This is a genomic window from Curtobacterium sp. MCPF17_011 (genome assembly GCF_003234145.1).
Taxonomy (GTDB): domain Bacteria; phylum Actinomycetota; class Actinomycetes; order Actinomycetales; family Microbacteriaceae; genus Curtobacterium.
In genome coordinates this window covers 1-54,018 of sequence record NZ_QKSK01000015.1, presented here as the reverse complement: position 1 = coordinate 54,018, position 54,018 = coordinate 1, and the positions used below count along the sequence as shown (strand labels likewise).

The 54,018-nt window shown below is 69.2% G+C and carries 57 protein-coding genes, 1 rRNA gene and 2 pseudogenes (1 of these 60 only partly in view); 37 read left to right on the top strand and 23 right to left on the bottom strand.

Going from position 1 to position 54,018, the window contains the following annotated elements; translation table 11 throughout:
* The 3 genes from DEJ25_RS15250 to DEJ25_RS16805 form a co-directional block, all read left to right on the top strand.
* Positions 1 to 586: the 3' portion of an ATP-dependent DNA ligase gene (locus DEJ25_RS15250; RefSeq protein ID WP_111045216.1), read on the top strand. Its footprint begins 461 nt before the window's first position; the window shows 586 of its 1,047 coding nt (coding positions 462–1,047); its start codon lies off the left edge, out of view; its stop codon occupies positions 584 to 586.
* A gap of 152 nt (positions 587 to 738) precedes the next feature.
* The gene (locus DEJ25_RS16810) at positions 739 to 900 is read left to right on the top strand and encodes a hypothetical protein (RefSeq protein ID WP_166779260.1); all 162 of its coding nucleotides are present in this window, start codon (positions 739 to 741) and stop codon (positions 898 to 900) included.
* A complete protein-coding gene (locus DEJ25_RS16805; protein WP_181421512.1) occupies positions 897 to 1,046 on the top strand; it encodes a hypothetical protein in 150 nt (49 codons plus the stop codon). Before DEJ25_RS16810 ends, DEJ25_RS16805 begins: the two co-directional genes overlap by 4 nt.
* Positions 1,047 to 1,074: 28 nt before the next feature.
* Here the strand turns inward: DEJ25_RS16805 and ligD are convergent, their stop codons facing one another.
* The gene (gene ligD / locus DEJ25_RS15245) at positions 1,075 to 2,094 is read right to left on the bottom strand and encodes a non-homologous end-joining DNA ligase (protein WP_110903042.1); all 1,020 of its coding nucleotides are present in this window, start codon (positions 2,092 to 2,094) and stop codon (positions 1,075 to 1,077) included.
* Positions 2,095 to 2,161: 67 nt separating this feature from the next.
* Here ligD and DEJ25_RS15240 point away from each other — a divergent pair, with 67 nt between their 5' ends.
* From DEJ25_RS15240 to DEJ25_RS15230, 3 genes are read left to right on the top strand one after another with little or no spacing between them, the layout of a single operon-like run.
* Positions 2,162 to 2,995, top strand: a complete 834-nt coding sequence (locus DEJ25_RS15240; RefSeq protein WP_181427470.1) for a DUF429 domain-containing protein — start codon at positions 2,162 to 2,164, stop codon at positions 2,993 to 2,995.
* Between the two features lie 9 nt (positions 2,996 to 3,004).
* A complete protein-coding gene (locus DEJ25_RS15235; RefSeq protein ID WP_111045215.1) occupies positions 3,005 to 4,204 on the top strand; it encodes a glycosyltransferase in 1,200 nt (399 codons plus the stop codon).
* An 11-nt stretch (positions 4,205 to 4,215) separates the two neighbouring features.
* Entirely contained in the window at positions 4,216 to 4,869 is a 654-nt protein-coding gene (locus DEJ25_RS15230; RefSeq protein WP_258366239.1) for a uracil-DNA glycosylase, read from the top strand.
* 88 nt (positions 4,870 to 4,957) lie between these two features.
* Here DEJ25_RS15230 and DEJ25_RS15225 read toward each other — a convergent pair whose 3' ends face one another.
* Positions 4,958 to 5,392: a DUF6892 domain-containing protein gene (locus DEJ25_RS15225; RefSeq protein ID WP_110903040.1), complete on the bottom strand. Its 435-nt coding sequence runs from the start codon at positions 5,390 to 5,392 to the stop codon at positions 4,958 to 4,960.
* A gap of 96 nt (positions 5,393 to 5,488) precedes the next feature.
* On the opposite strand from DEJ25_RS15225, the gene DEJ25_RS15220 reads away from it, so the two are divergent.
* Positions 5,489 to 6,946 (top strand): APC family permease, encoded by a 1,458-nt coding sequence (locus tag DEJ25_RS15220; RefSeq protein ID WP_111045214.1) that lies wholly within the window; start codon positions 5,489 to 5,491, stop codon positions 6,944 to 6,946.
* A 95-nt stretch (positions 6,947 to 7,041) separates the two neighbouring features.
* Here the strand turns inward: DEJ25_RS15220 and DEJ25_RS15215 are convergent, their stop codons facing one another.
* Complete coding sequence (locus tag DEJ25_RS15215) at positions 7,042 to 8,010, bottom strand: ADP-ribosylglycohydrolase family protein (protein WP_111045213.1); 969 nt, start codon at positions 8,008 to 8,010, stop codon at positions 7,042 to 7,044.
* Between the two features lie 158 nt (positions 8,011 to 8,168).
* On the opposite strand from DEJ25_RS15215, the gene DEJ25_RS15210 reads away from it, so the two are divergent.
* Complete coding sequence (locus DEJ25_RS15210; protein WP_111045212.1) at positions 8,169 to 8,789, top strand: hypothetical protein; 621 nt, start codon at positions 8,169 to 8,171, stop codon at positions 8,787 to 8,789.
* A gap of 41 nt (positions 8,790 to 8,830) precedes the next feature.
* On the opposite strand, the gene DEJ25_RS15205 is transcribed toward DEJ25_RS15210, so the two are convergent.
* Positions 8,831 to 9,271, bottom strand: a complete 441-nt coding sequence (locus DEJ25_RS15205; protein WP_146240706.1) for a hypothetical protein — start codon at positions 9,269 to 9,271, stop codon at positions 8,831 to 8,833.
* Between the two features lie 92 nt (positions 9,272 to 9,363).
* Positions 9,364 to 9,906: a DUF6264 family protein gene (locus DEJ25_RS15200; RefSeq protein ID WP_220033241.1), complete on the bottom strand. Its 543-nt coding sequence runs from the start codon at positions 9,904 to 9,906 to the stop codon at positions 9,364 to 9,366.
* Between DEJ25_RS15200 and DEJ25_RS15195 the strand changes: the two genes are divergently transcribed.
* Positions 9,905 to 10,240 (top strand): hypothetical protein, encoded by a 336-nt coding sequence (locus DEJ25_RS15195; protein ID WP_110903034.1) that lies wholly within the window; start codon positions 9,905 to 9,907, stop codon positions 10,238 to 10,240. The two genes, DEJ25_RS15200 and DEJ25_RS15195, sit on opposite strands and share 2 nt — an antisense overlap.
* Positions 10,241 to 10,349: 109 nt before the next feature.
* Positions 10,350 to 11,768, top strand: coding sequence for an amino acid permease (locus DEJ25_RS15190; protein ID WP_111045210.1), 1,419 nt, complete (start codon positions 10,350 to 10,352; stop codon positions 11,766 to 11,768).
* Positions 11,769 to 11,848: 80 nt separating this feature from the next.
* Here the strand turns inward: DEJ25_RS15190 and DEJ25_RS15185 are convergent, their stop codons facing one another.
* Positions 11,849 to 12,292, bottom strand: coding sequence for a BLUF domain-containing protein (locus DEJ25_RS15185; RefSeq protein WP_110903032.1), 444 nt, complete (start codon positions 12,290 to 12,292; stop codon positions 11,849 to 11,851).
* Positions 12,293 to 12,391: 99 nt separating this feature from the next.
* A complete protein-coding gene (locus DEJ25_RS15180; RefSeq protein WP_146240705.1) occupies positions 12,392 to 12,958 on the bottom strand; it encodes a hypothetical protein in 567 nt (188 codons plus the stop codon).
* A gap of 97 nt (positions 12,959 to 13,055) precedes the next feature.
* Between DEJ25_RS15180 and DEJ25_RS15175 the strand changes: the two genes are divergently transcribed.
* The 3 genes from DEJ25_RS15175 to DEJ25_RS15165 all read left to right on the top strand — a co-directional run bounded on the left by DEJ25_RS15175 (position 13,056) and on the right by DEJ25_RS15165 (position 17,109).
* On the top strand, positions 13,056 to 16,364 hold the full coding sequence (locus DEJ25_RS15175; protein ID WP_181427469.1) for a DEAD/DEAH box helicase: 3,309 nt from the start codon (positions 13,056 to 13,058) through the stop codon (positions 16,362 to 16,364).
* A gap of 65 nt (positions 16,365 to 16,429) precedes the next feature.
* Positions 16,430 to 16,666, top strand: coding sequence for a hypothetical protein (locus tag DEJ25_RS15170; RefSeq protein ID WP_111045208.1), 237 nt, complete (start codon positions 16,430 to 16,432; stop codon positions 16,664 to 16,666).
* On the top strand, positions 16,660 to 17,109 hold the full coding sequence (locus DEJ25_RS15165) for a PIN domain-containing protein (RefSeq protein WP_111045207.1): 450 nt from the start codon (positions 16,660 to 16,662) through the stop codon (positions 17,107 to 17,109). Before DEJ25_RS15170 ends, DEJ25_RS15165 begins: the two co-directional genes overlap by 7 nt.
* Positions 17,110 to 17,266: 157 nt before the next feature.
* On the opposite strand, the gene DEJ25_RS15160 is transcribed toward DEJ25_RS15165, so the two are convergent.
* On the bottom strand, positions 17,267 to 18,046 hold the full coding sequence (locus DEJ25_RS15160; protein WP_220033240.1) for an aldo/keto reductase: 780 nt from the start codon (positions 18,044 to 18,046) through the stop codon (positions 17,267 to 17,269).
* A 104-nt stretch (positions 18,047 to 18,150) separates the two neighbouring features.
* Positions 18,151 to 18,795 carry a DUF4190 domain-containing protein gene (locus tag DEJ25_RS15155; RefSeq protein ID WP_111045206.1) on the bottom strand — a complete coding sequence of 215 codons (645 nt, stop codon included), beginning with the start codon at positions 18,793 to 18,795 and terminating at the stop codon, positions 18,151 to 18,153.
* Between the two features lie 173 nt (positions 18,796 to 18,968).
* Between DEJ25_RS15155 and DEJ25_RS15150 the strand changes: the two genes are divergently transcribed.
* The 4 genes from DEJ25_RS15150 (at position 18,969) to DEJ25_RS15135 (ending at position 21,936) form a co-directional block, all read left to right on the top strand.
* The gene (locus tag DEJ25_RS15150; protein ID WP_258366526.1) at positions 18,969 to 19,760 is read left to right on the top strand and encodes an HNH endonuclease family protein; all 792 of its coding nucleotides are present in this window, start codon (positions 18,969 to 18,971) and stop codon (positions 19,758 to 19,760) included.
* Positions 19,761 to 19,921: 161 nt separating this feature from the next.
* Positions 19,922 to 20,752: an SDR family oxidoreductase gene (locus DEJ25_RS15145; protein ID WP_111045205.1), complete on the top strand. Its 831-nt coding sequence runs from the start codon at positions 19,922 to 19,924 to the stop codon at positions 20,750 to 20,752.
* 114 nt (positions 20,753 to 20,866) lie between these two features.
* Positions 20,867 to 21,295: an SseB family protein gene (locus tag DEJ25_RS15140; protein ID WP_181427468.1), complete on the top strand. Its 429-nt coding sequence runs from the start codon at positions 20,867 to 20,869 to the stop codon at positions 21,293 to 21,295.
* 2 nt (positions 21,296 to 21,297) lie between these two features.
* Positions 21,298 to 21,936 carry a GPP34 family phosphoprotein gene (locus tag DEJ25_RS15135; protein ID WP_111045203.1) on the top strand — a complete coding sequence of 213 codons (639 nt, stop codon included), beginning with the start codon at positions 21,298 to 21,300 and terminating at the stop codon, positions 21,934 to 21,936.
* A gap of 49 nt (positions 21,937 to 21,985) precedes the next feature.
* Here the strand turns inward: DEJ25_RS15135 and DEJ25_RS15130 are convergent, their stop codons facing one another.
* Positions 21,986 to 25,486: a bifunctional RecB family nuclease/DEAD/DEAH box helicase gene (locus DEJ25_RS15130; RefSeq protein WP_181427467.1), complete on the bottom strand. Its 3,501-nt coding sequence runs from the start codon at positions 25,484 to 25,486 to the stop codon at positions 21,986 to 21,988.
* Between the two features lie 87 nt (positions 25,487 to 25,573).
* On the opposite strand from DEJ25_RS15130, the gene DEJ25_RS15125 reads away from it, so the two are divergent.
* Positions 25,574 to 25,942, top strand: coding sequence for a hypothetical protein (locus DEJ25_RS15125; RefSeq protein WP_111045202.1), 369 nt, complete (start codon positions 25,574 to 25,576; stop codon positions 25,940 to 25,942).
* A 27-nt stretch (positions 25,943 to 25,969) separates the two neighbouring features.
* On the opposite strand, the gene DEJ25_RS15120 is transcribed toward DEJ25_RS15125, so the two are convergent.
* A complete protein-coding gene (locus tag DEJ25_RS15120; RefSeq protein WP_110903025.1) occupies positions 25,970 to 26,188 on the bottom strand; it encodes a DUF1653 domain-containing protein in 219 nt (72 codons plus the stop codon).
* Positions 26,189 to 26,262: 74 nt separating this feature from the next.
* Between DEJ25_RS15120 and DEJ25_RS15115 the strand changes: the two genes are divergently transcribed.
* A complete protein-coding gene (locus DEJ25_RS15115; RefSeq protein ID WP_110903024.1) occupies positions 26,263 to 26,778 on the top strand; it encodes a hypothetical protein in 516 nt (171 codons plus the stop codon).
* A gap of 136 nt (positions 26,779 to 26,914) precedes the next feature.
* On the top strand, positions 26,915 to 28,972 hold the full coding sequence (locus tag DEJ25_RS15110; RefSeq protein ID WP_110903023.1) for a nuclease-related domain-containing DEAD/DEAH box helicase: 2,058 nt from the start codon (positions 26,915 to 26,917) through the stop codon (positions 28,970 to 28,972).
* A gap of 51 nt (positions 28,973 to 29,023) precedes the next feature.
* Here the strand turns inward: DEJ25_RS15110 and DEJ25_RS15105 are convergent, their stop codons facing one another.
* Positions 29,024 to 30,085: a hypothetical protein gene (locus DEJ25_RS15105; protein WP_110903022.1), complete on the bottom strand. Its 1,062-nt coding sequence runs from the start codon at positions 30,083 to 30,085 to the stop codon at positions 29,024 to 29,026.
* Between the two features lie 95 nt (positions 30,086 to 30,180).
* Here DEJ25_RS15105 and DEJ25_RS15100 point away from each other — a divergent pair, with 95 nt between their 5' ends.
* Both DEJ25_RS15100 and DEJ25_RS15095 read left to right on the top strand, forming a co-directional pair.
* Positions 30,181 to 30,645 carry a co-chaperone YbbN gene (locus DEJ25_RS15100; RefSeq protein ID WP_111045201.1) on the top strand — a complete coding sequence of 155 codons (465 nt, stop codon included), beginning with the start codon at positions 30,181 to 30,183 and terminating at the stop codon, positions 30,643 to 30,645.
* Positions 30,642 to 31,121 (top strand): DUF4395 domain-containing protein, encoded by a 480-nt coding sequence (locus DEJ25_RS15095; RefSeq protein ID WP_111045200.1) that lies wholly within the window; start codon positions 30,642 to 30,644, stop codon positions 31,119 to 31,121. Before DEJ25_RS15100 ends, DEJ25_RS15095 begins: the two co-directional genes overlap by 4 nt.
* A 63-nt stretch (positions 31,122 to 31,184) precedes the next feature.
* Here the strand turns inward: DEJ25_RS15095 and DEJ25_RS15090 are convergent, their stop codons facing one another.
* On the bottom strand, positions 31,185 to 32,132 hold the full coding sequence (locus DEJ25_RS15090; protein ID WP_111045199.1) for an ADP-ribosylglycohydrolase family protein: 948 nt from the start codon (positions 32,130 to 32,132) through the stop codon (positions 31,185 to 31,187).
* Positions 32,133 to 32,226: 94 nt separating this feature from the next.
* Between DEJ25_RS15090 and DEJ25_RS15085 the strand changes: the two genes are divergently transcribed.
* The 11 genes from DEJ25_RS15085 (at position 32,227) to DEJ25_RS15040 (ending at position 41,289) form a co-directional block, all read left to right on the top strand.
* Positions 32,227 to 32,871 carry an NUDIX domain-containing protein gene (locus tag DEJ25_RS15085; protein WP_111045198.1) on the top strand — a complete coding sequence of 215 codons (645 nt, stop codon included), beginning with the start codon at positions 32,227 to 32,229 and terminating at the stop codon, positions 32,869 to 32,871.
* Positions 32,872 to 33,083: 212 nt separating this feature from the next.
* Complete coding sequence (locus tag DEJ25_RS15080) at positions 33,084 to 33,224, top strand: YydF family exported signaling peptide (protein WP_110905174.1); 141 nt, start codon at positions 33,084 to 33,086, stop codon at positions 33,222 to 33,224.
* Positions 33,225 to 33,283: 59 nt separating this feature from the next.
* Entirely contained in the window at positions 33,284 to 34,987 is a 1,704-nt protein-coding gene (locus tag DEJ25_RS15075) for a radical SAM protein (RefSeq protein WP_111045197.1), read from the top strand.
* Complete coding sequence (locus DEJ25_RS15070; RefSeq protein ID WP_110905177.1) at positions 34,980 to 35,666, top strand: ABC transporter ATP-binding protein; 687 nt, start codon at positions 34,980 to 34,982, stop codon at positions 35,664 to 35,666. The genes DEJ25_RS15075 and DEJ25_RS15070 overlap by 8 nt, the downstream gene beginning before the upstream one ends.
* Positions 35,650 to 36,405, top strand: coding sequence for a hypothetical protein (locus DEJ25_RS15065; protein WP_110905178.1), 756 nt, complete (start codon positions 35,650 to 35,652; stop codon positions 36,403 to 36,405). The genes DEJ25_RS15070 and DEJ25_RS15065 overlap by 17 nt, the downstream gene beginning before the upstream one ends.
* Positions 36,406 to 36,989: 584 nt before the next feature.
* Complete coding sequence (locus tag DEJ25_RS15060; RefSeq protein WP_181421710.1) at positions 36,990 to 37,439, top strand: N-acetylmuramic acid 6-phosphate etherase; 450 nt, start codon at positions 36,990 to 36,992, stop codon at positions 37,437 to 37,439.
* Positions 37,440 to 37,485: 46 nt separating this feature from the next.
* Entirely contained in the window at positions 37,486 to 38,520 is a 1,035-nt protein-coding gene (locus DEJ25_RS15055; RefSeq protein WP_110905179.1) for a PTS transporter subunit EIIC, read from the top strand.
* A 95-nt stretch (positions 38,521 to 38,615) separates the two neighbouring features.
* Entirely contained in the window at positions 38,616 to 38,885 is a 270-nt protein-coding gene (locus tag DEJ25_RS16470) for a hypothetical protein (protein WP_146236835.1), read from the top strand.
* A 354-nt stretch (positions 38,886 to 39,239) separates the two neighbouring features.
* Positions 39,240 to 39,977 carry a BglII/BstYI family type II restriction endonuclease gene (locus DEJ25_RS15050; protein ID WP_220033239.1) on the top strand — a complete coding sequence of 246 codons (738 nt, stop codon included), beginning with the start codon at positions 39,240 to 39,242 and terminating at the stop codon, positions 39,975 to 39,977.
* 39 nt (positions 39,978 to 40,016) lie between these two features.
* Complete coding sequence (locus DEJ25_RS15045; protein WP_110905180.1) at positions 40,017 to 40,679, top strand: MT-A70 family methyltransferase; 663 nt, start codon at positions 40,017 to 40,019, stop codon at positions 40,677 to 40,679.
* Between the two features lie 277 nt (positions 40,680 to 40,956).
* The gene (locus tag DEJ25_RS15040; RefSeq protein ID WP_110905181.1) at positions 40,957 to 41,289 is read left to right on the top strand and encodes a hypothetical protein; all 333 of its coding nucleotides are present in this window, start codon (positions 40,957 to 40,959) and stop codon (positions 41,287 to 41,289) included.
* Between the two features lie 10 nt (positions 41,290 to 41,299).
* On the opposite strand, the gene DEJ25_RS15035 is transcribed toward DEJ25_RS15040, so the two are convergent.
* Genes DEJ25_RS15035 through DEJ25_RS15025 form a run of 3 tightly spaced genes read right to left on the bottom strand, consistent with a single transcriptional unit; the run spans position 41,300 to position 45,586 of the window.
* A complete protein-coding gene (locus DEJ25_RS15035) occupies positions 41,300 to 42,451 on the bottom strand; it encodes an McrC family protein (RefSeq protein WP_110905182.1) in 1,152 nt (383 codons plus the stop codon).
* A gap of 22 nt (positions 42,452 to 42,473) precedes the next feature.
* Positions 42,474 to 44,591 carry an AAA family ATPase gene (locus tag DEJ25_RS15030; RefSeq protein ID WP_111045196.1) on the bottom strand — a complete coding sequence of 706 codons (2,118 nt, stop codon included), beginning with the start codon at positions 44,589 to 44,591 and terminating at the stop codon, positions 42,474 to 42,476.
* Positions 44,588 to 45,586, bottom strand: a complete 999-nt coding sequence (locus DEJ25_RS15025) for an EcsC family protein (RefSeq protein ID WP_110905183.1) — start codon at positions 45,584 to 45,586, stop codon at positions 44,588 to 44,590. The genes DEJ25_RS15030 and DEJ25_RS15025 overlap by 4 nt, the downstream gene beginning before the upstream one ends.
* 376 nt (positions 45,587 to 45,962) lie before the next feature.
* On the opposite strand from DEJ25_RS15025, the gene DEJ25_RS15020 reads away from it, so the two are divergent.
* Together DEJ25_RS15020 and DEJ25_RS17260 are read left to right on the top strand one after the other, a co-directional pair.
* The gene (locus DEJ25_RS15020) at positions 45,963 to 46,466 is read left to right on the top strand and encodes an HNH endonuclease (RefSeq protein ID WP_258366524.1); all 504 of its coding nucleotides are present in this window, start codon (positions 45,963 to 45,965) and stop codon (positions 46,464 to 46,466) included.
* Between the two features lie 123 nt (positions 46,467 to 46,589).
* Positions 46,590 to 47,102 (top strand): GIY-YIG nuclease family protein, encoded by a 513-nt coding sequence (locus DEJ25_RS17260; protein WP_375334567.1) that lies wholly within the window; start codon positions 46,590 to 46,592, stop codon positions 47,100 to 47,102.
* Positions 47,103 to 47,267: 165 nt separating this feature from the next.
* Here DEJ25_RS17260 and DEJ25_RS17095 read toward each other — a convergent pair whose 3' ends face one another.
* The 4 genes and pseudogenes from DEJ25_RS17095 to DEJ25_RS15005 all read right to left on the bottom strand — a co-directional run bounded on the left by DEJ25_RS17095 (position 47,268) and on the right by DEJ25_RS15005 (position 49,350).
* Positions 47,268 to 47,432 (bottom strand): zinc-binding dehydrogenase, encoded by a 165-nt coding sequence (locus tag DEJ25_RS17095; RefSeq protein WP_258366523.1) that lies wholly within the window; start codon positions 47,430 to 47,432, stop codon positions 47,268 to 47,270.
* A 475-nt stretch (positions 47,433 to 47,907) separates the two neighbouring features.
* A pseudogene (locus DEJ25_RS17255) lies at positions 47,908 to 48,090 on the bottom strand (alcohol dehydrogenase catalytic domain-containing protein); the annotation flags it as partial.
* A gap of 128 nt (positions 48,091 to 48,218) precedes the next feature.
* Complete coding sequence (locus DEJ25_RS15010; protein ID WP_111045195.1) at positions 48,219 to 48,524, bottom strand: hypothetical protein; 306 nt, start codon at positions 48,522 to 48,524, stop codon at positions 48,219 to 48,221.
* Complete coding sequence (locus DEJ25_RS15005) at positions 48,517 to 49,350, bottom strand: hypothetical protein (protein ID WP_111045194.1); 834 nt, start codon at positions 49,348 to 49,350, stop codon at positions 48,517 to 48,519. The genes DEJ25_RS15010 and DEJ25_RS15005 overlap by 8 nt, the downstream gene beginning before the upstream one ends.
* A 131-nt stretch (positions 49,351 to 49,481) precedes the next feature.
* Here DEJ25_RS15005 and DEJ25_RS15000 point away from each other — a divergent pair, with 131 nt between their 5' ends.
* A complete protein-coding gene (locus tag DEJ25_RS15000; RefSeq protein ID WP_111045193.1) occupies positions 49,482 to 51,923 on the top strand; it encodes an excinuclease ABC subunit UvrA in 2,442 nt (813 codons plus the stop codon).
* A gap of 120 nt (positions 51,924 to 52,043) precedes the next feature.
* Positions 52,044 to 52,559, top strand: coding sequence for a very short patch repair endonuclease (locus tag DEJ25_RS14995; protein WP_111045192.1), 516 nt, complete (start codon positions 52,044 to 52,046; stop codon positions 52,557 to 52,559).
* A 26-nt stretch (positions 52,560 to 52,585) separates the two neighbouring features.
* Here the strand turns inward: DEJ25_RS14995 and DEJ25_RS17085 are convergent.
* From DEJ25_RS17085 to rrf, 3 genes and pseudogenes are all read right to left on the bottom strand, one after another.
* Positions 52,586 to 52,636, bottom strand: a pseudogene (locus DEJ25_RS17085) (hypothetical protein); the annotation flags it as partial.
* Between the two features lie 218 nt (positions 52,637 to 52,854).
* On the bottom strand, positions 52,855 to 53,787 hold the full coding sequence (locus DEJ25_RS14985; RefSeq protein ID WP_111045191.1) for an NADP-dependent oxidoreductase: 933 nt from the start codon (positions 53,785 to 53,787) through the stop codon (positions 52,855 to 52,857).
* Positions 53,788 to 53,911: 124 nt separating this feature from the next.
* A 5S ribosomal RNA gene (gene rrf, locus DEJ25_RS14980) occupies positions 53,912 to 54,018 on the bottom strand; the annotation flags it as partial.

The window sequence follows — 54,018 nt, the reverse complement described above, 5'->3', positions numbered from 1 at the left end:
GACCGATCCCCTCTTCGTGACCCGGACCACGCTCGACGTCGAGACGGCCCGTCGGTGGCTCACGTCGTTCGAGGGCGCCGGCCTGGACGGGGTCGTCGCGAAGCCGCGGCAGCGTCCGTACGAGCCGAACAAGCGCAGCATGCTCAAGGTCAAGCACCACCGCGAGGCCGACGTCGTCGCGGTCGGCTACCGGGTGCACAAGAGCGGGACGGGCGTCGGCTCGCTGCTGCTCGGGCTGTACGACGAGGACGGTGAACTGCGGATGGTCGGCGGCGCCTCGGCGTTCTCCGACAAGCGTCGGCGAGAACTGGTGGACGAACTCGAACCGCTCGTCGAGCGGGACGCGGACGGGAGGCCCGTCACCGGTGACGGCGAACGGTCACGGTTCTCGTCGGGTCGCGACACGTCGTTCGTCCGGCTCGTGCCGGAACGGGTGCTCGAGGTCCGGTACGACCAGATGGAGGGTGACCGCTTCCGGCACACGGTGCAGTTCGCCCGGTGGCGGCCCGATCGGCAGGCTCGCTCGTGCGGGTTCGACCAGCTCGAGGTGCCGGCGGCGTACGACCTCGACGACGTCCTGAGCTGACACTCCCCGCCCCCCGCAAGCGGGGGCGGAGTTGTCCATTTGGCGCTCGCTCGTCATCAGTAGTTAGCCGAACTAGTGATTGTGTGGAAGCATTCGAGACATCAGGGAAACGGTGGTTCTCCACCCCCTCGAGATCATGGATCGGAGTGGACATGAGCAACGAGATCCTCGTTCGCCGAGCACAGCGCAACCCTCTCAGCGAGGTCCGCGAAGCACGTCACCAGCGTGCCCTGCAGACCAGCGCGATCATCAGCGGGATCGCGGGCGTCACCGCCGCCGCGCTCGCCTTCGTCACGATCGGCCTGGGCGCATGATCGTCCTCGACGGCGTCACGCAGGGCAACCGCCGGACCTGGTCCCGCCTGAGCCGCCTGCACACGGCGACGGTCGGATTGCCGCTGCAGACCTCCCGCGTCGATGACGACGAACTGCGCCGCGAGGACTCCTCCTCGCTCATCTGAGCGGGGTCCCCCGGACGAGCGGGTGCGCTCAGGCCTTCTTGGCCCGCGACGGCTGCACGCGCGGCGGCTCGCCCGGCATCTTCGGGAAGTCGGGCGGGAACGGCAGTTCGCCGAGCCCGTCCTCCAGGTCACGCCGCCACCACTCGAGCAGTGGGTCGATGCTCCGGGGCTCGGCCGACATCGACTCCCACGGGTCCCCGGTCGTGTCGAGCCTCGTGGGCACGGTCAGGATCGTGAACGCCGCGGGGTCGGCGTCATCGAGTTCGTCCCAGGCCAGCGGCGTCGACACCGCCGCGTTCGGCAGCGCCCGCGGGCTGTAGGCGCCGGCCATCGTCCGGTCGCGGTTCGCCTGGTTGAAGTCGACGAAGATCCGCGAGCCGCGCTCCTCCTTCCACCAGGCGGTCGTGACCTGCTCGGGCATCCGCCGTTCGAGTTCGCGGGCGGCGGCGATCACCGCGTGTCGGACGTCCAGGAACTCGTACGCGGGTTCGATCGGGGCGAAGACGTGCAGTCCACGGTTGCCGCTGGTCTTCACCCATGCCTCCAGTCCGACCTCGGCCAGGACCTTCCGCAGCTCGTGGGCGGCGGGGACGGCGTCGTGGAAGTCGGTGCCCGGCTGCGGGTCCAGGTCGATGCGGAGCTGGTCCGGGTGGTCGCTGTCCTCCGCTCGGGAGGCCCAGGGGTGGAACACGACGGTGTTCATCTGCGCTGCCCACACCGCGACGGCCGGTTCGTCGATCACGAGCTGCGGGTGGCTCCGAGCGCTCGGGTAGGTGACCGGCACCGCCCGCACGTACTCGGGAGCGCCCTTCGGCGGGTTCTTCGAGAAGAACTGCTCGCCGTCGACGCCGTCCGGGAACCGCTGCAGTGAGATCGGTCGGTCGCCGTTGGCACGGACGAAGCCGTCCCCCACGGCCACCAGGTACCGGGCCAGATCGAGCTTGGTGATGCCGAGGTCCGGCCACAGCACGCGGGACGGACTGGAGATCCGGACCTCCCGCTCGCCGTCGGGTCCGGGCACGGTGAGCGTCGTCGCCGGTGTCGCCATGCAGCGGAACCTACTCCGACGACGGCAGCACGGGACGGACCGGGACCGGACCCGGCAGGATGGAGCGGTGACCGCGTACCTCGGGGTGGACCTGGCCTGGGGCCTCGGCACCGAACGACGTGCTCCGAACGAGACCGGTCTGGCCGCGCTCGACGGGGACGGCCGGGTGACGGACGCCGGTTGGGCCCGAGGCGTCGACGACGTCACCGCCTGGATCGCCGGACGGCTCGGCCCCCGGACCCTGATCGCGGTCGACGCGTCGCTCGTCGTCACGAACCCGACGGGCATCCGTGCGTCCGAACGCCAGGTCGGGCAGCGGTACGGCCGGTGGAAGGTCGCCGCGAACCCGACCAACCTGGCCTCGGCCGCGAGCGCCGGGGCGCGGCTGCTCGACCGGCTGACTGCCCTGGGCGTGACGTACGTCAGCGACACCGCTGCCATGCACGCCCGGACCGCCCCGGCGGTGTTCGAGTGCTACCCGTACACGACGCTGGTCGGGGTGGAGGAGTTCGGCTACGACGACGAACGGCCCCGCTACAAGCGGCTCGCCACGTCCGTACCCCCGACCGTCGCACGGCAGCGCCGAGCGGAGGCGTTCGACGAACTCGTCCGACGCATGCGCACCACGGCGTTCGACCCGCCGCTCGACCTCGACGCGCACCCGCTCACCCGCGACCTCCGCGACCCGTCCGTGCTGCACGGGCCGACGCACAAGCACCGCGAGGACCTGCTCGACGGCGTCCTCTGCGCCTGGACGGCGTCCTTCTGGGAGCGACATGGTGACGAACGGGTGCAGGTGCTGGGTGGCGATCCGGGCCTCCCGTCCGACCCGCTCGACGCGCAGGGCCGGTTGCCGGCCCTCGTCGCCCCCGCGCGCCGGTCGCAGCGTCCCGCTCGCTAGGCTGGGCCGGTGAGCACCACGACCGAACCGTTGCGCATCGGGCTGGTCTCGTTGCACACCTCCCCCGGCGACGAACCCGGGTCCGGTGAGGTCGGCGGCATGAACGTCGTGGTCCGGCACCAGGCCGAAGCCCTGGCAGACCGCGGTCACCAGGTCGACATCATCACCCGCCGCTCGGCGCCGACGCAGCCGGACTCCGTCGCCCTCGTGCCCGGCGTGTGCCTGCGGTTCCTGTCGGCCGGTCCCGCCGAGCCGGTCCCCAAGGGCGAGCACGACGCCTTCATCGAACCGTTCCGCCGGGGCCTGGCCGCGCTCGGGCCGTTCGACGTCCTGCACTCGCACCACTGGTTCTCCGGCGCCGCGGCCCTGCCCGTCGCCCGCGACCGCGACGTCCCGCACGTCCAGTCGTTCCACTCGATCGCCGCTGACAGCGCGACACCGCTCTCCGAGGGTGAGCGCCCGGAGTCCGCTGGTCGGATGGCCGGCGAAGAACGCCTCGCGCGCGAGTCCGACGCCGTGGTCGTCGTCAGCGAAGCCGAGGCCCACACGGTCCGCGCCCGACTCGGCGGCGACCCCGCGCGAGTCTGGATCGTGCCGCCGGGGGTCGACGGATCGGTGTTCCGACCGGCCAGCGTCGGCGCACGCCGAGCGACCGCCCCCTACGTGGTCGCCGCGGCCCGCGTGCAGCCACTCAAGGGCCTCGACCTGGCGATCGAGGCCATCGCCGGGATCGACCAGGAGGCCCGCCCCACCCTCGTCATCGCCGGGGACGCCTCGAGCGAAGCGGGCGACCACGTGAGCGAACTGCGTCGGCTCGCCGAGTCGCGGGGCATCGCCGACCGCGTCACCTTCATCGGACCCCAGTCGCGTGCCGACCTGGCGTTCCTGTTCCGCGGAGCAGCGGCCGTGCTGGTGCCGTCGCACTCCGAGACGTACGGCCTGGTGGCGCTCGAGGGCTCGGCATCCGGGGTGCCCGTCGTGGCCGCCGCCGCCGGAGGCCTCCGCGAAGCCGTGGTCGACGGCGAGACCGGGGTGGTCCTCGAGTCCCGCGACCCCGCGGTCTGGGCGTCGCAGATCCAGCGCATCCTGACCGAGCCGGAGTACGCCGCTGCCCTGGCCTCGGCCGGGCGGGAGCACGCCGAACGTCTCAGCTGGGAGCGGTCGGCGGCCGGACTCGAGCAGGTCTACCTGCGGGTCCTCGGGCGCTGACGGAACTGCTCGTGTCGGACCCGGTGCTCGACCCCGCGCTCGACCTCACCGCGTTCTGGGACGCCCTCGACGGTGTGCCGACCGCTGCCGATGCCGAGGCGCTGTTCGTCGCGGGCGGTTCCGATCCGGGCTCGCGCGCGGCCGGTGCGCTGCGGCGGGCGAACCTCGACCGCTACCTGCAGCGCTTCGGACCCGCGGCCGAAACGATCCTGGTCGCCGAGGCACCCGGCTGGCGCGGCATGACGAACACCGGCATCCCGTTCACGAGCATGCGGGAGTTGCAGGACCCCGACGGGCTGTTCGCCGACGTGCCCTTCGCGCTGCCGCCCGAGCCGACGGCCCCGTGGGAGGCGTCCTCCCGGGTCGTGCACGCTGCGCTGCGCGGCTGGCACGGCCCCCTGCCGGTGCTCTGGGCGGTGTTCCCGCACCACCCGTTCGTCGCCCCGGACCGGCTGACGAACCGGACGCCGCGTCCGGCCGAGGTCCGCGACGGTGCCCCGGTCGCGCTCGCGCTGGCCGAGGCGGTGGGCGCCCGGCGGTTCGTCGCGGTCGGACGGAAGGCACAGGGAGCACTCGCGAGCGCCGGCATCGACGCGATCGCGGTCCGGCACCCGGCACAGGGCGGTGCGACGCAGTTCACACAGCAGTTGGCGGCACTGCGCTGACGCAGACGGTTGCCCGTGCCGGTCAGTGGCGGTTGCCGTGCCGCTCAGTGCCGGTTGCCGTGCCGGTCGGTGCCGGTTGCCGTGCCGGTCAGGCCGACCGGACCTCGACGCCCTTCGCGGCGAGCGCGTCCGACACGTGCGCCGGCAGCGGAGCCGCCGCGTAGACGACCTTGAGCGACGGCAGGTCGACGAGGTCGTCCCAGTTCTGCGGGTCGTAGCGGTCGTCGGAGCCGTCCCAGCCCGGGTGCAGGTCCTGCAGGATCTCGAGGTCCGAGTCCACCGTCAGTTCGGTGACCAGGTCGAGCTGCGACGGCAGCAGGTCGAGGTCGTCGTAGTACTCACGGGCCCGGTCGTCCTGGCCGTCCACGTCCTCGTCGTCCACCACCGCGTCCTCGTCGTCGTCGTCCCCGTCGTAGGGCTCGATGACGTCCAGGTCGTAGCAGAGCACGTCGAGGACGAGCAGCTTCGCGTTGAAGTCCGCGAACTCGATCGGTTCTTCGGTGGTCGTCGACGCCTCGTCCATGCAGGGCAGCGTATCGACCGGCCGCTGGCCCTGTCCGCCCCGACCGATTTTGCTGTGGGACTGGACAGGAACGGTTCAGCAGGAACAGGGTGATGCATGGCGACCACGACGAAGACCGAGCGCGACCCGGGGCAGCAGACCGAGCTCCGCCGTGTGATCGGTCCGAAACTCCTGCTCCTGTTCATCGTCGGGGACATCCTCGGCACCGGCGTGTACGCCCTCACCGGGCAGGTCGCGGCCGAGGTCGGCGGGGCCGCGTGGCTGCCGTTCCTCATCGCGTTCTCGGTGGCGCTGCTCACGGCGTTCTCGTACCTCGAGCTCGTGACGAAGTACCCGCAGACGGCGGGTGCGGCGCTCTACGTGCACAAGGCGTTCGGCGTCCACTTCGTCACGTTCATCGTGACGTTCATCGTGATGTGTTCCGGCATCACCTCGGCGTCGACGGCGTCCCGGGCGTTCGCCGCGAACCTGGGCGTCGGGTTCGGCCTGGAGCTGCCGAACACCGTCGTGATGCTCATCGCGATGGGCTTCATGCTCGCCGTGATGGCGGTGAACTTCCGTGGCGTCAGCGAGAGCGTGAAGACGAACGTGGTGCTGACCCTCGTCGAGCTCTCGGGTCTGGTGCTCGTGATCCTGGTCGGTTTCACCGCGATCGCCGGTGGCAACGCGGACTTCTCCCGCGTGGTGATGTTCGAGACGCCCGAGGACAAGAGCCTGCTGCTGAGCATCTCGACCGCGACGTCCCTGGCGTTCTTCGCGATGGTCGGTTTCGAGGACTCGGTGAACATGGCCGAGGAGACCAAGGACCCGTCGCGGATCTTCCCCCGCGTCATGCTGACGGGCCTCGGCATCACCGCCGTGATCTACGTCCTGGTGTCGATCTGCGCCGTGGCCGTCGTGCCGATCGGTGAGCTGGCCGGCAACGAGACGCCGCTGGTCACCGTCGTGCAGACCGCCGCGCCGGACTTCCCGATCGGTGCCGTCCTGCCGTTCATCTCGATGTTCGCCGTCGCCAACACCGCGCTGATCAACATGATGATGGCGTCCCGGCTGCTGTACGGCATGAGCAAGCAGGGCGTGCTGCCGGGCTTCCTCGGCCGGGTCTCCCCCGCGCGCCGCACCCCGTCGAACGCGATCGTCTTCACGACCCTGATCTCGCTGGCCCTGATCGGCTGGGTGTCGCTCGACCCGGAGTCACCGATCGTGGTGATCCTCGGCGGGACGACCTCGCTGCTGCTGCTCGCGGTGTTCGCGGTGGTGAACACCTCGGTGCTGGTGCTCCGCCGCGACCGGGTCGGCCACCGGCACTTCAAGGCCGGGGTCGTGATCCCGGTGATCGGCATCATCGCCTGCCTGTGGCTCGTACTGCCGTTCTCGTCCGGCCGCGCGTGGGAGCAGTACCAGATCGCCGGTGCGCTGCTGGCGCTCGGCATCGTGCTCTGGCTCGTGACGTGGTTCACCCACGGCCGGAAGACCGCCGAGAAGGCGCCGACCGGAGTCGTGACGGAACCGACTGCCGTGCAGCGGAACGCCCGGGAGGACCACGATCGCTGACACCGGCCACTGACACCGGCCGCTGACCCGCTCCACCGCGGCGATGCAGGAGGCCCGGCACACCACGGGTGCCGGGCCTCTCTGGCTACCGGACGTCAGCTCCGGCGGGCCGGCATCCCGAGGGGACCGGGCGTGCGCTCGACGGCACGGACGGCGAGCGCACGCATCCAGTCGAGTCGCTTGCCCGGCCACCCGTGCACCAGGACCGTCCACTGCTCCGGCAGCGCCGACGCCCCGGCGAGCGCCCCGGCCAGTCCGCCGGTGATCGCGGCGACGGTGTCGGTGTCCCCGCCGCCGCGGACCGCACGTTCGAGGGTGTCCACGACGCCGTCGCCGAGGGTGATCGCGGCGACCGCGGCCTGCAGCGACGCGACGACCCATCCGTTGCGGGCGGTGTGGTCCTCGGGTGTCGAGGACTCGGCCTCGGCGATCCGGTCGAGCCACAGGGTCCGGCGCTCCCGCGGCAGCATCGGCACACCGCGTCGGACGTCGAGCCGGCCCCGGCGGATCGCGTGCCGGATCGCCACGGTCCAGAGGACGCAGGCGTCCCCGGCGTCGTCCTCGTGGTGGGTGAGGTCGCTGACCCGTCGGGCGGCGACGGCGAGGGGCTTCTTCGCGCCGTCACCGAGGAACCCGAGCACGAGCGGCGTCGTCCGCACCAGCGACCCGTTGCCCGCCGACTGCCCGTTCTGCTCGTGCACGGCGCGGGCGGCGGCCTTCGCGGCGTCCTCGGTGTTGGCCGACATCCGCCCGAGCACCGCCCGGGTCTGCGCACCGACGTCCGGCGCGTCCTGCGCCCAGTCGGACCAGGCGGCGAGCAGCCGCCCGTGGGTGCGGGGTTCGTTCCACCGGGCACCGTTCGCGACCGCTTCCAGCACCGGGATCGCCATGCTGGTGTCGTCGGTCCACTCCCCCGGTTCCCACCCGAAGGGACCGCCGCCGCGCATCTCGACGGGGTGGTCGGCGGCCAGTGCCGGGCCGAACTCGTACGGTGCCCCCAGGGCGTCCCCGCACGCACTGGCCAACACGGCGCCGAGCGCCCGGTCCTGCATCGCTGTGTCCATGGTTCCCTCCGCGCTCCACGCTAGTGCCGCGAACCGGGGGCATGTCGGCACGTGTGTCGTCCAGTCGGAACGCCTAGCCTCGTCGTACCGGACTCCGGTCCGGCCCGCTCCAGCCCGCCGAGGCCCCCACCCCGCTCCACCTGACGAAGGACCGCACCATGCGCCGTGCCGGCATCGCACTCGCGTCGGTCTTCGGCGTCGGTGTGGTCGCCGCGGTCATCGGGGTCATGGTCCTGATCGTCGTCGCGGTGAACTCGTTGAGCGGGCTGGCGTCGTCCTCGGCGACACCCCGGGCGCTCACCTGCCCGGCCGCGGCTGCGCAGACCGTCGGTGGCGTCGTGGTGCCGGCAGGGCCGGTCGGTGGCTTCTGCCAGGACCGTCTGGTGAACGCCGCGCAGGTGATCCGGGCCGCTCGTGACCTGGGCATCGGCCCGCACACCCAGGCGGTCGGCGTGATGACCGCGATCGGCGAGTCCGGGCTCGTGAACCTGGACCGTGGCGACGCCGTCGGTCCGGACAGCCGCGGAATCTTCCAGCAGCGGGACAACGGCGCCTGGGGCACGTACGAGCAGCGGATGGACCCGTACACCGCGGCGTCGATGTTCTACGCGAAGCTCGTCAAGGTGCCCGGGTGGAAGACCATGACGCCGACGCAGATGGCGCACGCGGTGCAGGTGAACGCCGACCCCGACCACTACGCGAAGTACTGGCCGACGGCGAAGCGCGTGGTCGAGGGCCTGACCGGCGAGACCGTCCCGGACGCGGCGCCCCAGAACTGACCGGCACAGGGCTGACGAGCACGGGGCTGAGCCCGGGCCGTTCACGCCGCTGCCGAAGCGACCGGCTCGTCGTCGTCGAGCTCCACCATGGACGCCCCGTCGTCGTGCACCACGACCTGCCCGCGCAGTCGTACATCGTGTTCGTCGAGGGTGCAGGCCATCGCGTCGACCCATTCCCAGTCGACCGGGAACAACCCCGTGGCACCCGGCCGTTCCCAGGCGAGGACGACCTCCGCCGCGCCGACCTGTCGGACGACGTCCTCGACCAGGGCGCCGAAGTCCTCGACCTGGTCGTCGGGTTGGTACGGCAGGTCGGCGACGGGCAGCACGAGCTGCACCGGGATGCCGCGGGCGCTGAGGAACAGCACCCAGCACTGTCGTCGGACAGGGGTCTCGAGGAGCGCGACGACGAGGTCGACCACGTCGTCGTCGGTACGGACTGCGGTTCGCTCGAGTCGCTCGAGCACATCGGTGTCTGGCATGCCCCGAGCCTGGCCGTCCACCCTGCTCCCGCGGAGGCCGGAGCACCTCGCTGTGGACAACGACCACCAAGCCCAGGGATGTGCAGGACCGATCAGATCCCGATCGAGACCGCCCCGCCGGCCAGCAGCCGTGCCACGACGAAGACCACCACGAGCACCCCGAGCCCGAGGAGCGCCACCGGCCAGGTCAGGCGCCGGCGCACCAGCCGGAGCACGCACAGCACGAGGGTGACGAGGAACACCAGGGCGACGACCACCGGGCCGAGCGTCACGACCGTGCCGCCGAGCCCTTCGTCGCACCGGTTGCCGGGCGCGTCGCACGACCCGAACGAGAGCGCCATGAACTGGATCCCGCGACTCGCGACGACGGTCGCGACCGCACCGAGCAGCAGTAGGACGACGGTCGCGACCACGTCGGCGACGCGACGGCCACCGCGCAGGCCGGGACGGGCCTCCCGGCCGCCGGCAGGACCCGAACCGGACCGCCCGTCGTCGCCCGCGCGTGTCACGACCGATCCCCGATCACGGTGCCGGCCAGGACGGGGACGGTGCCGGCCAGGACGCCGAGGAGGGAACGCATGGTCCCCATCGTGCCTCCTCCTGAGCGCACGCGTTCGACGGTACGGTCGGGACATGGCCCGCGCACGCGACCACGAACCCCCGGCAGCCCCCGCCACCGCAGCCGTGCTGCTGGGCGGCTTCGCGTTCCTGCAGGGGTTGATCCTGCCCGCCGAGGCCGTCGGCCGGAACCTCGCGATCGGCTTCCTCTTCGGCGGTCTGGGACTCCTCTCGGCTTGGCGAGCAGTCACCATCGGCCGCGGCCGCCGACACCGTGGGGCCCGACGGTGGGCATGGGCCGCAGCCGTCCTCGGCCTGCTCGGCGTCGGCATGCTCGGTTACCAGGGTCTGGTCATCCTGACCGGCGGGGCGCTCCCGCCGCCGTTCTGGTGGCCGTACGCGCAACGCTGACGGTCCGTCACGCGGGCAGGTCGGCCGACCGGGAGGCCCGTGCTCCGCCCGTTTCGATGCGCCTGGAACGACCGGTACCGTCCCGCCGGAACGGGTGCAGGATGGCCGCATGGCAACGACGCCGAACCCCTCGACCCTGTTCCGACGGAAGCCGATCGACACCATCGACGACGACTCCGGGAGCGAGGGCGGCCTGAAGCGGCACCTCGGCCTCTGGCAGCTCACCGCGATCGGCATCGGCGGCATCATCGGCGCCGGGATCTTCACCCTCGCCGGTACGGTCGCGAATGGTGTCGCCGGACCCGCCGTCCTCATCTCGTTCCTCGTCGCCGGCGTCGCGAGTGCTGCGGCAGCGCTGTCGTACGCGGAGTTCGCGGGGCTCATCCCGAAGGCCGGCAGTGCGTACACGTACGGGTACGCGGTGCTCGGCGAGATCGTCGGCTGGTTCATCGGCTGGGACCTGCTGCTCGAGTACACGGCGATCGTGGCGGTGGTCGCGATCGGCATCTCCGGCTACGTCGGGTTCCTGGTCGGCCAGTTGGGCATCGACCTGCCCGCCTGGATGCTCGGCGCGCCCGGCACCGGCGACGGGCACGTCGTCGACGTCTTCGCGATCGCGCTCTGCCTGCTCACCGCGTTCGTCCTCACCCGGGGCATCCGGAGCGCCGCACGCTTCGAGTTCGTCGCGGTCGGGATCAAGGTCGCGCTCGTCGTCCTGATCGTCGTGCTCGGGGTGTTCCACATCGACAGCGCGAACTACTCGCCGTACTTCCCGTTCGGGTTCGGCGGTGTGATGACCGGCGCCGCGACCGTGTTCTTCGCCGTGTTCGGGTACGACGCGATGTCGACCGCTGCCGAGGAGTCCACCGACGCCCGCAAGCACATGCCGAAGGCGATCCTGCTGTCCCTCGGCATCTCGATGGTGCTCTACGTCCTCGCCACGATCGTGCTGACCGGGATGCAGGACTACGAGGACATCGACCCGGCGTCCGGGTTCTCGTCGGCGTTCGCGTCGGTCGGGCTCGGAGGCGTCGCGAACGTCATCGCGATCGGTGCCATCGTCGGCATCGTCACCGTCCTGGTGACGTTCATGCTCGGCGCCTCGCGCGTCTGGTTCTCGATGAGCCGCGACGGGCTGATGCCGAAGTGGTTCGCGAAGACGGATCCGAAGCGGCACGTGCCGACCCGGGTCACCTGGATCCTCGGCATCGCGTCGGCCGTCCTGGCCGGGGTGCTGCCGATCGGGGTCGTCGCCGAACTGACCAACATCGGCATCCTGCTCGCGTTCGTCGTGGTCTGCACCGCGGTCATCGTGCTCCGCTACCGGCAGCCGGACCTCGACCGGCAGTTCCGGATGCCCTTCATGCCGGTCGTGCCCGCCATCGGCGTGCTGGCGTCACTGTGGCTCGTCTCGTTCCTGCAGTGGGAGACGTGGGTGCGGTTCGCGGTGTGGTTCGCGATCGGGCTCGGCGTGTACTTCGGGTACTCGCGGAAGCACAGCAAGCTCGCCCAGCCCGCGGACCACTGACCGCAGACGTCTGCCCCCAGACCACAGCGACCCGACCATCCAGGGGGTGGTCGGGTCGCTGCGTGCGGCGGTGCGCGGTGTCAGTCGCGTCGGTGCTTGCCGAGCGAGGCCGTCGGCGCTGCCATCGGGTGGTTGCGGAACCAACGCAGCAGTTCCCGCGCGCGGCTCGCATCGGCGCTGGCGTCGCCGGAGGTCAGGAACTCGTCGAACCCCTCGGGCGGCTCGACCTGCTCGTCGCGGTCGAACGCCATCGTCCACTCCGGGAACCGACGGGTGTGGATCGACTCCTCCACCAGCAGTCGGACCTCGTCGTGCCGCGGATCGGCGATGATGCGTCCGTAGGTGGCGATGACGGCGTCGTGCGGACCCTCCAGCAGCTGCATGAACCGACCGGAGCGGTGCACGAGCATGCCGGTGAGACCGTCGGCGGTGTTCCGCTCGCGCGAGCGGGCCAGGACCTCATCGAGGGCGGGGTCGTCGAACGGCTGGGTGGCCGAGCTCATGTAGACGAGTGACTGCAGCATGATGCTCCCGATGATGTCTCACCAACCCGCATGCGAACCAGCCCCCGAACGGGCCTGACCCGATCCGGACGAAGGCCCGGACAGCGCGGTGACCGCCTGCTACCGGGCCGCCAGCGCCGTGTACGGCACGACCTGGCCGTCCTCGGTGCACACGTGACGCTGCACCCCGGAATCCGTGATCGTCGTGTACTCGGGCGACCACCACGAGGCGGGGCCGTCCGCGACCTTCGGGAACGTGCCGCGCACGACGTCACCGGTCTCCTCGGGTTCCCCGTCGACCTCGACCTCGTCGGCTTCCGGGTCGTCCGTCGTGCCGTAGTTCCGCAGCACGTCCCGGTCCCAGCTCATGAGCATGCCGGCGTAGGCCTGCCGGTCGTCGTCGTCGACCTGCACGCTGTAGGACGTCCGGTCGTCGGAAGCGTCCCGCGGGACACCCCGGAACTCGATCGTGTACGAGTCGGCGGTCTCGGTCATCGAGACCGTTCCGCCGTCGGTCCCGAGCAGTTCGCAGGTCGCCTTGCCCGGCGTCCCGGCCGCGCGCGTCGGCGTCGGCGTGCCCTCGGCGGTCTCCGTGTCCCCGCCGCCCGCGCAGCCGGTCAGTGCGACCGCGGCGAGCAGCGCCACGATGACCCCGGTCGCGCCCTGCTGGATGCTCTTCATCGACATGTGTTCCCCCTCGTCTCCTGCGCCCCTCCGGCGCTCGTCCGACCGTACCAACACCACCCGGACGACGAGCGTCGGCGGGGCCTGGCACGATGTCCCTGTGCCAGCAGCCCCGATGATCGACGCCGTCGACGTCATCCGCTTCGTCGGGCCGCAGACCTTCGGCCGCGCCCGTGACGTCGTGCGCGCCGGCCTGGTCGAGGAAGCCACCTGGCACGAAGACGGCACGATCACCGCGACGGTCAGCGGGAGCGCCGCCGACCCGTACGACGTGCAGGTCGAGACGACCATCGCCCGTGGCGAGTTCGTCCGTCCGGTCCGCAGCCGCTGCACCTGCCCGCTCGGCGGCGAGTGCAAGCACGTCGCCGCCGCACTCCTCACCATCAACGCCCGTGCCCTCGCCGCGCAGGCCGGGCCCCGCGCGCAGCCGCCCACCCCGCCGACCCCGGACTGGAGGCGCGACCTCGCCCGCCTCGCCGGTGACGACGACGGGACCACCCGCTCCGGCACCGTGCCTGCGAGTGGCGGGATGGGCCTCCAGTTCGAACTCCGCGACGCGGTGCCGGCCCGACTCGCCGGACGTGCCCGTGCTGCGGGCCGGACGATGCCCGTCGCCAGTCGGGCGGTGCGCCTCGGCGTGCGCCCGGTCAGCCGGAGTGCAGCGGGCAACTGGGTGCGCGGGCAGCTCACCTGGGGCGCGCTGCCCTACTCGATGAACCGGCTGGGACTCGAGCCGGACCAGCACGCGTGGTTCATGCAGTTCCAGGCGCTGCACCGGGCGGGTGTGCTCGCGGGGCTGCCCGGGGAGAGCGACTGGATCCACCTCGACGACTTCCGCAGTCCGCTCCTCTGGCCGCTGCTGCGACAGGCCGAGCCGCTCGGCATCGCGTTCGTCACCGGCAAGCGGAAGGGCGGGGTCGACCTCGGCCTCGACGCCCGGGTCCTGCTCGACGCGGCCCGGACCGCCGAGGGGCTGCTGATCGGCGCGAGCGCGGTGATCGACGGGCGTCCGCTCGCCGAGGGCACCGCGCGGGTCGTCGGCGACCACGGCGTGTACGCGTTCCGCGAGTCGCCCGAGTTCCACGTCACGCTCGCCCCGACCCCTGCAGCCGTGCCGGAGGACCAGCGGAAGATGCTGGTCGAGGCATCGCGCATCACCGTCCCCGCGGACGAGGTCGACGAGTTCCTGGCCGACTGGTCGCCGAAGCTCCGCGGATCCCTCGGACTCGTCAGCTCCGACGGGTCACTCGAGCTGCCGGAACGGACGCCACCGGAACTCGTGCTCACCGTGACGTTCGAACCGGCCCGGGCGCCGCGGACCGACGACCGGGCGCACCTGCAGTGGCGCTGGAGCGTCGACGGCCGGAAGGACCCGGTGTCCCTGCACGGGCCGCTGCCGGAGCTCGGCCTCGTGCTCGCCGCAGACGACGAGACGGAGGCGTCCGAGCCTCCCGGCCCGGGCGGCGGACTGCAGTGGTTCCAGGACGGGACCATCGACGGGGCCGACGTCGCCGTGCTCGCGAACGAGCTGTTGCCGGCGCTGCCCGCACTCGGCGTCCGCGTCGTGGTGCAGGGCGAGCGTGTCGACTACGAGCGCCTGACCGGGCGGCCGCACATCCGCGTCACGACGATGCCGTCGGACAAGCACGACTGGTTCGACCTCGGCATCTTCGTCAGCGTGAACGGCAAGGAGATCCCGTTCACGCCTCTGCTCCGGGCACTCGCCAAGCGCGACCGGCGGATGAAGCTCGTCGACAACTCGTACCTGTCGCTCGCCGACCCCGCGTTCGACCGTCTCAAGGAGGTCATCGAGGAAGCCCGCGAGCTCGACGAGTGGGAACCCGAGCAGCCGCTCACCGTGACGCCGTACCGGGCCGCGCTCTGGTCGGAGTTCGACCAGCTCGCCGACGAGACCGAGCACGACGAACGGTGGCAGGAGATCGCCGGGCGCCTGCTCGACGCGACGGCGCCGGCCGACGCCGTCGTGCCGGCGACCGTGCACGCCGACCTCCGGCCGTACCAGCGCGACGGGTACGCGTGGCTGACGTTCCTGGTCGAACACGGCGTCGGCGGGGTGCTCGCCGACGACATGGGCCTGGGCAAGACGCTGCAGGCGCTCGCGATGATCGCCGACCGGCGGGCCGCCGACCCGGAGGCACCACCCTTCCTCGTCGTCGCGCCCACCTCGGTCGTCGGCAACTGGGCGGACGAAGCGGCGAAGTTCGTCCCGTCGCTGCGCGTCACCACGATCGCTGGCACCTCGCTGAAGGACCCCGCGCGGGTCGCCCGGACCGCCGCCGTGTCGGACGTCGTCGTCACCTCCTACGCCCTGCTCCGGCTCGACGCACCCGCCTACCTCGACCTCAGCTGGTCGGCGCTGCTCCTCGACGAGGCGCAGTTCGTGAAGAACCCGCAGTCGCAGACCCACCGTGTTGCGGCCGAACTCCGTGCCCCCGTGAAGATCGCGATCACCGGGACGCCGCTGGAGAACGGGCTCGCCGACCTCTGGGCACTGTTCGCCGTCGTCGCCCCCGGGCTGCTGTCGTCGTGGACGCGGTTCGGCGACGACTACGTGAAGCCGCTGGCCTCGCCCGAGCTCCGCGGAGCGGCCCGAAAGGAGCTGACCGACCGCCTCCGGCGACGCATCCGACCGCTCATGCTCCGGCGGACGAAGGAGAGCGTCGCCGCGGACCTGCCCGAGAAGGTCGAACAGGTCGTCCGGGTCACCCTCGACCCTGCACACCGCGAGCTCTACGAGAAGACGCTGAACCGGGAGCGGCTCAAGGTCTTGGACCTCGTCGACGACCTGGACCGCAACCGGATGATCGTCTTCCGCTCGCTGACCCTCCTGCGGATGCTCGCCCTGTCCCCCGCACTCGTGTCGGACGACCACGGCGACGTGCCCAGCGCGAAGCTCGACCTGCTCCTCGACGAACTCGAACAGCTCGCGGCCGAGGGGCGACGTGCGCTCGTGTTCAGCCAGTTCACCTCGTTCCTCAAGATGGTCTCCGCCGCCCTCGACGAACGCGGGGTCGCGTACGAGTACCTCGACGGCTCCACCCGCCGCCGAGGAGTCGTCATCGACCGCTTCCGGGACGGCAGCGCCCCGGCGTTCCTCATCTCGCTGAAGGCCGGCGGATTCGGGCTCACCCTGACCGAGGCCGACACCGTGTTCGTGCTCGATCCGTGGTGGAACCCGGCCGCCGAGAACCAGGCCGTCGACCGGACGCACCGCATCGGGCAGACCCGGTCCGTGACCGTCGAGCGGCTCATCGCGGAGGACACCATCGAGGAGAAGGTCCTGGCGCTCGCGCAGCGGAAGGCGCAGTTGTTCGCCACGATGATCGACGACGACGCGCTGTTCGCCGAGGGGTTGAGCGCCGAGGACATCCGATCGCTGCTGGCCTGACCGGCGGCGGAATGTGGCATTCACAGTCCTTGGTGTCGAGGCCAGGGGCTGGTTAGCGTGCGGGGATGCTCCTCGCGATTTCCGACACGCACCCTGCGATTCCGCCCAACGAGACGGCCTGGCTGCTCGAACTGGGCATGCCGGCGTGGGAACCGGATGCCAAAGCGGTCCACCGGCTCGGTCCCGGAACCTCTGAGTTCGTGCTGCCCGATGGCCACCGGATCAAGCTTGCAGCCGGCAACGGTGCTGGACACTACCCGGCGGGCTACCTCGAGCGGCTGCGGACGACAGGCGAGTGCTGACACTCGACGCCAACGTCCTGATCGGATGGCTCGATCGAGAGGACGCCTGCCACGAGATCGCGGTCGAGATCATCGAGTCCCACGAGTGGGACGAGTTCGCGACGGCGACGGTGACCCTGGCGGAAGTACTCGTCCGTCCGGCCTTGGATGGCATGTACGACGAACACCTCGACGCCATCACAGCGCTCGACGTGATCGCCTTCGGAGTCGACGGCGACCTGGTGCGCAGCATCAGCACGTTGGCGGCTCGTGAACGGCTGCGGGGACCGGATGCAGCGGTCCTCGCAGTCGCAATTCGCACCAGCACCGCAATCGCCACGCTCGACCGCCGTCTCGCTGCGGCAGCACGCCGCGTTGGTTTCTCGGTCGTTGACGAACCAGCCGAGGACGCGGCACCTGCATCAGGACCGGGCTGGTGGGAATGGCTGCCGTCAGGTCGGTGATTCCGAGGCGGGGCAGGGCTCTCCTGCCGGGGTCACCCCAGCCATCGCGACGCTCCGCCGTCGGCCCGAGACGCCGCCGACCTTCCGAGACGCCGCGGACTTCGGCGGCGTCTCAGGGGCTCGGCGGCGTCTCGCGCGGACGGCCGCGCCGCGCGGGTCAGGCGGCCAGGCCGTCGATGCGGGCGATCTCGTCGGCGCTGAGTTCGAGGGTCGCGCCGGCGGCGTTCGACCGGATGCGATCCGGGTTCGACGACTTCGGGATGACGACGAACTGGTGGGCGACGTGCCAGGCGACGATGACCTGTGCGGCATCGGCGTCGTGGGCCTCGGCGATCTCCACGAGCGTCGGGTCCTGCAGGTTGCTCGCCTTGAACGGGCTGTAGCCCTCGAGCACCACACCGCGGTCCCGGAGCCCGTCCGCGACCGTGCGGTCGAACTCGACCGGGCTCCAGCGGATCTGGTTCACGGCCGGCGTCGCACCCGTCGCCTGGACCAGCTCGTCGATCTGCTCGAGCGAGTAGTTGCTCACACCGATCGCCCGCGTCAGCCCCGCTTGCTGCGCCTCGACGAGCTGCTGCCACACGTCGGGACGTGCCTCGCCGTTCGGCGGCCAGTGGATGAGCCACAGGTCCAGGTGGTCGAGGCCGAGCTGGTCCAGGCTCTCCTCGATGGTCTCGCGGACGCGGTCGGCGTTGTCCGGCGGCAGCTTCGTCGTGACGAACAGGTCCTCGCGGGGAAGGCCCGAGTCGGCGATGGCCTTGCCGACGCCGCGCTGGTTGCCGTAGCCGGTGGCGGTGTCGATGTGGCGGTAGCCGGCTTCGAGGGCGGCGGCCACCGCGGCGGGAGCGTCAGGCTCCTCGATCTGCCAGGTGCCGAAGCCGAGGAGCGGCATCGAGCCTCCGGTGACGGGCACGGACGGTTGTGCGTAGTCGGTCATGGCTCCTTCTTACGCGGCCACCGTCGACAGGCGGTCAGCACATGAACGGGCGAGGCCGCTGACGTCACGCCGTCAGCGGCCTCGCCCGTGGAACCGTCAACGGTTCAGTTCGAACCCGTGCACAGTGCCGACGCGTACTGCCCCGAGCTCTTCTTTGAGGCGACGACCTTTCCGTCCACCTTGATCTCACAGGTGATCTCGTTGCCGGTCGTACCGTTCGTGGCAGTCAGCGTGAAGCTGTTGAACTTCAGCCCCTCGGACGAACCGGTGACCTTTTCCTCCTTGGTCCAAGGCAGCTTCGCCCCGGAGACCTCCTCCGAGCCGGAGTTGTTGTCCGTGTAGGTCGAGTAGTTGATGGTCGAGTCGGTGCTGTCACCGGTCACTGTGTACGAGACCGTGTGCTCAGCCGCGGCGGCCTTGTTCGACTTGTCGACGGCGTCGGACGCAGCGAAGAAGATCGCCGAGTAGACGACGACCATGATGATGGCCAAGATCGCCCCGACCGCGGACAGGATCAGCCCGGCGATGGAGGTCCCGTGCGGCCGGCCCTTGCGGGTCAGCCCGATGATCGCCAGGACGATGCCGACGACTCCCGTGGCGATGGCGACGTAGTTGACGAACGGGATGGCGAAGGCGACAACAGTCAGGATGCCGAGGATGAGTGCGGCGACGCCGAACCCGTTGCCTCGACGCTGCTCCGGAGCGGATGACTGGTGGTACGGCGCAGCGGGCGCGTTGAACTCACTCATGCGGAGATAGTCTCAGCTATGCGCCGACTGTGAGAACACCCAGAACGAGGTACAAACGACCTGCATTGGCTCAGCACCGACCAGCCCACCGGGCGGCGCGTGCGTCCCAGGGTGTCGGCGGCCTCCGCCAGGATCGACGGGTCCCCCGAGCACCACCAGGAGCACCACCGAACATGACGTCCCGCCGACGCCGCACCCGCGCCACCATCAAGTCCTCGATCGTCACGCTCGTCCTCGCGATGGGCGTGTGGGCGCTGTTCTCGTCAGGAGTGCTCTCCACCGGAGCGGACGCGACGACGAGCGCCGGCAGCACCACCACCGACACGGGCGCCCCCGGCACCACCCCACGTCCCAACGTGACCACATCGGCACAGACGCCCGCGACGACCGGGCCGAGCCGGGCCTCCAGTCCGTCGGCCGATGCTGCCCGCGCGATGCTCGCCGCCCTACCGGTGAAGGGGAAGGCGCCCGCGACCGGCTACGACCGGGAGGCCGACTTCGGCACCCCCTGGCTGGACGTCGACCACAACGGCTGCGACACCCGGAACGACGTCCTGGCGCGGGACCTGACCGACATCGTCCGACAGGGGCCCTGCAAGGTGCTGTCCGGCGACCTCGTCTCGCCGTACACCGGCGGCGAGATCGCGTTCGTGCGGGGGAACACGACCTCGACCCTCGTGCAGATCGACCACGTCGTCGCGCTCGAGAACGCCTGGCGCACCGGAGCGCAGCAGCTCACCCAGGCCGAACGGCAGGCGCTGGCCAACGACCCCGAGAACCTGTTCGCGGTCGACGGGCACTCGAACTCCCAGAAGCGCTCCTTCGACGCCGCGACCTGGCTGCCCGCGGCGAAGGACTTCCGCTGCGAGTACGTCGAGCACCAGGTCGCGGTGAAGGCGAAGTACCGGCTCTGGGTCGTGCCGGCCGAGCGGGACGCGATGGAGCGAGTGCTCACCACCTGCTGAGCCACCGAGCACACCGCTCGCAGTCAGACAACACCTGTAGCGTAACTCTCGTCCGGCGGACGCCGCCGGACCGGACTCGCCGCTCAGCGCCGCGCACCGACACGGACGCTCCCCGGACCCCGAGCCCTTCATCGTCGAAGACAGCAGGAGGCCTCCACCACATGACCGACACCAGCACCAGCTCCAACTCCAGCTCCAGCTCCAGCTCCAGCACCCGTTTCACCGACCGCGTCGTCCTCATCACCGGCGGCGGCTCCGGCCTCGGCCGTGCGACCGCCGTCCGCCTGGCCACCGAGGGCGCAAAGCTCGCGCTCGTCGACGTCTCCGAGCAGGGCCTCGAGGCCACGAAGTCCGCCGTGATCGAGGTCGCCCCCGACGCCGAGGTCCTCACCACCATCGCCGACGTCTCCGACGAAGCGCAGGTCGACGCCTACGTCGCCGCCACTGTCGAGCGCTTCGGCCGCATCGACGGCTTCTTCAACAACGCCGGCATCGAGGGCAAGCAGAACCTCACCGAGTCGTTCACCGCCGCCGAGTTCGACAAGGTCGTCTCGATCAACCTCCGGGGCGTGTTCCTGGGCCTCGAGAAGGTCCTCGCCGTGATGCGTGAGCAGGGCTCTGGCATGGTCGTCAACACCGCCAGCGTCGGCGGCATCCGCGGCGTCGGCAACCAGTCCGGCTACGCGGCCGCCAAGCACGGCGTCGTCGGCCTGACCCGCAACTCCGCCGTCGAGTACGGCGAGTTCGGCATCCGCATCAACGCGATCGCACCGGGCGCCATCTGGACGCCGATGGTCGAGAACTCGATGAAGCAGATCGACCCGGAGAACCCGCGCAAGGCCGCGGAGGAGTTCATCCAGATCAACCCCACCAAGCGCTACGGCGAGGCACCCGAGATCGCCGCGGTCGTCGCCTTCCTGCTCTCCGACGACGCGTCGTACATCAACGCCGCGGTCGTCCCGATCGACGGCGGGCAGTCCGCCAAGTACTGACCCTCCGCGGTCCGAGCCACCGGGGCGCGCCTTCCTGACGGGAGGCGCGCCCCACCTGTTCCGCCCGTCCTGCGTGGCAGCATGGCCGGTGACACGACCGTGGAGGGGAACGCGATGAGCGCCAACGGAACGACAGGGTCCAGCTTCGGGCCCGGAGCCGAGAACACCGGACCCGACGCTGCCGGCGACCTGCGGCGCCGCATGGGCGAATCAGCGGAGGGGTTCCTCGGCAGCGCTGCCTGGGTTCCGTGGAAGGTCGCCGGCACCAGCGGTGAGCCCGAGGACGGCAGCGTGGCGCACGTCGTCCTGCGCGACCGTCCGTTCGTGCCGGTCTTCACCGATCCCGCCCAGCTGGCCACGAGCCTCCCGGGCCTGGAAGCACGCGCGATGCCGATGGCCGAACTCGTCACCGCGCTGCCCGAGGAGTTCGGGATCGTCGTCGACCCGACCAGCGCCGAAGCGGCGAACTTCCTGCAGGCCGACGTCGTCGCCGGACTGCGTGCGGGCATCGGCGGCGTGCCGCCCGAGGCCGACGAGGACTGACGATGGCCGCCCAGCTGACGCTGCCGCAGGCGTACGCGCTGCTGCTCCTGCGTCCGGACGGCAAGCTCGCCGTCTCGTCGCAGACCTTCGACCCCGGTGCCGCCGGAGCCGTCCTCGGCGACCTGGCGCTCCGCGGGGTGCTGCAGTTCGACGGACGCAAGGTGATCCCGGCAAAGTCCGCTCCCGTCGGCGACCCGGTGATCGACGGGATGAAGGAGCAGATCGACCTCTCGCCATCGCCGCGCCGACCCGCCTCCTGGGTGTCCCGGAACGCCAACGTGACGCTCCGGGCGTCGGTCCTCGGCGGGCTCGGCGACCGCGGACTCGTGACGCGGCAGGAGCACCGGATCTTCGGCATCCTCGCGTGGGTGCGCTGGCCGGAGCGGGACGGCGGGCCGGCGAAGCTCTTGCGCGGCGAGATCGGCGACGTCCTGCACCTCGGCGCCGCGCCCACGCCGTTCGCGGTCGCGCTCATCGGGCTGCTCAACGCCACGGGGACGCTGCGCGGGCAGTTCGGCAAGGTCGACCGGCAGCGCGTCAAGGCGCTGACGGACGGGGACTGGGTCGCGGGCGCGGTGAAGTCCGTGGTACAGAGCCGTCAGACGGCGGCGACGGCCGGGGGCGGTGCGGCCGGGGGCTGAGCGGCCATCTCGAGCTGACCCGCCCGCCGACCGCGTCACGCCGACGGCATCACTCCCGCGGCGCCACCAACTCGATGAACCGCGACAACAGCGCCAGCCCCGGGATCGACGGCGGCAGCGCTGTCGTCAACGCCGGCGAGTGCACGAGGTACGCCGCCCACTTCGCCCGCGACAGCGCCACGTTCAGCCGGTTCGGCATGAGCAGGAAGTCGAGCCCGCGTGGGATGTCCGCCGCGGAGGACGCGGCCAGCGAGGTGATCGAGACCACGGCCTCCCGGCCCTGGAACAGGTCGACGGTGCCGACCTGCGTGCCGGTGTGGCCGGCCCGGTCCAGAGCGTCCCGGATGACCGCGCCCTGCGCGTTGTACGGCGCGACGACGATGACGTCCTCGTCGGTCAGCTGTCGGGTACCGCGGTCGTCGGTCCAGGTACGCCCGACGATGTCGGCGACGAGCGCGACGACCTGCTCCGCTTCCTCCGGCGACGAGGTCGTGTTCCCTGCGTGCACGACGGGCACCGGGTGCAAACCGGGCTCGATCCCGTCGAGGGACCGCCCGGACACCATCGACGCGAGCTGCCCGTCGTAGGACAACCCCGACACCGCCGCGGTCAGGGCCGGTTCCATCCGCCGGGTCTGCGCCAGGAAGTACCCGAACTCCGGCGGGAGCACGTGCTCGCCGTCGGCCAGCCAGCCGAGTGCAGACTCGTCGACCGGCTCGGGGTGCGAGCCCTGCGACACCTGCGGCAGCTGCTGCGGGTCGCCGAGGAGCAGCAGGCGTGTGGCGGCGATCGCCGAGGCGATCGTCGGCGCGAGGGAGAACTGCCCCGCCTCGTCGACGACGAGCAGGTCCAGGGAGTGCCGAGCGATGGTCGACTCGTTCGCGAAGGTCCACGCCGTCCCGCCGACGACTCCCCCGGTGCCGGTGTCAGCGCAGGACTGCAGGAACGCTGCGATGGCCGCGCCGTTCTTCACCGGCGTCCACTCGGCGGCCTCGATGTCTTCGGGGTCGGCGCCGCTCTTCGGCTGCTTCACCACCCGGTCGGCGGGGACCCCGGCGGCGATGACCGCGTCGAGGAAGTTCTCGCTGGTCGCGTGCGACTGTCCGACGACGCCGACCCGCCAGCCGTGCTCCCGCACGAGCCGTGCGACGACGTTCGACCCGACATACGTCTTGCCTGTGCCGGGAGGCCCCTGGATCGCCAGGTACGACCGGTCCAGTCCGAGCAGGGTCGCCACCACGGCGCCTACCGTGTCGTCCCCCACGACCGGCACGAGGGGCCCGCGAGGCGGCACCCGACGCAGGAGGTCGAGCGCCGGGTCGGGCAGCATCTCGGGGAGCGCGTCGAGCACCTCGGCCCCCCACTCGGCGATCGCCTGCGGCTGCGGCTTCGCCCGCGGCGGCGACGACGGTGCCAGCGCGACCGGGAACCCGGTGTGCGGTTCGCCGCCGCCGACGGGAAGTCGTTCGAGGACGAGCACCTCGGTGGCGTCGCCGTTGTCCCACACGTCCAGGATCGTGGCGCGGTCGGTGGCGCCCTTCGAGCCGGGGCCCGGGGCGGTGATCGTCGCCGGGAGTGGGTCGTCGTACACGAGGTGGGGCGAGCCTCCCGGCCGGAGCCTGGAGCCGGGCGCGAGCGTCCCCGACAACCGGATCTCCCGCGACTGTGAGCGGGCGCGCGGCAATGTCGCCCAGTCCCGCTCGACGGAGGCGCGTTCGACGACGAGCACGTCGCGGGTGTCGGCCCACTCGTCGACCGGGTTGCGCAGGCGATCGAAGTGGTCCTGCCAGAACGTCTTCGCCTCGCGGCGGTGGTAGTCGATCGCGGCCGCGGCGAGCGCCAGCGCGGTCTGGTCCGGTGTGCGGTCGAGGGCGTCGACGTCCGCCGTCTCGGCGGCGAGCGCGACGTACACCGGGTTCGGCTCGCGCTCGACGGGGATGGGCGGGAGGCCCTCCAGCTCCGTCGTCGTCGTGGCGTCGGGCGCGTGCTCAGCGCGCAGGCCCAGCAGCCAGTCGCGGAGGCGCAGCGTCGACCGGCAGTCGTAGGCGTTGTAGTCGGCGACCTGGTCGAGCTGCCGCTGGCCCTCGACCGCGTCGCCGGTCCGGAGTTCGGTGATCGCGTCGACGTAGGCGGTGATGCTGTCGGCCGCGTTCGTCACGTCGCTGAGCCGCAGGTCGTCGCCCATGTACAGCGGCTCGAGCTTCTTGATCGAGTAGCTGCGGCTGCCGACGACCAGCGCCTTCCGCACGATCGGGTACAGGTCGACGAGGACGCCGGCGCGGAGGAGGTCGTCCACCGCGTCCTCCCCCACCCCGTGCCGCGCGGCGAGGGACAGCAGGTGCGTCCGCTCGTACGAGGCGTAGTGGTAGATGTGCATGTCCGGGTACTGCTCGCGGCGGTCCGCGATGTAGGCCAGGAAGTCCACGAGCGCCTGTCGCTCGTCGCGGATCGTGTGCGCCCAGAACGCGCGGAACTCGGCCTGGTCGTCGACGAGGCCGAACAGGTAGTCGAGGCCCCAGTGCACGCCGTCCTCGGTGTGCAGCGGGTCACCCTCGAAGTCGAAGAAGACGTCGCCGGGGTCGGGTGCGGGGATCGCATCGAGAGCACGTGGGTCGAGGACGTCGAAGGCCGGCCCGGTCCGGCCTGCGTTCGTCCCGTCACTCCGGTTCGCTGCGCGCTCCGTCTCGATCTGGAGGCCCGCCTGCCGCACCAGACGATCCAGCGTCGTCTTCGACATGGTCGCCACCGGCGCGGTCCGGACCGCCAGGTCGTCGATCGACCGCACGCCCTGCCGGATCAGCTTCGTCCGCTGGTCCAGGCGCATGCCGGCGACGAGGACCAGGTCGCGGTGTCGCTGCACCTCCTGCTGACACGCGGAGCACCGCCCACAGCTGGAGTAGCGGGGGTCGCCCCACTGCATCGGCTCGTCGGCGGCCAGGCGATCGGCGATCACCCGGATCAGCTCCGCCCGCTGCGTGCGGTACACCGGGACGATGTCGGCCAGCTCGTGCGTGGTCGTCGTCCGGTCGCCGAGGACCAGGTGCACCTGCTGCCCGGTCGGGATGCCGTTCGCGCGCATCTGCTCGGCGTAGGCGGCGAGCTGCAGCAGGGCACTGATCTTGGCGTGGCGGGCGAGCTTGGTGTCGTAGACTTCGTACTCACCGCGGTCGTTGCGGATGATGAAGTCCGCGAAGCCGATGAAGCCCGTGCCGTCCGCCGACGCGGGGACGTGGAACGTCGGTTGGTACAGGACGTCCGCGCCGTCCCGCATGCCCTGGAGCGCTGCGGCTGCCGCCTCCCGGTACTGCGGCGGGGCCGGACGGTCGAACTCCACGACGTCGTGGGTCTCCTTGAGGATCTCGAGGTAGTCGAGCTCGTGCTGGTCCCCCAGGCGGGCCGTCCGGTCGAGCATGTCGTCGTGCTCGTCGGGCAGGGGTTCTCCGCGGCCGAGCTTGGCGTCGAGGCGGCGGAGGAACGCCCACTCGCAGGTCGCCCACGTGGTGAGGTCGCTGGGGCTGAGCAGGGCTCGGCCGTCCTCGGTGATCTGCACTGCGCTCCCTGCTGTCGGTGTCCGTCCAGGGTAGGGGCGGGCACCGACGTCACTGGCGCGTGCAGCAGCCTCCCGTACGGTTGCCACATGGAACCCGGGGGCTCCAGCACCACACTGCTGCGGAAGAACGCCAATCTGCTCATCGACCACGGTGCGAAGGACCAGTCCGTCGCGGCAGAGTTGGGCCTGCTCGTGCCCGGGCGGAAGGGCACGGAGGGCATCGGCGGCAGGCTCGTCCTCACCTCGACCGCGCTGTTCTTCGAGGGCCACGCGATGAACCGCGTCCGCCCGCAGTTCGGCTTCCTCTTGGGCGAGATCGCTTCGCTCAGCGACGTGTCACGAGGCCTGTCGCGGCAGCTCCGGGTCGAACTCCGAAGCGGTGTGCACGGGCGCTTCGTGGTGTGGGGCGTCCCGCGGCTCATCGCGGCGATCGAGGAGGCCCGCGCCGCGCTCTGAGCCAAGGTCGCGGCAGCGCCGTCACGACTACGACTCCAGGCGCACGAACCTCGGACCGTCGTACCCGTCACGCGACACATGCGCGGTGAAGTCCGCCAGACCTCGTACCCAGTGCCCGTGCTCGCCGTACAGCGCCTGGTACACGACGACGGGCTCCTCGGTCTCGACGTCCTGTGCCAGGAGCACCACCTGGTACTCCCCGCCCTTGAAGTGCCGGTACCGCCCTGGGGTCACGTCATCGCTCATCCTCCCGATGCTACGGAGACGACAGCCGACCGTGCGCCGCCGTTCCCGGTACGGTGTCCGTCGGAGGGGGAACGATGAGCGACAGCATCAACCAGTGGGGCGGAAGCGCGACCAAGGCGGAGGTGGCGCCGCAGATCGTCGTGCGCCGGCCGCTGTTCCCCGGGGTGATCTTCCTGGCCCTCGGCTTGATCGGTTTGGTGATCGGTGTTCCGGGGCTCGTCTTCCAGCTCATCGCGGGCTCGGACGACAGCCCCGCGTTCGGCATCTTCATCGTCCTCGGAGCGGGGTCCTTGCTGCTTGGCCTGGCTCTCGCCGCCGGCCGCATCAACGTCTACGACCGGCACTACGACGTGAAGTCCGGCTTCGGGAAGTTCCGCCGCCGCGAAGTCGAGGACATCCACACGCTCCGTCTCGGCAAGCAGTCGAACGGCAGTGTGACGTTCATCAGCCTCACCGCCTGGAACGAGCAGCGGAAGAAGCAGTTCATGGTCTTCACGAACTACCGCGGCTACCGCGAGTTCACCGCGTGGCTCGACAAGCGGCGCCCCGAGCAGTGGGCCGAGTGCGAGCGGCTCGGCCTGCCGGACTAGTACTGGTCAGTCGCTGACGTCGCCCGAAGAGGTCACTGGTGCGCCGCGACGGCGTCCATCAAACTGATGTGCGGGCGCGACGGCAGGGGGACCGCCGCGAAGTCGATGGTGGATCCTCCGTTCTGGAGGCGACTGTATGAGCATGGCGGGCGCGTCAGCGGGCAAACGTGCTCGTCACCTCAGCCGCGCAGCTGAGGCTGACCCAGCCAACGCAGCCGCGTTGCTCGCCGCTTCCAGCCGGTTCTCGGTTGCGGAGAAGACCGAAGCGCAGACCATGCAACTGGTCTCCGAGCTCGCGACCGACGGTTTCCAGCTCCTTCCGGACCGACGATGGCCTGGATCTCGAACAGCCCAGGTGGACCTGGTCGTGGTCGGGCGGTCCGGAGTCTTCATCGTCGACACGAAGGCATGGCGGGACTTCTCGGTACAGGGAGGTCGGCCGCACCGGGGACAGGACGACGTCACGGACGAGTTCGACTCTCTCTCGACGTTGCTCGCTGACACGCAGGAGGCCTTCGCCGAGGTCGGTCTGCCACCGAGCGAGGTGCACTGCATCGCCGTGATGTCGCTGCAGCCCCGGATCGCGACCGCTGTCGGGACCGTCGAGGTCGTGGGCACCGAGAAGCTCGTCGAGCGACTCCGACGTCCCGGTGCGCGGCTGAACGTCGCCGACGTGGAGAAGCTCGCTGCGGTCGCCCGCGACTACTTCGCGGTCATCGTCGACCCAGAGGACGGGCCCTCCGCCCTGCACATCGACGTCGATGAGGACGAGGTCGTCTTCGACTTGGAAGAGTTCCACCGGGGGCTCCTCCACCTGGACGAAGCGCCGATCGAGACGTGGATGTCCTTCCTCGATCCGGCGCAGGCAAAGATCGCACGGAGGAGCTTCAACGGGCCCGCCCGTATCCGCGGCGCGGCGGGTACCGGGAAGACCGTCGTCGGCCTCCACAGAACAGCGCACCTCGCCCGAGCCGCCACCGACAAGGTGCTCGTGACGACGTTCGTGAAGAGTTTCCCGGCGGTCTTGAAGTCGCTGCTCGAGCGCTTGGAACCAGCGCACGCCGCGAAGGTCGAGTTCGCAGGCGTTCATGCTTTCGCCCGCTCGCTCCTCAAGGAACGCCGCGTCCCGTTCGAGATCGACCCGGACGCCGCGAACACCGCCTGGTGGCGCGCTTGGAACGCCCTCGACCCGAAAGACCCGCTCAGGTCCCCACGGTTCGGCTCTGATTACTGGCGGGACGAGGTCACACACGTGATCAAGGGTCGAGGCTTGACCGAGTTCGAGCGGTACGCAGCCGTGTCCCGCGTCGGACGAAAGTACGCCCTCCCCGTCGAGCTCCGGGAGCGAGCATGGGCACTGACCGAGACCTACAACCGCAATCTCAGTTCCGCTGGCGTCGTCGACTGGGCTGACCTGGCCCGGATGGCTCGCGACGAGCTCCGGGAGCGTCCACTCCACCGGTACGAGGCAGTCGTGATCGACGAAGCACAGGACCTCAGCTGCGTGACGGTCGGCATGCTGCACGCTCTCGTCGGTGACCAGCGAGACGGCTTGACGCTGATCGGCGACGGTCAGCAGTCCATCTACCCTGGCGGCTACACGCTCGGAGAGATCGGGATCAGCCTCGCCGGCCGCGGCGTCATCCTCGACGTCAACCACCGCAACACCCGTCAGATCGCCGACTTCGCGCGCCGTCTCGTCGAAGAGGACATCGTCACTGACATCGAGGGCACGGACGCTGCCGGTGACACGGTCGCCGCGATCACCCGGACCGGACCGGAGCCGGTGCTCCGACGTTTCACCCAGTCGAGGGACCTTCACCGGGCACTGGTGGCTGCTGTTCGGTCTGCTGTCCGCGGCGGGACGAGAACTGGCGACATCGGCATCCTGGCTCCGACCAATGCGGCAGCCAACCGTGTGATCGGCATCCTGCGTGAGGAGCGCCTACCGGTCGTCTCGATCGAGCGGTACACGGGGCAGACGACGAGCAACATCAAGGTCGGCACGATCAAGCGCGCCAAGGGCCTCGAGTTCAAGCACGTCTTCCTGGCGGACGTCCCAGCGCGGCTCCTGGACCAGGAGCCCGCGGCCGAGAACGAGAGCGCCCTCGAACGACGCCGACTCGATCTCCGCGAGCTCTACGTCGGCATGACCAGAGCTCGCGACCAGCTCTGGGTCGGAGTTTCGAACTGATCTGCCACCCGGACTACATGATCCGACGAGGGATGGTGAAGCAGCCGGAGCTCAGTCCTCGTCGGGTGGGAAGGCGGTGAACGAGGCCCCGACCGCTGGGAAGGCATCGACAAGCTTCTGCAAGGTGGGCTCGGTGTTCGTTCCCCACATCCTGAACATGACGTGCGTTTCGTTCCCCTGATGAATCGGCGACTCGGTGAAGTAGCGCTTGACATCGAGTTGCGGCTCATGGTTGAGGAGAGCCCGGACACAGGGATCACCGGCGGCGATCAGTCCGGGCACGGACCGGAAGATTCGCTCGCGGAACAGGGGCTTTATGTCGTAGATCGACACACCGGCGTTGGTCAGAACGTTGACCATGTGCCGTACAGCGTTCCGCTTGTTCAACACGTCCGAGTCTCGTCCGCCAGCGGAGACGACGTACTTTGTGAAGTCTCGGCCGTCGGAGGAGGAACGCCGTGCCCGGGCGGCGTCCTTCTTCCCGATCTTGACTTGGTAGGCGGCGGCCTCGGGCAGCGGTAGCACTTGGTCGATGTCGAGAAGGATGCGACCGTCCACTTCGTACGGCTTCAGTCGGACGCAGCGGATGTCCATGCCCTCGAAGCGGTTCAACCACAAAACGGCGGTTGTTATCTCACGCCCGAAATCTGCCGAGACCAGAACGATGCGCACGTCCGTCGAGAGTGCAATGCCCTCTCCCTCCGTTCCCAGGAAGTCCGCGATGACGCCGCGCGCTTCGTCCAGAGAACCGTCGCCCTCGGAAAGTCGAGCACGGTGCGCTGCTAGCGCTTGAACGACCTCGTCGAAGGTCATCGAGGAGACCATTGCGGCGTAACGGATTGCCTGTAGCTCCATGTGACCGCCGTCTTCCGTCCGCTTCAACTCGATCACGACGAGGTTGCCAGCCTCATCGAGGGCGAGCAGGTCGATTCGACGGCGCGAGTCTTCCCAGTCGCCGAACTCCTCGCTGATGATCAGGAGCGATTCACCGAGTGCGCCTGGTTGAGCACGGAGGAGCCGTTGGATGTCGCCGCGTTCGTACAGGTGCAGGTCTCGGAAGGTGGCCGGACGCTGCTCCACGAGCGCGTCAGCTTCGAGTCGGAACAAGGGCATGGCCTGATTCAAACACTTCAGAGTCGAGTTCCGGCGTTCTCGCCATAGGACGAGACACCCTTGGTCCAGCGGGCCCCGCCACGTAGGGTCCAGACATGACCGTCGCCCTCTCGCTCGCGATCGTCGCCGGCGTCCTCGCTATCGCGACGGTCCTGGGCCTGCTGCTCCGCAGCCGCACCGGCCGAGCACGCGTGGTCACGTCCCGAGGCAGCGCTGCGACGACAGTTGCCGACCTCGCCGACCGGGAGGCGTTCGGGACCGCCGCCACGCTCCTCCAGTTCTCGACGCCCACGTGCGCACGCTGCCCCGCCACGGCGAGGCAACTCGACGCGGTCGCCGCGTCGAAGTCGACGACGGCCGGAGGCCCGGCCCGCGTCCGCCGACTCGAGATCGACCTCGCCGAACGGCCGGAGCTCGCCCGGCGCTTCGACGTGATGCAGACCCCGACCGTGCTCCTCGTGGACGGAAACCAGACCGTCCGTGCCCGCTTCGGCGGACCGCCCCGCCAGCCCGAACTCATCGCCGCGCTCGACGCCGTCCTCACCGAGGAGCACCCATGACCACCAGCCCTGCACCCTCCCGAGGGATCGACCGGCGCTCACCCCGCTTCGGTGCCACGATCACGACGGTCCTGCTCGCGCTCGACATCGTCCTCACCCTCAACGACAGCACGCGGACGATCGGCATCGTGCTGCTCGCCGTCATCGCCGCGCTCTTCGCCTGGGGAGGTCTCGCCGGCATCGCCCGCCACCCGTACGGCGCGCTGTTCCGCCGCCTGGTGCGCCCGCAGCTCGGCCCGCCCGCCGAACTGGAGGCACCCGAGCCCCCGACGTTCGCCCAGCGCGTCGGACTCGTCGTGACCGTTGTCGCCCTCGTCCTGGCCCTCCTCGGCGTCCCCTACGCCGCACCGGTCGGCGCTGCCGTCGCCCTGGTCGCCGCGTTCCTCAACGCGGCGTTCGACGTCTGCATCGGGTGCCTGATGTACGTCTGGCTCGTGCGCGTCGGCGTCTTCCGCGGCCGCAGCAGCATCGCGTAGCACCGGGTCCGGCGTCGGAAACTCCCCCCACGGCAGCTTCCGACGCCGGCTCCGGCACCACGGTCAGTGCCCGCCGACCGCCTGCTCCGACATCGCCACGAGGTCGTCCGCCCGCAGCCCCGGCCATCCGTGCAGGACGGCTCGCCACTCCTCCGGCAGCGCCGCCGCCCCGTACAGCGCACCGGCCAGCCCGCCCGCGATCGCCGCGACCGTGTCCGTGTCGTTGCCCGACCGGACTGCTCGGACGAGGGCGTCCTCGAGCGAGGTCGACGACCGGACCGCCGCGTAGGCCGCCTGCAACGCCGACACGACCCACCCGTTCGTCGCGGTGAAGGCCACCGGCTCCGCGTGTTCGGCTGCGACGAGTCGTTCCGTCCACGTCCGTCGGGCCGCCGGCTCGAGCAGGTCCAGCCCCTGCAGGACGTCGAGCTCGCCGTGCAACACCGCGTGCCGGATCGCGACGCACCACAGCACACACGCGTCCCCCGCGTCCGCTTCGTGGTGCGTCAGGTCGCTGACCGCGCGGGCCGCCGTGGCGAGCCGCTCCTCCTCACCGTCGTCGCCGCGCAGGTACGCGAGGACGAGCGGCACCGTCCGCATGAGCGAGCCGTTCCCGGCCGACCGGCCGGTCGACCCGTGCACCTGGCGGGCAGCAACGCGGCTGGCGGAGGCGGTCCGAGCCTCCAGACCGCCCAGGACGCTCCTCGTCTGGATCCCGACGTCGGGTGCGTCCAGCGCCCACTTCGCCCAGGCGGTGACCAAGCTGTCGAGGGTGGCTTCCGCCGCCGGGTCGTCACCTCGGGCGACGGCCTGGAGGATCGGCACGGCCATGCTCGTGTCGTCCGTCCACTCCCCTGGTCGCCACCCGAACGAGCCGCCACCCTGCATCAGGATCGGCGTCGGTTCCGGGACGGGCGGGCCGAACTCGTAGCCGGCGCCGAGGGCGTCGCCGGCGGCGGAGCCGAGGACGGCGCCGACGGCGCGGTCGAGGATCGTGGTGTGCTCGGTCATGGCGAGACCTCCGGATGCAGGTTAGCGCAGTTCCGCGCTAACTCGATCGTGCACCCTTCTGGTCATTAGCGCAAGTACGCGTAAACTCTTCTCCGTGGCTGACACCGAGTACCGCGATCCGAGCGGCAAGCGTCTGGCGGACTACCCGCACCCCTCCGTGGCGGTCGACACCGCGGTGATGACGGTCATTGACGGTGAGCTGTCGGTCCTGCAGGTCCGTGATGCCGTCGACGGTGACTGGCGACTGCCGGGGACGTTCGTCCACGAGGGCGAACGGCTCGCCGACTCGGTGCTGCGGTCCCTCCGCGAAAAGGCTGGCGTCGAGGGGCTCGCACCGCGGCAGCTCCACGTGTTCGACGACCCGGCGCGGGACTCGCGGGGGTGGGTGCTGTCAGTGGCGCACCTCGACGTCGTGCCCGCCGCTGCCCTGACGATCGACTCCGGGCGGGCGCGCCTAGTGCCCGTCGCGGCAGCGGGGGCGATGGTGCACGCGCACGACGACATCCTCGAGTACGCGGTGGCACAGCTGCGGGAGGACCACCGGGAGCGGCCGGACCCGCACGGGCTGCTCGCGGAGCCGTTCACGATGACCGAGCTGCGGCGATTGCACGAAGTGGTGCTCGGGGTGGAGTTGCAGCCGGACACGTTCCGGAGGGCGATGGTGGGGCGGCTCGTGGCGGCGGAAGGGAAGCGGGCGGAGGGGCCGGGGAAGCCGGCGGGGTTGTACCGGCGGAAATGAGAGCGACAGCAGCGTGTCGCTCGTCGCGGTAGCCCTGCTCGCGCACCCGTGGTCACCGAGGCACTGAGCGAGCCGATCGACGACACCGCGGCAGCGTCGCGGGGAGATCGTCGCGCCCGAATCACGGAAGTGCTGGTCTGATGTTCTGGATTTGAGTATGGTGTTGCACGCCCCGCCCCGTGCCCGTCCCAACGAACCCGAAAGGAGGGAACATGCAGAACAACGAGAGCGCCAACATGCTCCAGAGCTTCACGCTGGACGACAGGGTTGCAGAACTCGACGTCGTGGACGACCTGTGGTATTTCGTCGTCGGAAGCGGCGGCGCCGTGATCGTCGGCAGCGGTAAGGGCTGACCAGTCCGGGGATCGGGGCGGGGCCCCACCGTTTCCCGACAGCAACACGAGGACAAACCATGGCTGACCCACGCTGGAGCGTCGGCATCAACTTCGATTCGAAGTGCAACGCACGATGCGCACACTGCTGCGTCAGCAGTTCCCCGAACGCGACGGCCAACCTCGACGACGACCTGGTTGACAACATCGTCGACGAGCTCCTCCGCGAACCCAATGTGCGCGAGATCGGTCTCACCGGCGGAGAGCCCCTCATCCGGCGGGCTCGAACGATGTCGATCATCGCCCGGATCACCGCCAGCGGACGAGTGGCCTCGTGCGTGACCAACGGCTTCTGGGGGGTCACACGGCGAGCCGCAGACCGAGTCCTGGCCGAGTTCGAGGACGCCGGACTGCGGGAGCTCACGCTGAGCTACGACGACTTCCACTCGCCCTACGTCAAACCGGAGCGGATCAGGAACATCCTCGATGCCTCGCACGACAGACGTATCAAGGTCGTACTCAACATGTGCGTGAGTCGGTCGCAGGACTCTCGCGCACTGCTGGCCGAACTCGGTGACAGTGTGCATGGCGTCCAGATCACCCAGTTCCCCGTCGTTCCTGCCGGCGAGGCACGATCGCTTCCGGAGTCCGATTTCCACCGCCGCCCGATCACCCGGGGCATGCTGCACTGCCCGGGGAATCAGGTGATCTTCCACAACGACGGCAACGTGTACCCATGCTGTTCGCCGCCGATCTTCGACACGAGGATGACACTCGGCCGGGCAGGTGCACAGTCGTTCCAGCAAGTGGTCGACACGTTCGAGCGCAATGCCCTGCTCGGGATCATGCAGCGCGAGGGTTCCAGTGGTTCATCGACGCGATACGGCGGGTCGCACCGGACGCACCCGCCGCCACGGTCACCGAAGTGGTCTCGGCCTGCGAACTGTGCTCGATCGTATTCAGGGACGAGGAATCGATCGCCCTCATCAGGCCACAGGTCGACGCGTACTGGGCAGCTGTCGATGCGGCCTGATCAGGTCTACGCCGATGATCGATGCGAACTCCGCATCTCTGGTGGACACGCGGTGGTCTTCGATCGCCTGGAGCGTGCCTACTACCGCGCCCCCGTCGACTCGTTGCCCGAGTCGATACGGACCGCCGCGCGAATCCGGCGGTCGTCCGTTCCGACCTGGGCTGCGTGGAGCACCGCCGGAACGCTCCCGGCACTCCTCGCAGTCAATGCGATGCTCCTGCCGACGAGCACGACGCCGACGGACTCGTCAGCAGCGATCGCAGCGGCCGTCTACCTGGTGTTCTCCGTCCTCATCCACGAAGGAGCACACATCCTGGTGCTCCGTGGATTCGGCCGCTCGGTAGATCGTGTCGGGTTCAAACTGAGCTACCGGGTCTTCCCGGCGTTCTACGTCCGGATGAACCAGAGCCTGCTCCTGAGTAGACAGGAACAGGTCATCGTCCATGCTGCCGGCATCCTGGCGAACCTCGCCACCAACGCCCTCCTGCTGGTCGGGAACACCTGGGCCGTTCGGTCCTCAGGCATCGAAGTCGCGGCACACCTGGTCTTCATAGCGGTGGCCTGGAACGTCGTACCGATCTTGAACTCCGACGGTTACCGGGTGCTCCTCGCCCTAGCCGGCGTCGACGCTGCACGCAATCTCCCGGCGAACCCCCCGTGGCTGATCGGCATCAAGGTCGCGGGCGTCGTCTTCATCGTCTTCGTGGTCATCCGCACCATCCTCACACTGACAAGGAACCTCATTGCCTGACCTCCTGACGATCCAAGGCTTGACCGTGCGGTTCGGCCGTCAAACCGCCGTCGACGACCTCTCACTGACGATCGAGGACCGGGGCCACGTGATCGGGCTGTTCGGTCAGAACGGGGCTGGCAAGAGCACACTCATACGGTCGATGTGCGGGGTGATCAACAGGTACCGCGGAGTGCTCTCCCGCCACGGCAACTCCATCGCCTACCTCCCCGACGCACCATTCCTTTACGGACACCTCCGACTCGATCAGTGCGTCGCACTCGCACGGCAGCTGTGGTCAGACTTCGATGCCGACGTCGCTCGGAGGATCTTCGCCGAGCTCGGTCTTCCCGATGACCTCAGGGTCAGCCAGGCATCCAAGGGGATGTCGGAGCAGATCCACCTCGGCCTCGTCCTGAGTCGACGCTGCCATCTGTACGTGTTCGACGAACCGCTCGCCGCTGTCGACCCCTGGACACGGGACCGCTTGGTGCAACTGATCGGAGAGCACCGCTTGCCAGGTTCCACTGCGCTCATCTCGACGCACCTCGTGGCAGGACTGGAAGACCTCTTCGACGAAGCGATCGTCGTGCACGACGGTGCGCTCGTCCTGCACGAAGACGTCCATGCGATTGCTGCACGCGGCGGTCTGGAAGCACGAGTCAAGGAAGTGATCTCCGCTGATGCTCTGGCGCGTTGAGTTCCGCAAGCACCTGCCGGTGTTCGTCGCCGCGTACCTCGCCACGACGGTGACCGGCGTAGCCGCCGTGCTCGCATCCAACATCGTCACCTTGGACGTCATCCGAGCGCTGTGCACCTTGTTGTGCTGGAGCGCGACGACTGTCTACTCAGCCGTCGTGGTGTTCGCGTTCGTCGTTCTCGGGCGTGACCAGCTGTTCCAGATCAGCACCAGAAGTCGCTGGCAGCTCGTCGGCCTCAAACTGGGCGTCCTCGCCGTGTTGCTCACCGTCCAGCACCTCCTGACGGTCGGTCTGCAGCTGCAGAGCCTCCTCGAACCCGCAGGAGCAGACGCGGCAGCCGTGATCGGGTACGTGACGCTGGCGAAGGTCGTTTCGATCGCGGCGTTCCTGCTCTCGGTGACCTTCCTCGCAACGCTGTCGAAAGTGCTCCGTGGTCGAGGAGTTTCGACTTCGTTCTTCGCCGTCGGGCTGCTCGTCGTCATCGGCGTGCAGGCCGTCTTGCTCTGGCGGATCGGGGCGCCGAACACGCAAGAGTTCTTCATCGGCGTCGGGGGGCAGCTGTTCACGGTCAACCTCTACGCGAACATCCTGCCGCTGACCCTCACTGGTCCGAGCGGTGGCTTCCTGCCGCCGATCTCGGGTCTGTCGATCGTCTTGAACCTGATCGCCGCGATCGTGTTGGCCGCTGCTTGGGCTGTCCTCGCCAAAGTTCGTAGGTTCGACTTCCTGCCGCTGTGAAGTCGACGTCGTCACCTCGAGGTCGTGCCGGCTGTCTCCGTGTCGATCGACGAAGAGCGGGCGCGCTTGGTGCCCGTCGCCTCAGCGGGGGCGATGGTGCAAGCGCACGACGACATCCTCGAGTACGCGGTGGTGCAGCTACGGGAGGACCATTCACGAAGACCGAGCTGCGACGGTTGCGCGAAGTGGTGCTCGGAGTGGAGTTGCAGCCGGACATGTTCCGAAGGGCGACCGTGGGGCGGCTCGTGGCCGCGGAGGGCTACCGGGCGAAGGGGCCGGGAACGCCGGCAGGGCTGTACCGGGTGGGGTGAGGGGCAGCGCTGCGCGAGCCGTGATCACGGCGCTGCGCCAGTGCCCAGGTATGAACCGCGCTCCCGCTTTCGCTCGGCGCCCGGCTCCGCGCCCGGACTCGAGCACCGCGAAGAGGGCTCGACTCTCGCCCGTGATGAGGTTCAGTAGCCGACTTCGGCAACGAACGTCTGGAGACGTTGCAGGCGCTCGCACGGCGCAGTCCTCGGACTGCCGCTCTACCTGATCCCGACGACGTGGTCGTCGGGATCAGCGCGTCCGGCCGGACGCCCTAGGTGTACCCGGCCGTCCTGGAGGCACAGCGCCGCTGCGCCCTGTCGGTCTCCGCCGCGTGCAACCCCGACTCGGCCGCGGGGCGGGAGGCGGACATCGCCATCGACGTCGTCGTCGGTCCCGAGTTCATCGCCGGGTCGACCCGCCTGAAGGCGGGCACCGCGCAGAAGCTCGTCCTGAACATGCTCACCACGCTCGCGATGGTGCGCAGCCACAAGACGTACGGCAACCGCATGATCGACGTGCGGGCGACGAACGCGAAGCTCGTCGCCCGGGCGTTCTCGCTCGTGCAGGACGTCACGGGCGCTGCCTCGACCGAGGTCCAGGCGGCGCTCGATGCCTCGGACGGTGAGGTGAAGACCGCCATCGCCGTGATCCTGACCGGCGCCTCCGCTGCCGACGTGCGTGCTCGCCTCGATGCTGCTGCTGGCTCGTTGCGCGCCGTGCTGTAGACCTCGTTCCCCCTTTTCCGTTTCCTTTCCCCCGAGGAGCACAGCAATGCCCGATGCACAGCAACTCGCCCAGCAGATCCTCGACGCCGTCGGCGGTTCCGCGAACATCGCCGACGTCGAGAACTGCATGACCCGCCTGCGGGTCGAGGTCGTGTCCGACTCCTCCGTCGAGCTCGAGGACCTCAAGGCCACCGACGGCGTCATGGCCGCCATCGCGGCCGGCTCGAACCTGCAGATCGTGCTCGGCCCGGGTCTCGTCGACCGCGTTGCCGACGGTCTGGAGGCCCTGCGCGCGGCCGCCCCGTCGGCTGCGGCTGGTGGGCCTGGTGCGTCGCCTGAGGAGCTCGCTGCTCGCGGCGCGTCCATCAAGGCGACCGCGCGGTCCCGTTCCGACGGTCGCACCATGCGCGCGATCCGGAAGATCTCCGCGATCTTCATCCCACTCATCCCCGCACTGATCGCCTGCGGTCTGATCGCCGGGATCAACGGCATCCTGACGAACCTGGGGTGGGTGCCTGCGCTGACGCCGTTCCTCGGCGTGCTCTCGTCCGGCTTCCTGTCCCTGCTCGCCGTGTTCGTCGGAATGAACGCCGCGAAGGAGTTCGGCGGCACGCCCATCCTCGGCGGCGCGGTCGGCGGCATCATCGTCGCGGCCGGCGTCGCGAACGTCACGGTGTTCGGCGAGACCCTGGCTCCAGGGCAGGGTGGTGTGCTCGGTGCGCTGGCCGGCGGCATCCTCGCCGCGTACGTCGAGCGGTTCATGCGCCGGGTCACGCCGGACGTCATCGCGCTCATCGTCGTGCCGACCGTCACCGTCCTGGTCGCCGGCTCGATCACCCTCGGCGTGCTCATGTCCGTCGCCGGTGTCGTCTCGGTCGCGATCGGTACTGCTGCGACCTGGCTGCTCGCGAACGGTGGCGCCTTCGCCGGCTTCGTGCTCGGAGGTCTCTTCCTGCCCCTCGTCATGACCGGCATGCACCAGGGGCTCATCCCGATCCACACCACCTTGATCGACCAGACTGGTTGGAACGTTCTGCTGCCCGTGCTGGCGATGGGTGGTGCCGGCCAGATCGGTGCGTGAGACGAAACCAGCAACCGACGCGTTTGCCCTGGCCGCGAACGCATTCCGCCTCGTGTTCCCGCCGGGCATGGAAGGAGCAGTTCGACCAATGTGTGATGATCACTCTTGTTCTCTTGATGCCCCCGTTCGAGAAAGGCGGGCAGACATGGGCTCTCGGCGAACATGCGAAGGCTCACGTGCAGTTGATAAACGCCCTGCGCGCCCTTGAAGGGCGAGAACAGATCAACGAGCCGACAACGAACCCGAACCTGCTGAAAGACGCTCGCAAGATCGTCGCGAGGCTCGCCCACGACTTGAACAAGGACTCCACTCATGGAAAGCACGCAGTTGGAGCCGACCAAGCTGAGCCGGGGAAGTCAGCATAGGGCACGGAGAAATCCCCGCACGGCTCCGTATGGCGGTAGCATGAGCTGGCGATTTCCACTTCGACGAGGACTCCATATTATCGCTGGTAGTTGGGTTTTAGTCAAATTGGCCATGTCATGAGTCCTTTTCTCTAGAAGCTAGCCGTTCGTGATTTCCTGCACTCGGCAATTTCTTCCGGAGTGTCGCCGAACGCCGATGGGGAAATCTGCGTCCCGCCTGCGGCGCAGACCTACTTCGAGTTCGGGCGCCGCCTAAAAAGGGAAGACCAACAGGTCCGGCGCGCGTCAAATGTGACTCGCGGCACCCCCCGGTTCGCGATCGGCGAAGTGAGGCATCCGCACTAACATGAAGCTGTGTACGTCACTAGCAGCTTCCGCGATCCTGCCGTCATCCCTCCCGACTTGATGCGCCGCTACAGATGGATAGAGACCGGCAACGCTGCCGCCGTCCTCAACGCGGTGGCCACGACCGAGTTCCACGAGTTCTTGTACGTGCTAAACAACTTCACCCTGCATCCGAACGAGTGGCTGCGTGCCGGCGGCAACAAAGGAGACCTGACAGATGCGCTCGATCAGCAGTTCCGGCGGATGGGCTGGGAAGAGACGCGCATCGACTTCGAGATCAAGGGCTACTTCCACACGGACTTCCATCAGCAGGGAGCCGGGACAGTCGGCCGGAGGATTGTCGAGGTCCCAGCGGTCTACAGCGAGGGCTTCCGAGTCGACAACCACAAGGGCCGCATGATCGTAGACGTTGAGTGGAACGCCAAGGACGGGAACCTTGATCGCGATCTGGCGGCGTACCGGTCTTGGCACGAGAACGGGCTTATCGACGGAGCGGTCATCATCACCAAGGATCGGTTGCCCTTGCTCAGGCTGGCACGCGACCTATGGGCTGAGTACCAAGACACGCTGCCCGACCACCTGAAGTCGAGCAGGCTGCCGATCGACCTTTCGACGTCAACCACCACGTCGCTCGACAAGGCCGACATCCGTATGCAGCGCGGAGGGGCGGGCACGTGTCCCGTCCTGATCGTCGGGATCTCGGACGCTACCTGGGACGGCACACGCTTCGACCCGCCAGTCGTCTAGGCAGTCGACGTCTGAGGGCTCCAATAGACTTGCCCGGCTATGACGACACCTCTTCGCGCGGACATCGACCCGACGGTCCCCGTCCCCCTGCCCACGATCGAGGACGGCTTCAAGACGATCCTTGCCGACCCGCCGTGGCGCTTCACGAACCGCACAGGCAAAGTCGCGCCCGAGCACCGTCGCCTCGACCGGTACGACACGATGACGCTGAACGACATCAAGGCAATCCCGGTCGCTGACCATGCGGCTAAGAACGCGCACCTCTACCTATGGGTCCCGAACGCGCTCCTGCCTGAGGGTATGGAGGTCATGAAGGCATGGGGCTTCCGGTACGTGAGCAACGTGGTCTGGGCCAAGCGTCGCAAGGACGGTGGGCCCGACGGACGGGGCGTCGGCTTCTACTTCCGTAACGTAACCGAATTGATCCTGTTCGGCGTGCGCGGGTCCATGCGCACGCTTCCGCCCGCGCGAAGTCAGGTCAACATGATCGAGACGCGGAAGCGCGAACACTCTCGCAAACCCGACGAGCAGTACGAGTTCATCGAGTCTTGCTCCCCCGGCCCGTATCTTGAGATGTTTGCCCGCAATGCCCGGCCCGACTGGCACGTCTGGGGCAACGAGTCCGACGTCGAAGAGGTAAGAGGCAAGGTTCACCGTGGCTACGGCGGCGGAGCGATTGAGCGGCCTTCAAGCGCCGAATAGACGCGCGGCGTGGACGCACGTTTCTGGATCGCAGAATCGGTTCTGTATGCGGCGTCAATCGACGGGAGAACCGTGTCCGGCGATTATTGTCGGATGATTGATTCCGAGAGTCCCGAGTGGGGCACGGGGAAGCGCAGCTTTCTTGAGTCGACGGAACAGGCCGTCATGGCGGAGTTCCCGTTGGCGTCCGACTTGAACAACGAAAGCGTGCGCCGGCATCGGGTACCACCTGCTCGCAGACCGCCGCTGGCCCGGCAGCCGCACAGCACAGGTCGACATGGTCGTCGTCGGCGTCTTCATCGTCGTTACCAAAGCCTGGCGCGAGGTCGCCGTCCACGGTGACCGAATGACCCGCGGCCAGGAGGACGTCACCGACGACATCGTCCGCTTCGCCGACCTCGCGTACAGCACCGACACGGCGCTGGCGGACACAGGCCGGGCGCCCGGCGAAATCCATGCGGTCGCCGCCCTGGCCGGGCAGAAGCGGATGCACACCCGCGTCGCATCACTCGACCTGATCGGGGAAAACGATCTCGTCGGGCACATCACCGAGCGCGGAGCCCGACTGTCGGTGTCCCAACGCCATCAACCGGTTCATCGGTGCACTTGACACCGCCTGGTCAGGACGGGGCCGCGGTCGAGGAAGCCGCACCACGAGCGAGCTGTGATATCTGTTGCTTCATGTCGGTGAAGGGAAGGTTCAACTGCACGACCGTCCGAGATACAGCGGGCCCTGCGATCACCTGGAGCGCACCAGAAGGCACCTCACCCGCCGCGTAGACCAACCACCCCTCTGCCAAGCCGAGCCTTCGGCAGTATGCGGCCATCTGGTACAGATCAGCGTTCGGATACTGCCCGTGCTTCTCGACCTTGTACTTCACGTCGATGCACGCCCGTACCTCCCCGTCGACGAGCCACACCAGGTCCGGTGCGATCTTCACCGCCCTCTCGACGTCGAGCGTCGACTGGTACTGCGACACGAGCACTCCCCCATACGGCTTGAACGCCTCGCGCAGAGCAGCCGACACGAAGTCCTCGAACACCGACCACATGTCGACGAGGAACCCCGATGCGACGACCGACCCGGCACGCTGCTCGACCGACGACCCCGACAGCACGAGTGACGCCGATGCCAGCGCCGACGAGTACCGCGCGTTTCGTCGATCTGCCCGCACCACCGGCACCGGCACCCCGACCGGGATCACCGACACTCCGTCGAGCACCCGCACGATCCGCCGCAGCGCCCCGAGGACATCGGCCGGCACACCTGGCAGTCGCAACAACCGCGTCGCTGCGGTCAGCAGTACCTGGTTCTCGACGATGTCCTCGACGTAGTCATCGAACGACACCTCGACTGGCAGCGGCTGCCCGCCCCGCCGTGTCAGCTGGTCCCCGATCCGCCACCGACCACGCACGAGCGGCAGCGCGTCCTCGCGCGTGACGTACCCACGAAGCGGTCCTCCGGCCAACGCCCGCGAGGCCAGCCGTACGAACGCGTACGCCAATGCCGGCACGAGGTCATCGTCCTCCTCGAACCCGAAGTCGTCCTCGGTCCAGATCGCACTCCCGGCACGGGCGTACCCGAGCATCGCGAACAGCCGCCGCACCGGCGTCTTCGGCTTCAACCACACCGTGTGCCCGGCGATCCGCACGACGCCGACCTTCCGGACACCGCTCACGCGGTACTCGTCGGTGCCAAGCGTCGGTGCGACGGTCGCGATGTTCGCCGTCGCAAGACCGACCGCCACCGCGCGCGGCAGCCGGTGCACCACCGGCTGGTCTGCTTCCCGCAGCTCAATTGTCGACGGAAGCACCTTCGGCCCCGTCCGCAGCGTCGCGTGTCGCCTGGCGACGCAGCGTCGCCAGGCCGTACCGCGCTTCCAGGTCGACGCCTTCGCCGTAGTGGTGCTCCGCCAGGAGCGGCAGGATCTCGTACCGCCACACGTCCTGCAGCCCGGTCCCGGCGAGATCGCGCATCAGGAAGGACGGCCCGACTTTCGCATCGTGGTCCTGGATCTGCGCGTTGAGCCGTGACAACAGGTCGGCACGATCATCCTGGAGGCCTTTGGTCTCCACCCAACGCGACAACACGTTCTGCACGGGCTCGCGTTCGGGGTGCAGCTCGATGAACGCGAAGCGGCGCCGCATGGCGGCGTCGAGCATCGCGATCGAGCGATCGGCGGTGTTCATCGTGCCGATGACGAAGATGTTGCTCGGCAGGGTGAACGGCTCGTCGCTGTAGAGCAGGGAGATCTCGCTGTCGCGGTACTCGAGCAGGAAGTACAGCTCGCCGAAGACCTTCGCTATGTTGCCGCGGTTGATCTCGTCGATGACCAGGAAGTAGTTCGCCTCCGGGTTGGCGGCGGCCGCGTCGGCGAGGCGCCGGAGTGGTCCCTTCCGAAGGGTGAAGGCGAGGTTGCCGCTGTCGTCGTTGGCGACGGGGCGGAAGCCCTCGAAGAAGTCCTCGTACGAGTACGTCGGGTGGAACTGCACGATGGTGGTCTCACCGTCGGTACCGTCCGTCACGTGCTTCGACAGCGCTTGCGCCAAAAAGGTTTTGCCGGTGCCCGGCGGACCGTAGAGGATGACTTGCTTGCGCCGCTCGATGAGGTCGAGGGTGTCCTGTAGCCAGGGCTTCGGCATGTGCAGATCGTCCGCCAACCACTCGGCCGCGTCGGGGAAAGCGGATCGCTCAGTGGTCGGTTCCGGATCGGGCTCGGGCGACGGCGTTGGGTCTGGCTCCGGTCCGGGGACCGGAGCTGACTTCGACTGCCACCGGCTTGCTAGCGGCTCAACGTAGTAGAGCGCCGGGCCTTTGGCTTTCTGCTGCAGCGCGAGAGTGATCTGTTGGAACGCGGCGTCCGCATCGTCGTCCATCTGGCCTTCGACCTCGCCGGCGAAGGCCAACCGAATCGCTTCGCGGTTGTCACTCGACACGACCTCGCCGTAGACGCCTGGATGCACCAGATACAGCAGTTCGTTGCGCTGGGTCGGAAAAGCAGAGCCGGGGAGCGAGTTCACGAAGTCGCGCCAGGCCCACGGGTCCTCCAAAGCATGTTCGCGCTTCTCAGCCGTCAGATCGATCCAGCGGACCGCGCACTCGACGACGAGTGACAGTGCCTTGTAGAGCTGCACCGACATTGCAGTTCCCGGGTTGAACGACCATGAGCGGAACGCCGCGTCGATCTCTGTTGGAATCGTCACCGGGTGTTCCATGGCATCGAGCAGGAACGAGACTCGCTCCCGTTTCTTGCGCTCCCCTGGCGTCTGCAGCGGCAGGATCTGCCAGCAAACAAGTTCGGCCATCAGCAACTTCGCGTCGTCGCTGGCCTCGCCGAACTGGTTGCCGAGCTTCGCCAGGAAGTCCTGGCCGTCCGCTTTGGGTTGAGCCAGAAATCGCTGCCGGAGCTCGTCCGCGACGTCCTGGCGCCAGACCGATCGCCCCGGAGCGAAAACCGAGTCGAGTGCTGCGAGCCCCCTGTCGACAAAGAGACGCTCGGTCGTTCGGATCACTTCCGCTCGCCGATCTGGCGGAACGACTTCCGTGCGCAGCCGAAGTGCAAGATCTTCGCGTTGCGCCTGCTGAAACGCGCGCTCTCGCTCGTTCAGCGTAGTACCGAACTCTTCAAGGGACAGCTCAGGGCGTGCGACGTCGCTGCCCTCATCCGTGACGATCCACTCGCCGCGACGCGGCTTCTCCATGAATCCAGCGTGAACCAGAGCGGTAGTCCCCCACAGGAAGTCCGACTGACCTTGGGGTTCCCCACTGCCGTTGAGCTCTCGCTCGTCGCCTTCGAGTGGGACAAGGTCTTTCACGTGGTCCCAGACCTCGAGTCGTCGACCGACACCCTGCTGATCGAGATATCGCAGCGCTGCGCGGAGTCGCTCGAGTCGGTTTTCGGTACGCGTCATGCGTGGTCCTCGAAGGCGTCGTCGTCTTCTTCGAGCAGGGCTGTCGGCATTGGTAGCCCGTACTTCTCGCTGAGGAACCGCGTTTGGCAGTACCGCTTGGCGTCCTCCGCCAGCTGTCCGAGAACGGCGGCATTCACCCCGGCCCCGATCACGATGCCGACGAAAGGCACGACCTTCGCGACGCTTTGCACGGAAACCCGTCCGCCGTTTACGCCGACCTGTTGCATCAGCTTCTCAAGAGCGGCCAGGAGCCGGTGGTCGGCGCGGAGTTTGTTCGACCATCGGACTCGGTCTTTCGCTGCCCACGCCGCTCGCGATGCATCCCTTATCGGACCTGCCTTGGCGGCCTGTGCGATGAACGACCTTCGGACGATCCGCTGGATGAACTCTTGCTCCTCAGGGTCCTTCGCGTCGTATCCGTACGAGTACGCCACACGAGCTGCGATGGAGACGCTCAGAGCCTGCACAACAACGATGTCTGCAGTGATCGCGATCGGGATACCCGCTACTGGTACCAGTGCGAGTGCTCCCATCGCACCGCCTTCAACGGCTCCGGCCGATCTCCAGCGCAGGGTGTTGAGCGTCAGGAGGCGATCACAGTCTCGGAGGTCACGCCAGCGAAGGTCAGTGAACGCCTCGACGTCGAATCCGCGCTTACGAGCGAGTTCTTCCACCGCCTTAGGGTCATTCAGCTCGACGACCCAGTCGTTCACGAGGTTCAGGAGAGCCACCGCCGACTCGAAGGCCGGCTTTATTGCCGCATCCGCGACGGCGGTGCTTGCGCGGCGGATGGGCTCCTTGATCGGTTCCGGAACCTTCTCGACGACGCGACCAGCGCCCTTCCGCGCCGCGGCCCCTCCACGGTCGATCGCCTCGCTCACCCAGTTCGGCAACCCGCGAGCGTTGTTGCGTTTTTCCCAGTAGGTCCCCAGCCCGTCCCAGACCTTCTCTTCATACGCGCTCATTCGTCGGTCGTGGACGACTACTTCACTCATGCTGTGGTCCTCCCGGCTTGTGCCACTCGAGACATTCTGGCGGACTCGCGCGACGTTTCGTCACTTCCTTCAAAACTCCGCGTCGTGAGTACGGCATCCCGCACAGTTCAGAAGCGATGTGCACTCTGCAGTCGCCTCAGTAAGACGACTACTGTCGCCCCGCCGTCCCAGCGGAGCTACTGAGCCGCCGTCGGAACCAGCTGAGTGAATCAGCGCCACGCACACCGAGGTAGCAGGCGATGGGTTGCACGGCCCACCCCGAACGGGTGCTAGACGGCCTGCCAATTCCCGACCAGGATTGACGGCGGAAAACAGGAACGAAGTTAAGGGGCGCTCAGTGCTGCGCAGAGCCGAGAACGTGACGATGAGGCACCGCGTGAACCTCTTCACTCGGAGGGGTCGGGTCGAGCTCACCGTTGGCCGCTCGACGTACTACGTCGGGTCGAAGCTACGGAAAGACGAGCTCTCCGCTGCCTTCGCGACATCAAACCGCAACCCGGTGAAGGTCGGACGTGTCAAGGAGCGCCAGTACTGGTGGTTCCGCGGCCGTTGGTTCTGGGACAACGACAATCTGCTGCCGGAGCAGGTCTTCGCGCTTCTCGAGACACGCGACCGTCGGCAGGCCTCGACCATCGCTCGAGCCCACACCATCGCCAACAGCCCTTCGCAGCCCGTGCAGTACCGTCGAGGCGCGATCCCGCGGGATGTGAAGCAACTCGTTTGGGCTCGCGACGGTGGCCGATGCGGCACCTGCGGCTCGACCTCCGAGTTGCAGTTCGATCACATCATCCCGGTGTCGCGAGGCGGAAGCAGCGAGCCAGAGAACCTGCAGGTGCTGTGCGGGCCGTGCAATCGCCGGAAGGGTGCCGCGGTTGGCTGAGCGCTCGCTGCGGACGGACGATGCCTAGGTTGTTTGCATGAGTCTAGATCTCCTCAGGTCCATCTGAACGATGCAGGACAGGCGCTGCGAGCCAATCCATTTCCTGTTAGCTCGGCCGAGCGGATGCCGACCGGTCCGGGTCTCTATGCGGTCTGGTCCAACGAGGAAACGTGGTCTGAACTCGGACTTGAGTGGCGGGGACCGATCACTCCGCTCTATGTCGGCAAGGCCGAGGAAAGCCTTCGCAAACGTGAGGTCGATACGCACTTCGCCGCGGGGAGTAGTTCGGCCTCGAAGACGGGGTCGTCCACGGTGCGCCGCTCCTTCGCAGCACTCCTGGCACCGTCCTTGGGCTTCCGGGCCATCCCGAGGAACGTCGAGAAGCCGCGGCACTTCTCGAACTACGCCCTACGCTCGGACGATGACCTCCGTCTGACCGCGTGGATGCACGAACACCTCCTGCTGTCCGCGTGGGCAAAGACTGCGGAGTTGGCTGCTCCTCTCCGCTCGCTGGAGGCACCCGTCATCGGCGAATGGGATCCGCCGATCAACATTCAGGGCGCCGCGAGCTCTCGCGCTGGGCTCAAAGCCGCACGCTCGGTGCTGAGTGCACAAGCGCGGTCTTGGACGAACTGACCTCCACGGGAGCCCGCACGCTCTGACTGTCTTGTCGGGCCACCTACCGGTTGGACACCTGCTCGACGTGGGCGAAGCACGAGAGCCTTGCCACCGAACGACGGAAGGCGCGGCACCAACCGGCGCCGCGCCTCCCGTCCATCACCACGTCTTCAACTCACCAAGTCAGCACAAACCGCCCCCGCCTCCCCCGGCCTCCAACCGCTCATGCGCCTCCACAGCCCGAGCAGCTGGCAGCACCTCGGCGACCCGCGGCGTCAACGTCCCACTCTCCACCGCATGCCGCAGCTGCTCGAGCTTGTCGAACGACCGGTACTCCGAGAAGACCATGACCTGCACGAACTCGATCCCCCGAGCCCCGTTGCCCTGCCACCCCGCACGTCGAAGAACACTCCGCCGTCGCGAACGGCGTCCACCACCTCGTCGCGCTGCACGGCGTCGGCGAGCGCATCGACCCCGTCCGGCACGAGCGCACGGACAGCGGAAGCGAAGGAAGCACCACGTGGTCCGGCCCGAGCGACCGCACCAGCGCTTCGTCCGCCGGAGCAGCATCCGCGATCACGGTCAGCCCGGCGGCCTTCGCCAGCTGCACCACGTAGTTCCCGAGCAGCCCCGCGGCACCGGTCACGGCGAGCGTCTGCCCCGGCGCGAGCGAGGCGTGCGACAGGATTTGCAACGCCGTCAGCCCGTTCATGGGCACGGTAGCCGCAGCCTCGATCGACGTCCCGCGAGGGATCCGTGTGAACGACCCCACCGGCGTGACGAGCTCCTGCACGTAGGCGCCACCATGGGCACTGAGCGGCAACGCCATCGCCATGACCTCGTCGCCGACCTGCCAGCCGGTGGCGTTGGGCCCGACCTCGTCGATGACGCCGGCGCAGTCCATCCCCGGCACGTACGGCGGCGAGGCCTGCGAGCTGTCCCGCTGGCCGGCACGCACCCCCGTGTCGGTCGGGTTCACGGCGAACGCCTGCACCCGGATCCGCACGGACCCCGAACCGGCGTGTGGTTCCGGAACATCGTGGACTCCCCTGATCCAGCTGCGGGAGGCCCAGCGGCGGAAGGACCCGGCGGCCGGGCAGCCTCAGCGCACCGTGCAGGAGCGGCCGACCGGGGTCAGTCCCACGTCGCCAGCGCCACGATCATCGAGATCGGCAGCGACACCGCGAGCACGATCCCGACGACGATCGCCAGAGTCCTCGCTGTCCGGACGCCCTGCTGCCCGACCCACACGAGCAGCAGGATCGCCACGAGGTAGACCGGCACGACGAGCAGCAGCGGCACGAACCCGAGCCCGGTCCACTCCACGAGCGCGCCAGCGAGCAGTTCGTACCCGGTGCACGCTGCCGACACCGCGAGCGCGACCCGCACCTGGGTCGATGCTCGGTGGTTCGGGACAGCGGTCTCGTCCTGCTCACTCATCGTCGTACCCGTTGCCGGGCCCTCCCGCCAGGCAGGTCGTCTCGACCATCACGTCGCCGGAGGCCCTGGTCACGCTTGCGTTCGCCTCCGCGAGCCAGTCGTCCCCGAGCGCTCGGATGTCCCAGCCGGACGGGTCGGCGTCGCGGAGCCCGGCCTCGCGCAGCACCTCGCGCACGGGAGCCAGTCGCCGCTCGACCTCGTCTGCTGGCAATTGATCGGCTTGCCGCTCGGCATCTGTCTGCGGCTCGCCCTCCGGGTCGGAGGGCACCGACCATCGCCACATGTACTGCGTGCCCTCCTGCAGGTTCGACAGCGGGCACTCGAGGGTGACCTGGACGACGTCCTGGGAACGCACGTCTTCGCCCAGCGCGCGCACGGCGCGCTCCCCGACGCCCGCGAGTTCCTGCTCCGCCTCCGTCTGCGTCATGCTCGTCTCGAGCTCGGTGAGCGGCTGCGCACGTCGCTCGGCATCCGCAGCCCAGCTCTTCGCCGCCCCCGTCGTCGGGTACCCGAGCGTCCCGGCCGCGAGGACGGCGAACACGGCGCACGCCACCGGCCCGACCAGCGTGACTGATCGGTCCCGCCGTCGCTGCATTAGCAGCACGACGACCCCGGTGAGCGGCACCCCTGCGCACACCACCGTCACCACGACGTCACCGATCGTCTGCGCCGAGAGCGACCGGTTCGAGCTGTCGACGCCGTTGTACCCGGCGAGCGCGACGAGCAGCCACGCGATCCACCCGGCGGGCAGCAGCAGACCACTCAGCACGATCCACCCGATGCCGTTCCGCCGCTTCGGCGGCGACCACGCGCTGTCGTCGACCATTGGTCCCCCGTTCCCCACATCCACCGTACCGACTGACGGGAGGCGCAGCACCAGCCCGCCACGCGCCTGACGTCCAGCAGGGACACACCGACCCATCACCGACCCGCCCGGACCCGCCTACGCTCGAAGTGATGCCCGCACCACGCACGACCCGCGACTCGACCACAGCCCTCGTCCCCACCACCACGAGCGACGGCTTCATCCGCGTCCGCGGCGCTCGCGAGAACAACCTCCGCGACGTCGACGTCGACATCCCCCGCGACCGCATCGTCGCCTTCACGGGCATCTCCGGCTCCGGTAAGTCGAGCCTCGCGTTCGGCACCGTCTTCGCCGAGGCACAGCGCCGTTTCCTCGAATCAGTGGCCCCCTACGCTCGCCGCCTCATCGCGCAGGGTTCGACCCCGCACGTGGAGTCGATCACGGGCCTCCCGCCGGCCGTGGCCCTGCAGCAGCGCCGCGGAGCCCAGAGCTCCCGGTCGACGGTGGGCACGCTCACGACGCTGAGCAACTCGACCCGCATGCTCTACTCCCGTGCCGGCACCTACCCGGAGGGCGCGGAGCAGCTGTACTCGGACTCGTTCTCCCCGAACACCGTCGCCGGCGCCTGCCCGCGATGCCACGGGTTGGGCGTCGCGCACGAGGTGACCGAGGCCTCCGCCGTCCGTGACCCGTCGTTGAGCATCCGCGACGGTGCGATCACGGCGTGGCCTGGAGCGTGGCAGGGCAAGAACCTGCGCGACGTGACGGCTGGCCTGGGCTACGACATCGAGCGACCGTGGCGGGAGTTGCCACAGGCGGACCGCGACTGGCTGCTCTTCACCGAGGAGCAGCCGGTGGTCGAGGTGCACCCGAAACGCGACCGGGTTGCGAAGCCGTACAAGGGGAAGTTCTGGAGCGCACGCCAGTTCGTCCTGCACACGCTCGCGGACTCGCAGAGCGAGTCACAGCGGAACAAGGTCCTGCAGTTCGTCGAGTCCGGTCCGTGCACGCTGTGCGGTGGTTCGGGGCTGACGCGGGCGGCTCTCGCGGTGACCTTCGGCGGGATGACGATCGCCGACCTCAACGCCCTGCCGCTGTCCGACGTCGCCGAGGTCCTCCGCCCCACGGCTGAGCTGACCGACGCTGCCGCCGCCACCTCACGCACCACCTCGGGCGAGCGCACCGAGGTCGCCGTGGCCATCGCCCGCGACCTGCTCGGCCGCGTCGAGGTGCTCACCGGTCTCGGCCTCGGCTACCTGAGCCTCGACCGCGCGACGCCGACGCTCTCCCCCGGCGAGATGCAGCGCCTCCGCATCGCGACCCAGCTGCGGAGCGGCCTGTTCGGGGTCGTCTACGTCCTCGACGAGCCGAGCGCGGGCCTCCACCCCGCCGATGCCGAGCCCCTGATCCAGGTCCTGGAGGACCTCCGCGCCAGCGGCAACAGCGTCTTCGTCGTCGAGCACGACATGCGCATCGTCCGGCAGGCGGACTGGATCGTCGACGTCGGTCCGGGTGCGGGCACGGCCGGCGGTACCGTCCTGTACAGCGGACCGGTCGACGGCCTGGCTGACGTCGAGGCGTCCGTCACCCGCCGGTTCCTGCAGCCGCGGGGCTCCGACCGGGAGGCCCGCCCCACCCGCACGCCGATCGGCACCCTGGCACTGCGCGACGTCACGCGCCACAACCTCCGCGGGCTGGACGTCGACCTGCCGCTCGGGGTCTTCACCGCCGTCACCGGCGTCTCCGGCTCCGGCAAGTCCTCACTGGTCGGCGGGGTACTGCCTGCCCTGGCGGTCGACCACCCGACGGTCAGCCGCGTGGTGGAGGTCGACCAGAAGCCGATCGGCCGGACGCCCCGGTCGAACCTCGCCACGTACACCGGGCTGTTCGACGCGGTGCGGACGGCGTTCGCGGCGACCGACGACGCGAAGGCCCGCGGCTGGACCGCCGGACGGTTCTCCTTCAACGTCGCGGGCGGCCGGTGCGAGGTCTGCCAGGGCGAGGGCTCGGTCTCCGTGGAACTGCTGTTCCTGCCGGGGAGCTGGGCACCATGCCCGGAGTGCCACGGTTCCCGCTACAACGACGAGACGCTCGAGGTCCGCTGGAACGGATCGACCATCGCCGACGTCCTCGGCATGACCGTCGACGAGGCCACTCCGTTCCTCGCAGCGATCCCCGCCGCCGCCCGCGCACTCGACGCCCTGGGCCAGGTCGGGCTCGGCTACCTGCGACTCGGGCAGCCCGCACCGGAACTGTCCGGCGGCGAGGCCCAGCGCATCAAGCTCGCCACCGAACTGCAGCGCGCTCGCTCCGGCCACACGCTCTACGTCCTCGACGAGCCGACCACGGGCCTGCACCCGGCCGACGTCGAGCGCCTGACGGAACAGCTGTCCCAGCTGACGGATGCCGGCAACACGGTCGTCGTCGTGGAGCACTCGATGTCGGTCGTCGCCGCAGCCGACCACGTCATCGACATGGGGCCGTCCGGAGGCGACGCCGGTGGCCAGGTCGTGGCGGCCGGCACGCCCACCGAGGTCGCGGCCTCCCCGGACAGCCGCACGGCCCCGTACCTCCGCGCCGAACTCGGTCTCTGACCGAAGCCGTCGCCGGACGGGAGGCGCGGCGCGGTCCCGCCCCGCGCCTCCCGTCCGACGTTGTCCACAGACTTCAGGATCGCGCGGCGTCCGCCGCCGCCTCCGCGGTACCGTCCCGGGATGCAGCACTGGGAGGCAGACGAGGAGCGCAGCCGCCACATGGCCCGCTTCGTACGACGGGACACCGCGCCTGAGCTCGCGCTCCGTCGGGCCCTGCACGCTCGCGGTCGCCGCTTCTTCGTCGACCGTCGGATCAGCAGCCGGACGAGGGCGCGCGCCGACCTCGTCTTCCCCCGCGTTCGTGTGGCCGTCTTCGTCGACGGCTGCTTCTGGCACTGGTGCGAGGAGCACGCGCACCCGCCGAAGGCCAACGCCGAGCTGTGGCGGGCGAAGTTGCTGGCCAACCGGCAACGTGACGCGTCGCACGACGCCGTACACCGCAGCGAAGGATGGGTCGTCATCCGGATCTGGGAGCACCAGGACGTCGAGGGCGCAGCGGACGTCGTGGAGGCCGCGCTGGATCTGTGGGACCGCATCGCGTCACGCCGACTCGGGCGCACTCACCCCACCGCGGCGAACGCCTCCCGCGCAGCCGCGGCGTCCTCGGCCGGCGGCCGGCCGTACGCCTCCCGGTAGTCCCGTGAGAAGTGCGACGCACTGCGGTAGCCGACCGCCACCGCAGCGCGCGCCGCGGTCTCGCCGAGCAGGACCATCCGCCGCCGTGCCTCCCCCAGCCGCGCACGCTTGAGCTACTGCGGGGTGGACATCCTCGACGTCGACGGCGGCCTCGTGGCGACGCGGCTGGGCTAGGCACGCTCACGGAGGCGCGCCGATGACGGACGGGAGGCCCGGGACCAGTCGGTCCCGGGCCTCCCGTCCGTGACGTGGTGACTCCCGTCACACGGCGACACCCGTCACCTGCGGACCTCCGTCACCAGGTCAACACGAACCGGCCTCGAGTCCCGCCGGCTTCGAGGCATTGGTGCGCCTCGGCGGCACGCGCGGCGGGCAGCACCTCGGCGACGCGGGGAACGATCGTGCCGCCCTCGACCGCCTGTCGGAGCCGCTCGAGCTTGTCGAACGACCGGTACTCGCGGAAGACCATGACCTGCTCGAAGCGGATGCCGTCCGTGCCGTTGCCCTGCCAACCGCGGACGTCGAGGAAGACGCCACCGTGGCGGAGGGCCGGGACGACGACGTCCCGCTGGACAGCACAGTCCGCGAGGGCGTCGGCACCCTCGGGAACGATGGCCCGGACTGCATCGGCGAACGCATCGCCCCGAGGAACGACGTGATCCGCCCCGAGCGAGTGCACGAGCGCCTCGTCCTGCTCGGACGTGTCCGCGATGACGGTGATCCCGGCGGCCTTGGCGAGCTGCACGACGTAGTTGCCGAGGAGGCCCGCGGCACCGGTCACGGCGAGGGTCTGGCCGCGCTCCAGGCCGGCGAGCTCGAGGATCTGGATGGCGGTGAGGCCGTTCATCGGGACGGTGGACGCGAGTTCGATCGAGGTGCTGCGTGGGATGCGGGTGAACGACCCGACCGGTGCGACCAGGTGCTCGACGTAGGCGCCGCCGTGGCCGGTGAGGGGTAGCGCGATGGCCATGACCTCGTCGCCGACAGCCCAACCCTCGACGTCGGGACCGACCTCGTCGATCACACCCGCTGCGTCCATCCCGGGGACGTAGGGCGGAGCGGCTGCGCTCGAGTCCCGCTCCCCTGCGCGCACTCCGGTGTCAGTGGGGTGCACCGCGAACGCTCGGACGGCGATCCGCACGGACCCGCTGCCGGCGTGGACGTCCTGGACCTCGTGGACGGCGAGGGCCTCGGGCCCTCCGAACTGTGTGACTCCGACGACCTGCATGCATCCGGTCTACCGGCTGCGGCGAACGCGGTGTCTAGGCAGCGAGCGATGAGGCCGACAAATGCAGAAAACCCCTGACAGAGGGAGCGGATGCTCCCCGTGTCAGGGGTTTTCATGAGGAGAAGTCCGGCGGCGTCCTACTCTCCCACAAGGTCCCCCTTGCAGTACCATCGGCGCTGAGAGGCTTAGCTTCCGGGTTCGGAATGTGACCGGGCGTTTCCCTCTCGCTAT

What these genes read in the sequence shown, in the direction of transcription:
- DEJ25_RS15190 (WP_111045210.1), top strand. Translation starts at nt 10,350, where the DNA reads ATGGCAACGACGCCGAACCCCTCGACCCTGTTCCGACGGAAGCCGATC.
- DEJ25_RS15180 (WP_146240705.1), bottom strand. Translation starts at nt 12,958, where the DNA reads ATGTCGATGAAGAGCATCCAGCAGGGCGCGACCGGGGTCATCGTGGCG.
- DEJ25_RS14985 (WP_111045191.1), bottom strand. Translation starts at nt 53,787, where the DNA reads ATGCAGGTCGTCGGAGTCACACAGTTCGGAGGGCCCGAGGCCCTCGCC.
- DEJ25_RS15110 (WP_110903023.1), top strand. Translation starts at nt 26,915, where the DNA reads ATGAGCATGGCGGGCGCGTCAGCGGGCAAACGTGCTCGTCACCTCAGC.
- DEJ25_RS15220 (WP_111045214.1), top strand. Translation starts at nt 5,489, where the DNA reads ATGGCGACCACGACGAAGACCGAGCGCGACCCGGGGCAGCAGACCGAG.
- DEJ25_RS17095 (WP_258366523.1), bottom strand. Translation starts at nt 47,432, where the DNA reads ATGGTCTTCTCGGAGTACCGGTCGTTCGACAAGCTCGAGCAGCTGCGG.
- DEJ25_RS15090 (WP_111045199.1), bottom strand. Translation starts at nt 32,132, where the DNA reads ATGACCGAGCACACCACGATCCTCGACCGCGCCGTCGGCGCCGTCCTC.
- DEJ25_RS16810 (WP_166779260.1), top strand. Translation starts at nt 739, where the DNA reads ATGAGCAACGAGATCCTCGTTCGCCGAGCACAGCGCAACCCTCTCAGC.
- DEJ25_RS15140 (WP_181427468.1), top strand. Translation starts at nt 20,867, where the DNA reads ATGAGCGCCAACGGAACGACAGGGTCCAGCTTCGGGCCCGGAGCCGAG.
- DEJ25_RS15000 (WP_111045193.1), top strand. Translation starts at nt 49,482, where the DNA reads ATGCCCGCACCACGCACGACCCGCGACTCGACCACAGCCCTCGTCCCC.
- DEJ25_RS15075 (WP_111045197.1), top strand. Translation starts at nt 33,284, where the DNA reads ATGGCTGACCCACGCTGGAGCGTCGGCATCAACTTCGATTCGAAGTGC.
- DEJ25_RS15025 (WP_110905183.1), bottom strand. Translation starts at nt 45,586, where the DNA reads ATGAGTGAAGTAGTCGTCCACGACCGACGAATGAGCGCGTATGAAGAG.
- ligD (WP_110903042.1), bottom strand. Translation starts at nt 2,094, where the DNA reads ATGGCGACACCGGCGACGACGCTCACCGTGCCCGGACCCGACGGCGAG.
- DEJ25_RS15150 (WP_258366526.1), top strand. Translation starts at nt 18,969, where the DNA reads ATGACGTCCCGCCGACGCCGCACCCGCGCCACCATCAAGTCCTCGATC.
- DEJ25_RS15125 (WP_111045202.1), top strand. Translation starts at nt 25,574, where the DNA reads ATGGAACCCGGGGGCTCCAGCACCACACTGCTGCGGAAGAACGCCAAT.
- DEJ25_RS15045 (WP_110905180.1), top strand. Translation starts at nt 40,017, where the DNA reads ATGACGACACCTCTTCGCGCGGACATCGACCCGACGGTCCCCGTCCCC.
- DEJ25_RS14995 (WP_111045192.1), top strand. Translation starts at nt 52,044, where the DNA reads ATGCAGCACTGGGAGGCAGACGAGGAGCGCAGCCGCCACATGGCCCGC.
- DEJ25_RS15095 (WP_111045200.1), top strand. Translation starts at nt 30,642, where the DNA reads ATGACCACCAGCCCTGCACCCTCCCGAGGGATCGACCGGCGCTCACCC.
- DEJ25_RS15040 (WP_110905181.1), top strand. Translation starts at nt 40,957, where the DNA reads ATGGTCGTCGTCGGCGTCTTCATCGTCGTTACCAAAGCCTGGCGCGAG.
- DEJ25_RS15155 (WP_111045206.1), bottom strand. Translation starts at nt 18,795, where the DNA reads ATGAGTGAGTTCAACGCGCCCGCTGCGCCGTACCACCAGTCATCCGCT.
- DEJ25_RS15030 (WP_111045196.1), bottom strand. Translation starts at nt 44,591, where the DNA reads ATGACGCGTACCGAAAACCGACTCGAGCGACTCCGCGCAGCGCTGCGA.
- DEJ25_RS15225 (WP_110903040.1), bottom strand. Translation starts at nt 5,392, where the DNA reads ATGGACGAGGCGTCGACGACCACCGAAGAACCGATCGAGTTCGCGGAC.
- DEJ25_RS15010 (WP_111045195.1), bottom strand. Translation starts at nt 48,524, where the DNA reads ATGAGTGAGCAGGACGAGACCGCTGTCCCGAACCACCGAGCATCGACC.
- DEJ25_RS15185 (WP_110903032.1), bottom strand. Translation starts at nt 12,292, where the DNA reads ATGCTGCAGTCACTCGTCTACATGAGCTCGGCCACCCAGCCGTTCGAC.
- DEJ25_RS15135 (WP_111045203.1), top strand. Translation starts at nt 21,298, where the DNA reads ATGGCCGCCCAGCTGACGCTGCCGCAGGCGTACGCGCTGCTGCTCCTG.
- DEJ25_RS15115 (WP_110903024.1), top strand. Translation starts at nt 26,263, where the DNA reads ATGAGCGACAGCATCAACCAGTGGGGCGGAAGCGCGACCAAGGCGGAG.
- DEJ25_RS15160 (WP_220033240.1), bottom strand. Translation starts at nt 18,046, where the DNA reads ATGACCGACTACGCACAACCGTCCGTGCCCGTCACCGGAGGCTCGATG.
- DEJ25_RS15215 (WP_111045213.1), bottom strand. Translation starts at nt 8,010, where the DNA reads ATGGACACAGCGATGCAGGACCGGGCGCTCGGCGCCGTGTTGGCCAGT.
- DEJ25_RS15120 (WP_110903025.1), bottom strand. Translation starts at nt 26,188, where the DNA reads ATGAGCGATGACGTGACCCCAGGGCGGTACCGGCACTTCAAGGGCGGG.
- DEJ25_RS15195 (WP_110903034.1), top strand. Translation starts at nt 9,905, where the DNA reads ATGGCCCGCGCACGCGACCACGAACCCCCGGCAGCCCCCGCCACCGCA.
- DEJ25_RS15055 (WP_110905179.1), top strand. Translation starts at nt 37,486, where the DNA reads ATGCCCGATGCACAGCAACTCGCCCAGCAGATCCTCGACGCCGTCGGC.
- DEJ25_RS15080 (WP_110905174.1), top strand. Translation starts at nt 33,084, where the DNA reads ATGCAGAACAACGAGAGCGCCAACATGCTCCAGAGCTTCACGCTGGAC.
- DEJ25_RS15005 (WP_111045194.1), bottom strand. Translation starts at nt 49,350, where the DNA reads ATGGTCGACGACAGCGCGTGGTCGCCGCCGAAGCGGCGGAACGGCATC.
- DEJ25_RS15100 (WP_111045201.1), top strand. Translation starts at nt 30,181, where the DNA reads ATGACCGTCGCCCTCTCGCTCGCGATCGTCGCCGGCGTCCTCGCTATC.
- DEJ25_RS16805 (WP_181421512.1), top strand. Translation starts at nt 897, where the DNA reads ATGATCGTCCTCGACGGCGTCACGCAGGGCAACCGCCGGACCTGGTCC.
- DEJ25_RS15145 (WP_111045205.1), top strand. Translation starts at nt 19,922, where the DNA reads ATGACCGACACCAGCACCAGCTCCAACTCCAGCTCCAGCTCCAGCTCC.
- DEJ25_RS15205 (WP_146240706.1), bottom strand. Translation starts at nt 9,271, where the DNA reads ATGCCAGACACCGATGTGCTCGAGCGACTCGAGCGAACCGCAGTCCGT.
- DEJ25_RS15200 (WP_220033241.1), bottom strand. Translation starts at nt 9,906, where the DNA reads ATGTCCCGACCGTACCGTCGAACGCGTGCGCTCAGGAGGAGGCACGAT.
- DEJ25_RS15065 (WP_110905178.1), top strand. Translation starts at nt 35,650, where the DNA reads ATGCTCTGGCGCGTTGAGTTCCGCAAGCACCTGCCGGTGTTCGTCGCC.
- DEJ25_RS15105 (WP_110903022.1), bottom strand. Translation starts at nt 30,085, where the DNA reads ATGCCCTTGTTCCGACTCGAAGCTGACGCGCTCGTGGAGCAGCGTCCG.
- DEJ25_RS15210 (WP_111045212.1), top strand. Translation starts at nt 8,169, where the DNA reads ATGCGCCGTGCCGGCATCGCACTCGCGTCGGTCTTCGGCGTCGGTGTG.
- DEJ25_RS15170 (WP_111045208.1), top strand. Translation starts at nt 16,430, where the DNA reads ATGCTCCTCGCGATTTCCGACACGCACCCTGCGATTCCGCCCAACGAG.
- DEJ25_RS16470 (WP_146236835.1), top strand. Translation starts at nt 38,616, where the DNA reads ATGATCACTCTTGTTCTCTTGATGCCCCCGTTCGAGAAAGGCGGGCAG.
- DEJ25_RS17260 (WP_375334567.1), top strand. Translation starts at nt 46,590, where the DNA reads ATGCCGACCGGTCCGGGTCTCTATGCGGTCTGGTCCAACGAGGAAACG.